The sequence below is a fragment of the Gracilimonas mengyeensis genome (assembly GCF_900182705.1).
GTDB lineage: Bacteria > Bacteroidota > Rhodothermia > Balneolales > Balneolaceae > Gracilimonas > Gracilimonas mengyeensis.
This window is the reverse complement of the sequence record NZ_FXTP01000004.1, coordinates 230,685-288,355: the sequence shown is the minus strand read 5'-3', so window position 1 is coordinate 288,355 and position 57,671 is coordinate 230,685. Positions and strand designations below refer to the sequence as shown.

48 protein-coding genes, 1 tRNA gene and 1 other RNA gene (2 of these 50 cut by a window edge) are annotated in these 57,671 nt (G+C 44.6%); 19 read left to right on the top strand and 31 right to left on the bottom strand.

Annotated features, from left to right (window positions below):
• On the top strand, positions 1 to 357 hold the final stretch of the coding sequence (gene pflA / locus FN815_RS06540) for a pyruvate formate-lyase-activating protein (RefSeq protein ID WP_142453820.1). The gene continues 378 nt to the left of window position 1, outside the view; the window shows 357 of its 735 coding nt (coding positions 379-735); its start codon lies off the left edge, out of view; its stop codon occupies positions 355 to 357.
• Positions 358 to 852: 495 nt separating this feature from the next.
• Here the strand turns inward: pflA and ssrA are convergent.
• Positions 853 to 1,221: a transfer-messenger RNA gene (gene ssrA / locus FN815_RS06535) on the bottom strand.
• 160 nt (positions 1,222 to 1,381) lie between these two features.
• Positions 1,382 to 1,858, bottom strand: coding sequence for a hypothetical protein (locus FN815_RS06530; RefSeq protein ID WP_142453819.1), 477 nt, complete (start codon positions 1,856 to 1,858; stop codon positions 1,382 to 1,384).
• Between the two features lie 157 nt (positions 1,859 to 2,015).
• Here FN815_RS06530 and FN815_RS06525 point away from each other — a divergent pair, with 157 nt between their 5' ends.
• Complete coding sequence (locus tag FN815_RS06525) at positions 2,016 to 3,686, top strand: amidase (protein WP_142453818.1); 1,671 nt, start codon at positions 2,016 to 2,018, stop codon at positions 3,684 to 3,686.
• A 548-nt stretch (positions 3,687 to 4,234) separates the two neighbouring features.
• Complete coding sequence (locus tag FN815_RS06520) at positions 4,235 to 4,921, top strand: 2'-5' RNA ligase family protein (RefSeq protein ID WP_142453817.1); 687 nt, start codon at positions 4,235 to 4,237, stop codon at positions 4,919 to 4,921.
• Between the two features lie 454 nt (positions 4,922 to 5,375).
• Here FN815_RS06520 and FN815_RS06515 read toward each other — a convergent pair whose 3' ends face one another.
• Both FN815_RS06515 and FN815_RS06510 read right to left on the bottom strand, forming a co-directional pair.
• Positions 5,376 to 6,476 (bottom strand): Gfo/Idh/MocA family protein, encoded by a 1,101-nt coding sequence (locus FN815_RS06515; protein ID WP_142453816.1) that lies wholly within the window; start codon positions 6,474 to 6,476, stop codon positions 5,376 to 5,378.
• A gap of 146 nt (positions 6,477 to 6,622) precedes the next feature.
• A complete protein-coding gene (locus FN815_RS06510; RefSeq protein ID WP_142453815.1) occupies positions 6,623 to 7,033 on the bottom strand; it encodes a fasciclin domain-containing protein in 411 nt (136 codons plus the stop codon).
• Between the two features lie 245 nt (positions 7,034 to 7,278).
• On the opposite strand from FN815_RS06510, the gene FN815_RS06505 reads away from it, so the two are divergent.
• Positions 7,279 to 7,725 (top strand): GyrI-like domain-containing protein, encoded by a 447-nt coding sequence (locus tag FN815_RS06505; RefSeq protein ID WP_142453814.1) that lies wholly within the window; start codon positions 7,279 to 7,281, stop codon positions 7,723 to 7,725.
• 10 nt (positions 7,726 to 7,735) lie between these two features.
• Here the strand turns inward: FN815_RS06505 and FN815_RS06500 are convergent, their stop codons facing one another.
• From FN815_RS06500 to gatB, 7 genes are all read right to left on the bottom strand, one after another.
• Positions 7,736 to 8,800 carry an acyl-CoA reductase gene (locus FN815_RS06500; RefSeq protein WP_142453813.1) on the bottom strand — a complete coding sequence of 355 codons (1,065 nt, stop codon included), beginning with the start codon at positions 8,798 to 8,800 and terminating at the stop codon, positions 7,736 to 7,738.
• Between the two features lie 352 nt (positions 8,801 to 9,152).
• Positions 9,153 to 10,151 carry a LuxE/PaaK family acyltransferase gene (locus tag FN815_RS06495; RefSeq protein ID WP_142453812.1) on the bottom strand — a complete coding sequence of 333 codons (999 nt, stop codon included), beginning with the start codon at positions 10,149 to 10,151 and terminating at the stop codon, positions 9,153 to 9,155.
• 3 nt (positions 10,152 to 10,154) lie between these two features.
• Positions 10,155 to 10,952 (bottom strand): NHL repeat-containing protein, encoded by a 798-nt coding sequence (locus FN815_RS06490; protein ID WP_185957197.1) that lies wholly within the window; start codon positions 10,950 to 10,952, stop codon positions 10,155 to 10,157.
• A 225-nt stretch (positions 10,953 to 11,177) separates the two neighbouring features.
• Entirely contained in the window at positions 11,178 to 12,455 is a 1,278-nt protein-coding gene (gene purD, locus FN815_RS06485) for a phosphoribosylamine--glycine ligase (RefSeq protein WP_142453810.1), read from the bottom strand.
• A 3-nt stretch (positions 12,456 to 12,458) separates the two neighbouring features.
• Positions 12,459 to 13,226: a triose-phosphate isomerase gene (gene tpiA / locus FN815_RS06480; RefSeq protein WP_142453809.1), complete on the bottom strand. Its 768-nt coding sequence runs from the start codon at positions 13,224 to 13,226 to the stop codon at positions 12,459 to 12,461.
• A gap of 12 nt (positions 13,227 to 13,238) precedes the next feature.
• Positions 13,239 to 14,615, bottom strand: a complete 1,377-nt coding sequence (locus tag FN815_RS06475; protein ID WP_185957196.1) for a TlpA family protein disulfide reductase — start codon at positions 14,613 to 14,615, stop codon at positions 13,239 to 13,241.
• A 13-nt stretch (positions 14,616 to 14,628) separates the two neighbouring features.
• Positions 14,629 to 16,080: an Asp-tRNA(Asn)/Glu-tRNA(Gln) amidotransferase subunit GatB gene (gene gatB / locus FN815_RS06470; protein ID WP_185957195.1), complete on the bottom strand. Its 1,452-nt coding sequence runs from the start codon at positions 16,078 to 16,080 to the stop codon at positions 14,629 to 14,631.
• 391 nt (positions 16,081 to 16,471) lie between these two features.
• On the opposite strand from gatB, the gene FN815_RS06465 reads away from it, so the two are divergent.
• The 6 genes from FN815_RS06465 to FN815_RS06440 all read left to right on the top strand — a co-directional run bounded on the left by FN815_RS06465 (position 16,472) and on the right by FN815_RS06440 (position 25,037).
• Positions 16,472 to 18,469, top strand: a complete 1,998-nt coding sequence (locus tag FN815_RS06465) for a T9SS type A sorting domain-containing protein (protein ID WP_142453807.1) — start codon at positions 16,472 to 16,474, stop codon at positions 18,467 to 18,469.
• 167 nt (positions 18,470 to 18,636) lie between these two features.
• On the top strand, positions 18,637 to 19,896 hold the full coding sequence (locus FN815_RS06460; RefSeq protein WP_185957194.1) for a T9SS type A sorting domain-containing protein: 1,260 nt from the start codon (positions 18,637 to 18,639) through the stop codon (positions 19,894 to 19,896).
• Positions 19,893 to 22,139, top strand: coding sequence for a T9SS type A sorting domain-containing protein (locus tag FN815_RS06455; RefSeq protein ID WP_142453805.1), 2,247 nt, complete (start codon positions 19,893 to 19,895; stop codon positions 22,137 to 22,139). Before FN815_RS06460 ends, FN815_RS06455 begins: the two co-directional genes overlap by 4 nt.
• Positions 22,136 to 23,539: a T9SS type A sorting domain-containing protein gene (locus tag FN815_RS06450; RefSeq protein WP_142453804.1), complete on the top strand. Its 1,404-nt coding sequence runs from the start codon at positions 22,136 to 22,138 to the stop codon at positions 23,537 to 23,539. The genes FN815_RS06455 and FN815_RS06450 overlap by 4 nt, the downstream gene beginning before the upstream one ends.
• A gap of 225 nt (positions 23,540 to 23,764) precedes the next feature.
• On the top strand, positions 23,765 to 24,571 hold the full coding sequence (locus FN815_RS06445; protein ID WP_142453803.1) for a dienelactone hydrolase family protein: 807 nt from the start codon (positions 23,765 to 23,767) through the stop codon (positions 24,569 to 24,571).
• A gap of 382 nt (positions 24,572 to 24,953) precedes the next feature.
• Positions 24,954 to 25,037, top strand: a tRNA-Leu gene (locus FN815_RS06440).
• Positions 25,038 to 25,223: 186 nt separating this feature from the next.
• On the opposite strand, the gene FN815_RS06435 is transcribed toward FN815_RS06440, so the two are convergent.
• From FN815_RS06435 to FN815_RS06405, 8 genes are all read right to left on the bottom strand, one after another.
• Positions 25,224 to 25,583: a hypothetical protein gene (locus tag FN815_RS06435; RefSeq protein ID WP_142453802.1), complete on the bottom strand. Its 360-nt coding sequence runs from the start codon at positions 25,581 to 25,583 to the stop codon at positions 25,224 to 25,226.
• A 184-nt stretch (positions 25,584 to 25,767) separates the two neighbouring features.
• Positions 25,768 to 27,402 (bottom strand): DUF7133 domain-containing protein, encoded by a 1,635-nt coding sequence (locus tag FN815_RS06430; protein ID WP_142453801.1) that lies wholly within the window; start codon positions 27,400 to 27,402, stop codon positions 25,768 to 25,770.
• A gap of 396 nt (positions 27,403 to 27,798) precedes the next feature.
• A complete protein-coding gene (locus FN815_RS18865) occupies positions 27,799 to 28,161 on the bottom strand; it encodes a hypothetical protein (protein WP_185957193.1) in 363 nt (120 codons plus the stop codon).
• Between the two features lie 83 nt (positions 28,162 to 28,244).
• Positions 28,245 to 28,829, bottom strand: coding sequence for a hypothetical protein (locus FN815_RS06425; RefSeq protein ID WP_142453800.1), 585 nt, complete (start codon positions 28,827 to 28,829; stop codon positions 28,245 to 28,247).
• 143 nt (positions 28,830 to 28,972) lie between these two features.
• Positions 28,973 to 29,548: a YdeI/OmpD-associated family protein gene (locus tag FN815_RS06420; protein ID WP_142453799.1), complete on the bottom strand. Its 576-nt coding sequence runs from the start codon at positions 29,546 to 29,548 to the stop codon at positions 28,973 to 28,975.
• Between the two features lie 140 nt (positions 29,549 to 29,688).
• Entirely contained in the window at positions 29,689 to 29,976 is a 288-nt protein-coding gene (locus FN815_RS06415) for a DUF5808 domain-containing protein (RefSeq protein WP_142453798.1), read from the bottom strand.
• A gap of 178 nt (positions 29,977 to 30,154) precedes the next feature.
• Positions 30,155 to 30,904, bottom strand: a complete 750-nt coding sequence (locus FN815_RS06410; protein ID WP_142453797.1) for a hypothetical protein — start codon at positions 30,902 to 30,904, stop codon at positions 30,155 to 30,157.
• 190 nt (positions 30,905 to 31,094) lie between these two features.
• Complete coding sequence (locus FN815_RS06405) at positions 31,095 to 32,909, bottom strand: sensor histidine kinase (protein WP_142453796.1); 1,815 nt, start codon at positions 32,907 to 32,909, stop codon at positions 31,095 to 31,097.
• A 327-nt stretch (positions 32,910 to 33,236) separates the two neighbouring features.
• Here FN815_RS06405 and FN815_RS06400 point away from each other — a divergent pair, with 327 nt between their 5' ends.
• Complete coding sequence (locus tag FN815_RS06400) at positions 33,237 to 36,998, top strand: hydantoinase B/oxoprolinase family protein (RefSeq protein WP_142453795.1); 3,762 nt, start codon at positions 33,237 to 33,239, stop codon at positions 36,996 to 36,998.
• Positions 36,999 to 37,610: 612 nt separating this feature from the next.
• Here the strand turns inward: FN815_RS06400 and FN815_RS06395 are convergent.
• Positions 37,611 to 38,843: an Nramp family divalent metal transporter gene (locus FN815_RS06395; RefSeq protein ID WP_142453794.1), complete on the bottom strand. Its 1,233-nt coding sequence runs from the start codon at positions 38,841 to 38,843 to the stop codon at positions 37,611 to 37,613.
• Between the two features lie 222 nt (positions 38,844 to 39,065).
• Between FN815_RS06395 and FN815_RS06390 the strand changes: the two genes are divergently transcribed.
• The 7 genes from FN815_RS06390 to FN815_RS06360 all read left to right on the top strand — a co-directional run bounded on the left by FN815_RS06390 (position 39,066) and on the right by FN815_RS06360 (position 42,270).
• Positions 39,066 to 39,482, top strand: a complete 417-nt coding sequence (locus FN815_RS06390; protein ID WP_142453793.1) for a DUF1801 domain-containing protein — start codon at positions 39,066 to 39,068, stop codon at positions 39,480 to 39,482.
• 9 nt (positions 39,483 to 39,491) lie between these two features.
• Positions 39,492 to 39,686, top strand: coding sequence for a YwbE family protein (locus tag FN815_RS06385; RefSeq protein WP_142453792.1), 195 nt, complete (start codon positions 39,492 to 39,494; stop codon positions 39,684 to 39,686).
• Between the two features lie 5 nt (positions 39,687 to 39,691).
• Positions 39,692 to 40,645: an alpha/beta hydrolase gene (locus FN815_RS06380; RefSeq protein WP_142453791.1), complete on the top strand. Its 954-nt coding sequence runs from the start codon at positions 39,692 to 39,694 to the stop codon at positions 40,643 to 40,645.
• 115 nt (positions 40,646 to 40,760) lie between these two features.
• Positions 40,761 to 41,030 (top strand): hypothetical protein, encoded by a 270-nt coding sequence (locus tag FN815_RS06375; RefSeq protein WP_185957192.1) that lies wholly within the window; start codon positions 40,761 to 40,763, stop codon positions 41,028 to 41,030.
• Positions 41,031 to 41,034: 4 nt separating this feature from the next.
• On the top strand, positions 41,035 to 41,364 hold the full coding sequence (gene trxA / locus FN815_RS06370) for a thioredoxin (RefSeq protein ID WP_142453790.1): 330 nt from the start codon (positions 41,035 to 41,037) through the stop codon (positions 41,362 to 41,364).
• On the top strand, positions 41,361 to 41,810 hold the full coding sequence (locus tag FN815_RS06365) for an OsmC family protein (RefSeq protein WP_142453789.1): 450 nt from the start codon (positions 41,361 to 41,363) through the stop codon (positions 41,808 to 41,810). Before trxA ends, FN815_RS06365 begins: the two co-directional genes overlap by 4 nt.
• A 73-nt stretch (positions 41,811 to 41,883) precedes the next feature.
• On the top strand, positions 41,884 to 42,270 hold the full coding sequence (locus FN815_RS06360; RefSeq protein WP_142453788.1) for a DUF302 domain-containing protein: 387 nt from the start codon (positions 41,884 to 41,886) through the stop codon (positions 42,268 to 42,270).
• A 435-nt stretch (positions 42,271 to 42,705) separates the two neighbouring features.
• Here the strand turns inward: FN815_RS06360 and FN815_RS06355 are convergent, their stop codons facing one another.
• The 11 genes from FN815_RS06355 to FN815_RS06305 all read right to left on the bottom strand — a co-directional run bounded on the left by FN815_RS06355 (position 42,706) and on the right by FN815_RS06305 (position 56,747).
• Positions 42,706 to 43,119 (bottom strand): hypothetical protein, encoded by a 414-nt coding sequence (locus tag FN815_RS06355; RefSeq protein ID WP_142453787.1) that lies wholly within the window; start codon positions 43,117 to 43,119, stop codon positions 42,706 to 42,708.
• Between the two features lie 4 nt (positions 43,120 to 43,123).
• Complete coding sequence (locus tag FN815_RS06350) at positions 43,124 to 43,561, bottom strand: hypothetical protein (protein ID WP_142453786.1); 438 nt, start codon at positions 43,559 to 43,561, stop codon at positions 43,124 to 43,126.
• A 45-nt stretch (positions 43,562 to 43,606) separates the two neighbouring features.
• The gene (locus FN815_RS06345; protein WP_142453785.1) at positions 43,607 to 44,842 is read right to left on the bottom strand and encodes a hypothetical protein; all 1,236 of its coding nucleotides are present in this window, start codon (positions 44,840 to 44,842) and stop codon (positions 43,607 to 43,609) included.
• A gap of 185 nt (positions 44,843 to 45,027) precedes the next feature.
• On the bottom strand, positions 45,028 to 45,723 hold the full coding sequence (ric, locus tag FN815_RS06340; protein WP_142453784.1) for an iron-sulfur cluster repair di-iron protein: 696 nt from the start codon (positions 45,721 to 45,723) through the stop codon (positions 45,028 to 45,030).
• Positions 45,724 to 45,796: 73 nt separating this feature from the next.
• Positions 45,797 to 46,249: an RrF2 family transcriptional regulator gene (locus tag FN815_RS06335; protein ID WP_142453783.1), complete on the bottom strand. Its 453-nt coding sequence runs from the start codon at positions 46,247 to 46,249 to the stop codon at positions 45,797 to 45,799.
• 776 nt (positions 46,250 to 47,025) lie between these two features.
• Positions 47,026 to 48,951: an ATP-dependent zinc metalloprotease FtsH gene (ftsH, locus tag FN815_RS06330; RefSeq protein ID WP_221930260.1), complete on the bottom strand. Its 1,926-nt coding sequence runs from the start codon at positions 48,949 to 48,951 to the stop codon at positions 47,026 to 47,028.
• A gap of 158 nt (positions 48,952 to 49,109) precedes the next feature.
• Positions 49,110 to 51,869, bottom strand: coding sequence for a phosphoenolpyruvate carboxylase (locus FN815_RS06325; protein WP_142453782.1), 2,760 nt, complete (start codon positions 51,867 to 51,869; stop codon positions 49,110 to 49,112).
• Between the two features lie 216 nt (positions 51,870 to 52,085).
• Positions 52,086 to 53,435: a phosphoglucosamine mutase gene (gene glmM / locus FN815_RS06320; RefSeq protein ID WP_142453781.1), complete on the bottom strand. Its 1,350-nt coding sequence runs from the start codon at positions 53,433 to 53,435 to the stop codon at positions 52,086 to 52,088.
• A gap of 4 nt (positions 53,436 to 53,439) precedes the next feature.
• A complete protein-coding gene (locus FN815_RS06315; protein WP_142453780.1) occupies positions 53,440 to 55,449 on the bottom strand; it encodes an SGNH/GDSL hydrolase family protein in 2,010 nt (669 codons plus the stop codon).
• 2 nt (positions 55,450 to 55,451) lie between these two features.
• On the bottom strand, positions 55,452 to 55,997 hold the full coding sequence (locus tag FN815_RS06310; protein WP_142453779.1) for a cob(I)yrinic acid a,c-diamide adenosyltransferase: 546 nt from the start codon (positions 55,995 to 55,997) through the stop codon (positions 55,452 to 55,454).
• 141 nt (positions 55,998 to 56,138) lie between these two features.
• Entirely contained in the window at positions 56,139 to 56,747 is a 609-nt protein-coding gene (locus FN815_RS06305) for an IMPACT family protein (protein WP_142453778.1), read from the bottom strand.
• 388 nt (positions 56,748 to 57,135) lie between these two features.
• Between FN815_RS06305 and FN815_RS06300 the strand changes: the two genes are divergently transcribed.
• Positions 57,136 to 57,671, top strand: the 5' portion of a protein-coding gene (locus FN815_RS06300; protein ID WP_142453777.1) for a heme exporter protein CcmB. The gene runs 130 nt beyond the window's last position; 536 of the gene's 666 nt are visible here — the first part of the coding sequence; its start codon is at positions 57,136 to 57,138; the stop codon falls past the right edge of the window.

Genomic DNA, 57,671 nt, shown 5'->3' with positions numbered 1-57,671 from the left:
CTGCTCGACATCAAGCACTTCGAGCCTGAAGGCTATAAACGGGTTACCGGCGTAGATTTACAACCTACCCTCGACTTTGCCGAGCGCCTGGCTTTTATGAACAGACCGGTTTGGCTGCGTTTTGTACTGGTGCCTGGCTATACCGATCACATGGATGCCATCCGAAAAATGGCGGGCTATCTCTACAAACTTGGTAATGTTGAACGAGTTGAAGTCCTGCCCTTCCATAAAATGGGTGAGTACAAATGGGAAGCCCTCGACATGAATTACGAACTGTTCGATATCGAAGAACCCACTACCGACTTGATCACCGAAACCAAAGCCCAGTTTGAGAAAGAAGGCTTGGTGGTTTATTAGGATTCTTGGTTAGGGATGTTTTGACGGATTTGTCAGTCTGAGTTTTGGCTGTTTTTAAGAGATAAGGAATTGGAAGATAAGTATTGATAGATAATGGATTACTAACCACCGTTTTCTTTTTATAGTAGAGGAATAATTAAGCTGAATTAACCATCCCAATCCCGGTTTAACTCCTGCATTTTGAACCATGATTTATAGGATTTCTAAGATGTACAGGATTTAAAAAAATCGCGGTAATCTCATTAATCCGGTGTAATCATGGTTCTCTCCTTTGGATTGTTTTCTCTGCAAAGAAGAACTTATAACCTGTTCATTATTTTTCTGAATTCATTCAAGAATTTCTGGAAGGTGGACCTTCGCAACGAGATGTGTTATGATGGCAATCAGGTATAAGGCCAAATGGGTCACCGTATAGGTCACCAGAACCTTCAAAATCACCCCTAAAACAAAAAGCCAAAGCGCTTTAAAGGCACTTTGGCTTAGTTTGAATATGAATTGTGGAGGTGCGGGGAGTCGAACCCCGGTCCGGGAAGGTAGACCTGTTAGCATCTACATGTGTAGGTACTGATTGGAATTTCGCCTAAAGCCGAGCCCAGTACCTAAGCGACTTCAGACTATTCTGTTAAAGTTTTACGTAAACGCGACAGAAAGCACGCTTACGCTATCCTGTCTTGTATGACGTCCAGGCTGGCAATGACAGGCACTTAACCAGCGGGACGGCTTAGTCAGTTTATGCTGCTAAGCGGTAAGAGTAATTATTGTCAATTACTTTTGATCCATAATGGATGTTATTACGAGATCCATTGGACAATCTCGACACGCAACCAACGGTAATACTCAACCCGTCGAATCCAGAACACCCCCAGAATTTCAAAGAACACTTTAAGATAAGGAGAATTTCAGCCAATATTAACTACGGCTTGTACTCCTTTGTTCCGTACAAAACAATTATTATAACGAGATCATTTGGGTCTTATTATTCTAACGAAAGAAAATAGCGCCCAAATTATCACTTATTTCTATTTCACTTATCCTTAATAAATTTTTCAATAATTACTAACTGTTTATCGCTTTCAAATTCATCGAAATTACAGCAGTACTCACTTTCCGTTAATTCCGCTCTAAGAGTGAGGGAATTTTTAGTATAGCCAATAATTTTAAAATGCCTGTCGGGAAGTTTCAGACTTGGATGGGATTTTAAAATTAGTTCTTCATTACTCAATTCCCACCAGCCACTTTCATAATTTCTGTAATACGTTCCACTCTCTCCTACATTCATTATAATGCTGGTATTCAGCCAATCTGAAATTTCATCACCATCCAAGCCATTTATGGTAATCTGTTCAGATCGCCAGCTGCCTATAATATTTTCATCTTCAACAATTAGTTCGTCATTTTGCATGCAGCCGGTACAAAACAAAAGCACTGTGGTGAGTATAAAAGAAGTAAATTTCATTTTTTCGCCCCATTTAAGATTTTTTATCTGAAAATTTCTCTTCACTTTAATGGTCTTAATTTGAGAATTATTATTTATAAATGCTAAAAACTACGTTCAGGCACATTCCTTTGGCACGGATTTTCTCCCTTATTCTGTTAATTAATGATCCAACAGACTATTTTATAAGCGCTACCATAAAAATTTCTACAGAAGGACATCAATGAAAAAAACATCTACTTTCTTTCTCTTCATGGGAGGAATTGGTCTCGGCTTTCTCCTCGCTTTCACTATGATTACAAATAAAGACGCCCCTATCACCTCGTCGATGATTGAAGATGCCGCATCGGTCATCGGGCTGGAATTCACCCAGACCGAGCGTGATACCATGATTGAAAGCCTCACCGATACCCGGGATGATTTACAGGCTATCCGGGAATTTAATCTCAACAACTCCATCCCTCCCGCCCTTAATTTCAATCCAATTCCCGCCGGTAAACAATTTGATTTTCAGCAACGCAGCCAGGTTTGGGATTTACCACAAAATGTAACTCTGCCTGAAAATAAAAACGATCTGGCTTTTTATACCATCGGGGAATTATCATACCTAATTAAAGAAGGAAAAATCAGTTCTGTTGAACTCACGGAGTTTTTTCTGGACCGGATTGAACAATATGACGAGCAGCTGGAAGCCATCATCACCGTAACGCGAGAGCGCGCTATGGAACGCGCCCAGCAGATGGATGCGGAACTGGAACAGGGCATCTATCGCGGACCGCTACACGGTATCCCCTACGGCGCTAAAGACTTGCTGGCCGTTGAAGGCTATAAAACCACATGGGGAGCCGCTCCCTATAAAGATCAGGAAATTGATGAAACCGCTACGGTGATTCGTAAACTGGATGAAGCCGGTGCCGTCCTAATTGCTAAAACCACGCTGGGTGCTTTGGCATACGGCGATATTTGGTTCGGAGGGCGTACTAATAATCCTTGGGATTTAGAGCAAGGATCCAGTGGTTCTTCGGCGGGATCTGCGGCAGGCACGGCAGCTGGGGTTTTCCCCTTTGCCATCGGTACGGAAACATTGGGCTCCATCGTTTCGCCATCTACCCGAAATGGCACTACGGGACTTCGTCCTACATACGGACGGGTTAGCCGCACCGGAGCTATGGCACTCAGCTGGACCATGGATAAAATCGGTCCAATCACACGCAGCGTAGAAGATGCCGCCCTCGTATTTAATGCTATCTATGGCTCCGACGGTATCGACCAAACCATTGTGGACCTTCCTTTCAACTATAATGCTAATTTGGACATCACCCAACTGAAAATCGGCTATCTGAAATCAGCTTTTGAGCAGGATTACTGGAATAAGCAACGCGACAGCCTGGTGCTGGAAACCATGCGGGATTTGGGCGTGGAGCTCATTCCCGTAGAACTTCCGGATTTTGACGCCGGCCCCCTGCGCTTGATTTTGACCGCGGAGGGTGCTGCCGCTTTTGATCAACTCACACTGACTAATCAGGACGACAGCATGCAGTGGCAGGAGCCAAATGCGTGGCCCAATACCTTTCGGGCAGCACATTTCATCCCGGCTACAGAATATATCAACGCCAACCGTGCCCGCTATCAGCTCATCCAGCAAATGGATTCGGTGATGCAGCAAGTGGATGTATACCTCTCACCCGCTTTTGGCGGAGGCAATTTGTTGATCACCAATTTAACGGGGCATCCTAGTGTAGTGCTACCGAACGGCTTTACGGATGAAGGCCGTCCAACCAGTATCACTTTTGTAGGCGATTTGTTTGACGAAGCCACCGTACTTTCTGTTGCCAAGGCGTATCAGGATACTACGGGGCATCACCTTAAGCACCCGCCTCTGTTTGTGGAATGAGGTGGTTTGCTGATATGGTGATATAGTGATTTAGTGGTGGGGACCATTCAATCACCTGTTGCCGAATGGCAATGTTCGTCTGAAGGGCGGCTAAGATTGTTCTACAAAGCCTCTTTCATCCTGAACTAAGCCTTTCTAAACGAAGTGCAGAAAGCGCAGTGAAGGATCTGCAGAATACAGCCTGAGTATTTTTTTTTGAGAAACATTTGGCCTGGTGATAGCATTGGGACACTGGCACTATCAAACCCACCCCTCCCCGAATTATTCGGGGCCGTCCAAGCGGGGAAGCTCTTTGGATAGATTAGTATTGAAAACCAAAAGATATAACCAGTGACCATAGAAGTGAGTCGGAGGTTTGGCTATAGCTCGTAATCAACTTTTTGAATTAGGTTCTTGGCTTAAACGTCAGGTATTTAAAGTTCTTAATGAGTGTGATTTTTTACATTAATATGCAGATATGCAAATAATCAACTTCTACCATTTGGCTCTGATGGGTTATCAGGCGATCAAATTATCACGAAACTCAAAAATAATTTTTAAAACTACGCATGGATTTAGAGACACAGTACCAGCGTCTGTGGGATGATTCAATTCCACAAATACAAACCGGAAATATCAAAACCGATCCTTATATAGATGCCACAGACGACACCCGTTTTGGCATCACTCTGTTGGCCCGTCCTTCGCGGGAAGTGGCAAATAAAATTCAAGAGTTTCAGACGGAGCTTAGAAAACATGCCCCGCATCAATATTATTACCCTGCTTCTGATCTGCATCTTACCATCCTGTCTTTGGTTTCCTGCCAGCCGGGTTTTAAACTTAATGGAAATGAAGCCACAGCATACATCAACCTGGTGCATGAAGTCCTAAGGCAAACCCCGCCCTTTGAAATTAAATTTGAGGGAATCACAGCCTCACCTGCGGCTGTAATGATTTGCGGCTATCCGGAGAAAGAGGCCTTAAATACTTTACGTGATCATCTTCGGGGAGCCTTCAAACAAAGTCCGGTTTACCAAACCATCGATAAGCGATACAAACTAAAAACCGCCCACTCCACCATCTTCCGGTTTAGGAAACCATTAACTGATCCTGATTCTTTTGTAGGTGTTATGGAATCCTGGAAAGACCATTCTTTTGGCTCATTCGTTATTGATCAGGCAGAACTGGTCTATAATGACTGGTATCAGCGAAAAGAAAAGGTCAGAAATCTTAAAACCTTCGATCTAAAGAAGTAGCGAAGCCAGACCTTATCACTATATCACCTTTTCACCAATAGCTTCCTGAACGTTAAAAATTTGCAGCTGTTAATTTTTTCAGCGCTCCACATTCTGTGTCTCTTTGGAGAGACCGGTTTGCAAGTAGCCTCGTGCTGCTGAAAACCAGAGAGGGTAGTGCCCACCCAGTAGGCATTTCGTGTTTTAAGACGCTGTTGGAGCTCTTGGCTTCCCTCTCCCTCGCTTCATGAGCACGCTCATTCCGTATGCCCTCTCCCAAGAGGGACATTATCCTAACCGGTTTTAATTCTACTAACCCGAGATCAACAGGAAAACTGTATGCTAACTTACAATTATTTTCATGCCATAGAATGGGGTTGTTATGATTTTTACATTAAAAGATCCTTTCTAAGGCAGAATGATTAACGTTACATCAATTTCTGGAAATATTGAGGACACCATATCACCATATCATCTACAATTTAACCCAGGCTCCGTCTTTCCGGGATGATTCCATGATCGCCTCTACTATGCGGATATCCCTCAATCCCTCTTCTCCGGGCACAATGGGTTTTGTATTTTCTTTGATGGCCAAAGCATCGTTATCCATTTGCCGGGCTTGCTGGTGATTGGGATCCGGCGGTAGTTGGGTGCCATCGCTGGTTTCGCCCTGAACGCCTCTGTACGTTTGGAAAGGACGCAGGCGATACCATCCCTCCTCGGCATCCACATCCAGGTAGTTGGTGGATTTACCAAAGCTGGTCTCTCCTTTCGCCATCACTCCGTTGGCAAACTCCATCTCAAATTCAGTAAACTCATCCACCTCACTGTACATTTCTTTCCGCTCCGACCACTGTCGTCCTCGCACCCGCACCGGCTCCATGCTGGTAGCGTACCGCGCACCATTAATCGGATACACCCCCATATCATACAAGGCGCCGCCACCTAATTCGGCATCGGCCCGCCAGTTGCCTTCTCGATGAGCCCCGTTATAGCCAGCCCCTGTTTGCACGCCCGTAACCGCTCCATAGGTTTCTTCTTGTCCATACCGAATGATGGTCTGCGTATTTGGCTCGTGCTGCATGCGGTAGCCAATCGTCAGCTGCACCTTATTTTTATTAGCCGCATCTATGATTCCCTGGCACTCCTCCACTGTTTTTGCCATGGGTTTCTCGCACCATACGTGCTTGCCCGCCTCGGCTCCAACAATCGCATATTTGGCATGCAATCCGGTAGGCAGTACAATGTAAATCACGTCTATATCATCGTTATTGGCCACTTCGTGCATGGTTTCGTAATTGTAGACATTGGCATCGGGGATGTCATACTCTCGTTGCCATACGGGAATTTTAGATGGACTTCCTGTCACAATACCACGCAGTTCACAGTGCTCTGTTAGCTGCAGTCCCGGTGCCAGCTGCCCGGTAGCGTAGCTCCCCAGGCCAACCAGTGCAACCCCCAGTTTCTCTTTCTTTTTGGGGATGATGATAGAAGGAAATCCGGCAATTAAAGAACTTCCGGCTAGTAAGCTACCGGTGGCTTTTAAAAAATCTCTTCGTGAAAACTGGTTCGACATGGAAGTACCTCGATTTAAGTGAGCAACGTTTTTATACATCATCTATAAGCAATGATCCTAAAAATACATTCCATACCCATAAATAAAAAAGCCCGGTCGAGTATTCGAACCGGGCAAGTTTGCTCTCTTGTAGGTAGTAGCAGATTTTAATCGATCAATACTTCGTCAATCACATGAACCGTGCCGTTACTTGCTTTAAGATTGCCTTGAGTAACATTTACATTTTTAGCCTGTTCAATTTCGCTGGGTGGGATTTCATCATTAAACAAGTGACCTATCACCAGGTTTTGTAGCTGATCTTTATTCTTGCGTATCTCTGCAAGTTCCGCACCCATGTTCTCAAAAGCAGCATCGGTTGGTGCCAAAACGGTAAAGGGACCTTCCTTGGTAAGCAGTTCATCCATCTGTGTTTCTGCCAGCAATTCGGCAAAAATGGTATGCTGCTCGCTTGTTCTAATAACTTCTATCACGTTTTGTGCCTGCACAGCCGCCGAAGCTGAGATAATGATGCTCAGAACGGCAGTAACACCGATGGTCATGTACCTTATATTATTCATAACATTCCAGTCACTTTAAATGAGCGGCCGATACCCAATCAGCCTAATTATTGAAACTCCTTCACCCCTTGGAATACAGAATACTTGATTTTGTTCCCGCTTATGATCATTAAACTGTTCTAATTTTTTATAGGAATTAGAACTATTTCCAGAAAATTTTCAGTCTGGTTTACCTATCATTCAAATAATTTTCTTTAATTCTATATTGGTACCAGCATCAACGATAAGAAGCAGGAGATTTAGTCTTGAAGATTGTTCAAAAAGAAGCCTTTTTCGTTACCGGTATAATTGTACACGCCCAATGGGAAGAATTGTGGGAAGTGATGCCCAAAGCCTGGAATACACTATTTAAGCGCTATCCCGAAATCGAAAACAGAACTGATGACGTATTGATGGATATCAGTCTGAAAAAAGAGGATGGACTCTACACGCAGCTTATTGGTGCCCAGACCAATAAAGAAAATCAACTTCCTCCAAAAGGAATGGAAACGGTGGCCATTCCGGCAAAAACCTACATTCATTATCGTCACGAGGGCAGCCTTCAAGAAATCGCCGATTCCTTTGGTAAAATCTATAATTGGGCCAAAAAAGAAGAGGTCAAAGCCGGGGATTTTAAGCTGGATATCGGATACACGACTTCCGGCGAGGAAGAATATCATGATTTGTATGTAGAGGTTCTTAGCGGGAAGTAACGTTCTATTTCTATAGCCGTGATGAACGACTCCAAAGCTGTTCAACCACATCCACCCCATCCGGCTTCCACCAAAGCGGCGGGCGTTGGGCTAATTCCAAAGTCTCGGTTTCTAAGCCCTCAATCGCTGTATCAGTATCCATCGTATAAACCGACTGCACCAACTTTCCGAACTTCTCACGAAGCTCTTTCACTTTATCGGCATCCCCTTTTACCCAATGAACGGTGAAGTCCGTCTCCGGAAGTCCCTCCGATTTCTGAATCAGAAAATGTTCCATCCACAATTGATCGCGTTGTATTGCTTCGTTGTAAGCGTACTGATATTTCAGCTCTTCACTTGGCTGAGCATGTGGCGGGTTTCTCTTCCAGAAATTCTGCATGGCTGAGGCCAAGGAATCTCTCACCTCTTCCAAATCAAAAGGTGCCACCACTATCGCTACCGAGCGGCATCCCTGTCCGCCATACCGGAGCATGGCTTCAGCCAGTTGATTGCTTGTTTGAGCCGACCATTCTTTCAGATAAGCCATAGAAAACTTAGCCGTACGTATGATGTATTCAGCATCAGTCCTGGCGGCATTCAACCGTCTGATTACCTCCTTCACTTCCGGAACCGAAGACGAAGATCCGGCAAAAACTACTGCACCCGCCTCCAGGTTTTCAAAATCTTCCAAATTAGTAGAAAACTGAATTTGCTGATCCAATCCTGCTTTTTCCACCTCATCCAAAAAGGATGCCAGCAAATATGGATCTTTGCGGGAAAGTTTGCCATAATAATCGGCCCCGGAAAGTATCCCCCCAACTACCGTTTGAAAGCCAACCAGGGGCAAATTACCCGCATGCAGGCAAAGTACTCTTCGGGCTTTAGCATTTTGTTTCTCGTTTAGACCTGCACGTTTCGCCCATTCCTCTATTTCTCCTGCTTCTATATTTTCCTTAAGTACGGCAACTTGATGGTCTACATCTTCCCGACTGAAAAGTCCCTGCTGTATTGTCTTTTCCACCGCTTCTTTTTTTCCGGGGTGATCGGGATGAAGCCAGGCCGTTGCGGCTTTTTTTATGTTAGTTAAAGTATTCAATTAAAATGGGTTCCTGATTAGAGCTAAAGAAAGTAACTAAGTTAAGGCTTGTTGGGCTTAATCACACTCCGAGACATCCCCCTGCAAATGAACAAGTTCATTTCCGGTCCCTCTTCAAAGAGGGATTAATCTTTAGGTAATTCAGAAATGAATTTTAGTATCTGAAATTGATAGTAACACAAATAGATTTTATGAAAATTTTCCCTTGGAAGGGAGACCGCTTAAAAGCCCTCGCTTTCAAGCAGAGGGATGTACGATGGTGAGTTCAAAATCAACAACCACCCCACACATTATCGTGATTTCGTGGATAACCCACATCAATGCGATCAGAAATCCTAAAAATCTGTAATCCTCAATCACTATCGATCAAAAAATTACACCCACGCAGGTTTTGGGGATTCCAGCGTCCCAATACCTGAAAAGAACCATCTTCCCGCTGCACGCCCTTATCCCCCGTGAGAATGAAGGCACAGGAGTACAAGTTGGCCAGGTCCATTAAGCCGATGAGCCCCTCCTCTCCTGCCGGTAAGATTTCCATAGGATTTTGGGAATTACGGATGCTCACCTTCATCCAGGGCACGGTATTAAACCAGAGGCTGCCTTGGGCATAGGCCTGACTCAACAGCTCACACATTCCATATTCTGAATGAATTTGTGATTCCGGCAATCCAAAACCTTCGGCTAATTGATGATGAAGCTCTTCTTTGGTCATCTCCCGGCGATGCGTTTTCATCCCTCCTGTTTCCAGTATCACTGAATCCTTTGGCAACTGCACCGGCTTCAATTCCAGCATATCCATTAATCCAAAAGCTGCACCAAATAGCATCAGCTTCTTTCCTGATTTTTCAACTTTCTGTATTGCCTTTTCATCCAAAGGCTGATCCAGCTCCAGAAACCGGCTCATTCCTGAAGCTTCCCGTTCAATCAACAGGTTCAGCATGTGAATAAGCGAAGAATGAGGATTGTCACTATAACCGGGGGTGTAGGCCCAGATCACGTATTCATCCAACTCATAGAAATGCTGCATTCCTTTTAGGATAGATCCCTGATAGATTTCAGGCTTAGGCAGATAATGGCGACTTCTTTCCATGCCTGAAGTTCCGCTGCTTTGGAAAAATTTTGAATTCTGAATTTTGAATTCTGAGTTTTCAGGTATTGATAGTGCTTCGGTTTCTTTGAAGGCTTCGATGGGCAGTAGGGGAATTTCTTCTATCCCGGATACTTCTCCAATTTCCAAAGCTTTGCAGAAGCGGTGATATACCGGGTTATTTTCTTGTTGGAAATGGAATACCTTCAGAGCCTTTTTTTCAAACGGGATGGAGGGATCAAATATGACTTCGGAGGAAATCATGGCTTAGTTGAGACCCATTTTATACAGAGCAGTTGAGGTAAGGATGTAGGCTGTATTATCTGTGACATGCAAAGCCACAGGCTGGATAATCTCGCTGTAAGAAATACTTTTCGGCGTTTCTCTATGTTTCTGAATGGTCAATGTGGTAGTACCAGCGAGCCATAAGTTTGAGTCTGCTACATAAAAAGCACCAATCTCATCTGCATTATAAAAACTCCGGTACGAACCATTGGTCTCCAGTTCATGGATAAGTCCTGCAGACTGGTCCAAAACATACATGCGACTTTCACTCAGCTTGATATCATCCACCGACTTCACTTCGGCAGGTAAGCGAAAGGCATCCAGCGGACTGAAATCCAGATCAAACCGGATAATCTCTGAAATACCTTTATCATAAAACAAAACTTCGCCGACTTTATTAACAGCCAGTTGACTAGGCTCATAACGCTGACGGCTTCCCAACAGGCGATTACCGCCTGAGATGCTACTGAGATACTGCCCGCGCCGGTCAAACACCTGTACACGGCGGTTATTGAAATCAGAAACGTAGATTTTGAGTCCGTTGGTAGCATCTACATCTATCGGCCGGCTAAATTCGTAGTCGCCGGATCCACGGCCGCCAATGGTATCTACTAATTTTCCATTGTGATCCAGTTTTAGTAAGCGATGTCGCCCCTGTTCTACCACATAGATAGCATTGGAGGTAACATAGAGCGAAGTGGCCCGATTAAGGCCAGAATGGATTTGTTGGAGAGCTTGAGATTGAGCTGCAAAAGGAAAACAGAATAAAAATGTAAGCAAGGCTAATAAACCTATACCACATCTCACCCTCCCCTCCCCGAATAACTCGGGGCCTCCCAGGGAGGGGAAAGTGAATATCGAATATTGAACATTGAATATTGAACATTGAAGGGGTGCATTTACTAACTCCAGCAAATTCCGTTCGATATTCGATATTCTGCACTCGCTATTCAATATTCACGGGTTCATTCTGTGTTCAATGTTCGATATTCAATGTTGAATGTTCTAATGTCTAAGCCCTTTAGCACCAATGTCACGGCGGAAATAGGCTTCGTCGAATCCAACTTTTTCAACTTCAGCGTAGGTTTTATCAATGGCCGACTGTAAGTCCGAGCCAGAGCCTACGATGTTGAGTACGCGTCCGCCGTTGGTGAGGATTTTGCCCTCCACTTCCCTCGTTCCGGCATGGAATACGATAGCATCTTCCACCTGATCCAAACCAGTTATTTCCTTGCCCTTTTCGTAAGCCTCGGGATATCCGCCGGAAGCAAGTACTACACAGCAGCGTACTTCATCATCAAACTGAATATCGGTTTCGCCAAGTTTACCTTGCGTACAAGCCAGGATAATTTCCAGCACATCGGATTGCATCCGCGGCAGAATCACCTGGCATTCAGGATCACCAAAACGGCAGTTGTATTCCACCACTTTAGGCCCTTCGGCCGTGATCATCAACCCGCAATACAAAATGCCGGCATAGGGATTGTCTTCAGACTTCATCCCGTCAATGGTGGGAGCAATGATTTCATCCTCCACCCTTTTCAGAATCTCATCGGTAACCACGGGAGCGGGCGAATAAGCGCCCATTCCGCCGGTATTCAAACCGGTATCACCTTCGCCAATGCGTTTGTGATCCTGCGCATTGCCAATCACTTTCCATGACTCCCCATCGGAGATAGCAAATACAGAAGCTTCTTCCCCAACCATGAATTCTTCCACCACCAGTTTGCTGGCGGCTTCTTTCAGGGAGTCGCTGGTCTTGAGCTCTTTGAGCACTTCCATAGCCTCGGCTTCACTTTCGGGGATGAATACGCCCTTGCCACCAGCCAATCCGTCGGCTTTTAGCACTACCGGGTATTTGCCTTCTTCTTTGATGTACTCGGCAGCATCATCAAAATTTTCCTGGTCAAATACTTCATAAGCAGCGGTAGGAATGCTGTGCCGCTTCATGAATTCCTTGGCAAATTCCTTACTGCCTTCCAGCATGGCTGCTTGCAGCTTGGGGCCAAATACGGGATGGTCTTTAGCTTCCAGGAAATTGGCGATACCATCTACCAATGGCTGCTCGGGACCGACCACCGTCAGGTCAATTTCATTTTTTTGGATGAAATTCCAAACAGCTTCAAAATCAGAAGCGGAAAGATTAACATTCTGGCCCGTTTCTGCTGTTCCCGGGTTCCCGGGGGCGATGAACAGTGTACCCAGCAACGGAGATTTTGCAATACTCCGTGCCAGGGCGTGTTCGCGTCCCCCGCTTCCCAGTAATAATACATTGTATTTCATAGCTCAGGAGAGATCTTCAGCAATAGTGATGATTTCGGAAAAGCTTCCGGCATCCAGGCTGGCTCCGCCAATCAATCCGCCATCCACATCAGGCTGACTAAGCAGCTCTTCAGCATTCGCCGGCTTCATGCTGCCACCGTAAAGGATATTGATACCATCAGCAACATCCTGGCTGTACAGTTCGGCCAATACGTCGCGAATGTGCTTGTGCATTTCCTGCGCCTGCTCCGGGCTTGCCGTTTCGCCGGTACCAATGGCCCAGATGGGTTCGTAAGCGATAACCACATCCATGGCATCATCTTCAGAAAGACCGAAAAGTGCCGCTTTCACCTGGTTTTTAACCAGATCAAAGTGTTCATCTTTTTTACGCTGAGCAAGACTCTCTCCCACACAAACAACGGGAGCCAACTTATGCTCAATGGCTTTTTTAACACGCTTGTTAACCGTTTCATCGGTTTCTCCAAAATACTGACGGCGCTCGGAGTGACCAATGATTACATAATTACATCCACTTTCAACCAGCATACTTCCGCTGATTTCTCCGGTAAACGCACCGTTTTCTTCGAAGTGAAGGTTTTGTCCACCCACTTGAATATCGGTATCGTGCAAAATCTCAGAAGCCATGCCAATAGACACGAAAGGCGGGCAAACCAGCACATCCACATTTTCGTCTACTTCGGCTTTTTGCTCTTTAAGGCCTTGCAGCAGTTCAGCGGCATCATATGGTCCGCCATTCATTTTCCAGTTACCGGCTATTAGAAATCTACGCATGATTGAGTGAGTTTAGCTTGGTGATTTATTGTTTCTGAAAGCTTTGTTAATGCCCTGAATTACATCTTCAAATTCCCGTCCTTCGTACTTGCGAATCAATACGCCATTCTCATCGATCAACAGACGGGTGGGCACTTGTACAACGTTGAATTTCTTAATGATATCCTGTACATCAAAAGACCCCAGTTTTGCAACGGGCCACAGTTTGGAGCGTTCTTCAAAAAAAGCGTTTACGGTAATTTCACTTTGATCAAGGGGAATAGTGAGAATCTTCAGCCCGTAATTGCGATAAATTTCATGAAGGATGACGGTACGATCAAAATCATTCTGATACATGGTACTTGCCAGCGGAGAAATCTCCAGGATATACACATCCCCCTCCAGCTTTTCGTTGTTTACGGTATCGCCTTCCATTGTCACAAAAGAAAACTCCGGAGCTTGTACGCCGGGAGCCAGGTAATTCAGGTCATACCGAATCCGGCGGGCCCACTCTTTTGAGCGCTGATTATCGGCATACTCCTCTTCATAGTTTTCGAGTAAATTCCTGGCTTCCTTAACCCGAGAGCTATCAAAGTAAAACTGGATTTTTTGCCGGAATATAATCTCTTTGGCCTCCTCATCATCCACAATTGAACTCAGGGAATCCATATAAGCTGAGGCAGCATCAAAACCCTGGTTTCTGGCGATATAGGGTTTGGCTAAATCCAGTGCAACCTGTGACATATATTTGTCCGGCAGTACCTGATCTATACGGCGAAGCATTTCTTCCTGGTTCCAGGAGTTAAGCAACCGGGCAGACTGCTCTGCAGCCAGTACAGCGGCTAATGAGTTTTGGTTTTTCTCATATACTTCCCAGTATAAATCGGACCATTTCTGAATCTCTTCCACCATCTGGGTATCCGTGAGAGCTCCGCTTTGGGCAAAAGCCCGGATACGGTTAAAGCCCTGATCCACTTTCGTAAAAGTGTGCATGGCATCATGTTCACGGGATTCAAGCTTTACCGTCTGTTGTACACCGGGCAACTCTGCCTGAACTGTAAGTGTATCATCTTCTGCCAGTATTACGCCCAATTCCCCAATCGTATTATTATTTCTGCTGACAGACATCAGGTAATATTTTTTTTCGGGGAAGGTGACCGTAGCTGCAAAACGGCCGGCTTTATTAGTCACTTCATGAAACAACGTATCCAAACCTGTGCCGGAAGTATCTTCGGGGTTAACAATGGTAACATATATGCCTTCATAATTACCGCTGTCATCCAGCGAATCCGCTACGGTTATAGTTCCCTGTACCAGGGTTTTCTTGGGAGTATTTGTTTCTCCCGAGCAGGCCAACATCCCTGCACTTACGGTCAGAATTGCTAAAAATTGAAATAAGCGTGTCTTCATATAAATGAGACGATCAGTCATTTAGTTTTTCGGAAATCAGCTTATTTACCAGTTTGGGATTGGCTTTACCCTTGGTGGCTTTCATGGCTTGTCCCACAAAAAAGCCCATAAGCTGTTTTTTGCCGTCCTTGTAACGGGCAACCTCGTCCGGATGTTCTTCAATAATTTTGTCTACAACCGGCTCCAGTGAGCTGGAATCAGAAACCTGAATCAAGTTCATCTCTTTGGCCAGATCAGCGGGTTCTTTTTCGGGTTCATCCAGCAGTGCGTTAAAGATTTGCTGCATGGCTGAAGAGTTGATCTTGTCATCCTCTTTCAGCTTAACCAAAGCAGACACTTTTTCTGCTGTAACCGGAAACTGACGGATGTCGATACTTTTCTCATTCAGCACGCGCAACACTTCACTGAGTACAATATTTGAGGCTGCTTTGGGATTGCCCAAGTGATCGGCTACTTCCTCAAAATAATCAGCCAGGTAGCGGCTGTCAGTGATGGTAACCGCATCGTCTTCGCTCATACCGAAATCTTCGATGAAACGCTTGCGACGCACATCAGCCAGCTCTGGCAATTCTTTGCGGATTTCACTCAGCATCTCATCGGTCACGATGATAGGCGGTAAGTCCGGTTCGGGGAAATAGCGGTAATCATGCGCTTCCTCTTTGGAACGCATAGGGCGTGTTTGCTCCTTGGCCGTATCCCACAAGCGGGTTTGCTGTACCACTTCGCCGCCGCCTTCAATCAGCTCAATCTGGCGGTAAATTTCATAATGGATGGCCCGCTCCACATTGCGGAACGAGTTCATGTTTTTCAGTTCGGTACGGGTGCCGAATTTTTCCCGTCCACGCGGACGTACCGATACGTTGGCATCACAGCGTAAACTACCCTCCTCCATGTTGCCATCGCAAATCTCCAGGTACTGCACAATCTGTTTGATTTTGGAGAGATACGCGTAGGCCTCTTGCGGCGTGCGTAGATCCGGCTCCGACACAATCTCAATCAGCGGAGTTCCGGCACGGTTCAGATCCACCAGCGTGTTGTAGGGATCCTGATCGTGAATAGACTTCCCGGCATCTTCCTCCATATGAATCCGCGTAAGGCCGATGCGTTTGTCGTATTCCTCCAGCTCGATATCCACAAAACCATCATAACAGATAGGCGTGTCATACTGGGAAATTTGGTAGCCCTTGGGAAGATCGGGATAGAAATAATTTTTACGGGCAAAAATGGACTTCTCGGCTACGCTACAGTTGGTAGCCAGTCCCATTTTGATGATGTATCGAACCAAATTCTCGTTCACCACCGGCAAAGTTCCGGGATGTCCAAGGCAGAGGGGCGTCACTTGTGTATTTGGGCTGCCGCCGTATTGAATGGTTACCGGGGCAAAAGCCTTACTTTGGGTTAACAGCTGGGCGTGAACTTCAAGGCCGATCACCGCCTCGTACTTCTCGTGATCAATTGTGCTCATTAAGCTAAATTTCTGTCTGTTTTGCTGAAAGACTGGAAGATATTAAAGTTGCCGGACAGTTTGGAATGTTATTTCGGGTGTTTCAGTGTTAAGGTGCGATGGTGTTATAGTGTTTCAGTGTTTCAGTGTTTCAGTGTTAGAGTGTTAGGATGTTAGGGTGCTTTGTGCTTTGTGCTTTGTGCTTTGTGCTTTGTGCTTTGTGCAAGATTGTTGATTCTAATTTTATAAGCCAACGATGAGTTTCCCCGCTTGGGCGGGGATTAAGGGGTGGGTAAATGGTGCCAAGGGCAGGTTTCTTATAGCTAACACCGAAACACCATCACACCGCAACACTTTCCTATGCATAATTCCTTTGTTTCTATTACATTAGGGAAAGTCAAGGAGGTCAAAGATGAAAAGATCACTACTAATTTTAATGTTTTTCGGAATTGCGGGGCTATCGGGTGCCATGGGGCAGACGCTGGATAAGTCTTGGCACTTCTCCAATTTTTTTGCGGCGAATGACACGACTGGCCAAACTCATCTCTTTTACGAGCTGGTTGAAAAAAGAAAATATATATGTTCGGATCTATGGGGCAGCAGGGTCTATAACACCTCGTACGGCAATATTCGCCATATGAATCCTGCAAGAGGTACAGATTCTACATTTATGAACGCAGGTGGAATTGGAGGAATTGGATGCGACAGCTTTGATGGTTGGATTAACATAGCCGATTTTCATCCTTTTGATAACAACTTTGAAAATTTCATATTTGTAGGTAGCTTCGGCGATGGTTTTGAACCTTATGCCTATTCGCAAATTGGCACTCAACAGTACTACCTAGCTCCTCTGTTTGATTATTTTGGCCGGGTTGAAGCAAATCCATATTTGGGAAAATTCTTCTTCCTTCCCAAAGACAACCACACTGTGCAAGTTCCCATAACTACTAATAGCGACAGTATAGAGTACATTAGAAATTATTGGCATGAAATTGCTGATGAAGAAGCTGCTTCAGATTCTATCCTGAATATTCTTGATTTCAAGCTCCTGAGCCTTTCCACCTTCAACGATAGCCTGGCCTTTATTCATCAACAAAACTCGTTGATACGGTCAGAAGATTTAGGTACATCCGGGGATACCTTGTCGATTCAAATTTCTTCCGATTCTCAATTTCTTTTTGATTCAGATTCTCTCCATATCTACACTACCAGCAATACCGGAAATCTTTTGGTCTCAAATAATTATGGCAAGCAGGGAAGTTGGATGGAGTTCCCATTGCAAGGTAATCCGCTGACACTTCAAGTTGATCCCCAAAAAGCAGGCCATTTGTATGTAGCGGATTCAACAGCCATTTACGAGTCTACTGATTTCGGGCAAAGCTTTCAAAAGGTGTATTCAGCCGATCACTTCATTGTTGATTTCTATCACAAGCCGGCTTCAGATATCTACTATGTATTGCAGAAAGAGCAAATTATTGAGGTCAGTACTGATTCTGTTTCCATCCTAAAATCGGTACCCGATATTTCCGGTTTTGAAATGAATATCGAAAAATTTCCCTACCGGGATGGAAATGAGTTCGTTTTTACAGTTATGCAAAAAGATCCAGAAGATGACAGTGAGTATTACGATGTGCTTACCCTTGAAGAATTTAAGACCACCACTACCAGAGAAGAAAACGGGAATGAATCTGTCATCCATTTCAATGATGAATCTGACTACCCATTATTTAAAGAATTAAGGCTAGATTCACTCTCCAACCTTATAGCCACAGATTGGGTCCGTGACAGCATTTGGACCTTAATGGACCAGAACAAACCCCGCTTTAAAACATGGCAGCCCATACCTGAAAAGGATTCCATTATTGTTAAGGCTTTATTCGGTGATAATGTTACCACTCGGATAAATGGGAATACTTTTGATCAGGGAATAAGTCTGGTTTTTTATTCTGAGCAAGTGAGAGAGACGGGAACATTTTTTAATGATGCGATCGCATCTGCGCAGTGGTCACCTAAAGTTGGTTTTACCTACTTTAGGTTCGGTGTACATGGCTTAATTTATTATTTGAAAGGAGCCAAAATAGATGGCATTACCTATGGGAATATGACGGTTGTATCCAACGAACCGGAACCTTCCAACATCCCCAGTCAAATCACTTTAGGGCAAAACTACCCCAACCCTTTCAACCCTTCTACAGTGATCAGTTATCAGTTAGACAGTAATCAGTTGGTTCGCTTGGAGGTCTTTGACGTGACGGGCCGTAAAGTCGCTACCCTGGTGGATGGACAACGGCTGTCGGCCGGGAGTCACCGGGCTAGCTTTGATGCTTCGGGGCTTTCTTCCGGGGTGTATTTTTACCGGCTGGAGACGGGCGGGCAAACCTTAACCCGAAAAATGCTTTTAGTGAAATGAAGAAACTGGGTTTGATAACATGCTTTGTCTGTGTCTCCCTTTCATCTTTGGGACAAGACAACATAACCGAGGGTTACTTTCATGAACTCCAGGGCATGGAGGATTCTGCTGGGGTTACGCATTTATTCTATCGGATGTTCACTTCAAAACGCACTAATTGCTCTGATATGGATGGTTATACGTCGACTATTGATATTGAACGCAATCATATTCATCACTTTAATACTTCCACCTTAGAAGATTCTGTCGAATTCAGGGCCTACAATAAAATATCACCAGCTTGCTTTCAGGAATGGCATGACACAGAACGATTCATCTTTACAGACAACCATCCGGACTCCACCTTTGCCGTTAAATCTATCGTCGGCGGCCTGTACGGCTCACTTTCATTTTCAATTAATGATGAGCAAAATTTCGATATAAATCTTGGCAATCCATTGGGAATCAGTTTCGATAAAGAACGTAATGATTTAATTATTACGACCCCTTTTGATTATATCGTCATTAAGGCAAAAACAGATGAAGACCTTCATTTAAGAAGCTCATTCCGATATGACCGGAAAGAATCTACATGGCAAAACTATCATGATTTTTTTGATTTACACGATTCCCTGTTTGTCAATTTTTCTGTCACGGGAGTAAATCCCTATAAAGCGGGTCACTACGTAGGGATCAATGATTCCAATTTCGTGCTCTCTACCGATTATGGAAAGTCCATAGAAGTACTATCGAATCATACTATTGAAGAATGGGAGCTTTATAATATCAGATTCGGAAACACCTATTTTGATGCAGATTCCAGCAGTTTCTACATAACAATTAATAGTAATATTTATCTACTTAGAAAAGAGTCAGATGCATGGAGTGTAAAAGAACTTTCTAAAGGATATAGCTCTTTTGAGTTTGCTCCGAATAAGCAAAAATCGGGAGCTTTTTTCTTTTCTCATGATGATAGTCTTTTGTATTCGGATGATTTTGGAAACTCGACTTCCTTCATTGATACGTTTTCACACCAAATCACCGGCCTCTACAAAAAACCGGGTTCGGATATTCTCTATGTCCTCACCAGAGAAGAACTACTGGAGGTAAACGTAGAAACCAAAGCCACCACTTCCCTCAAACAGATACCTGTGAGCCGTGAACGGTTACCTGATGTACCAACTCAAATCACTTTAGAACAAAACTACCCCAACCCTTTCAACCCCACTACAGTGATCAGTTACCAGTTAACAGGGAACAGTTTGGTGCATCTGGAGGTGTTTGACGTGACAGGTCGTAAAGTGGCTACTTTGGTGGATGGGCAGCGGCAGACCGCTGGAAATCAGCAGGTTACTTTTGACGCTTCGGGGCTTTCCTCCGGGGTGTACTTTTACCGGCTGGAGACGGGCGGAAAAACATTAACCCGTAAAATGCTGTTGGTGAAATGAAGCGAATTCTATTCATATTATTCCTGATATCCTTTGGTTTTACAACTCAGGCTCAACAGAGAATACACCCAAATTTACCCTCAGACTTTATCCGAGATGTTCATTTTATAAACGAGAGTGAAATCATTTTCATAAATGAGGGTGGCACCATTTATAAAACGTATGATGGTGGGGATACATGGAAATTGAAAGAGGACTTTCTCTATCCTCTTGATAAAATGCATTTTTTGAATGAAGAAGTAGGCTTCGTTAAACCAACCCGTGCTGCAGAGATTCTATATACTACAGATGGTGGCGAATCTTGGGAAAGTCATCCTCTCTCAATCTACTTTAGAAATAATCTTCTACCAATCACTAAATCAAAAATTCTAAAAAGTGATTATAATGGACTCATTGAACTGAATAACTCTTTCTACAATGTTTGGGAAGTAGTATATGAGCCACCATTTTTTATAGATTCCAGTTTTCATTTAGAGCCAAAACAATACTATGGCAACTTGCAACAGTTCGAAAAAGCTGGTTCGAATCGTATTTTAGCTTTATATCCACTTCAAAATGCTTTTGAGTATGGAATTTTGTCTCCAGACTCTCTTAACCTTATAATTGAAACCGATCATAAAGGAACTACCTGGGATACACTTTTTATAGGATTCGATGAATTCTTGATGGGAATTCAATTCCAGGACAGTGTTAGTGGCTGGGCTTATTCTAATCACTCTATATATAAAACTATTGACGGAGGGCTCAGCTGGTCTTCACGCTTTAATAGCCCAAACGCTGGGATACTTTCTTTATCTGTCCCAGATTCGAATACTGTATTTGGCCTCTTTTGGGACCAGCAACAATATCTGCAAAAAACATTTGATTCAGGAGACAATTGGGAAACTTCTCCCCTCCCCTCTAATACCTATTCAAATGGTAATTACGCCGTTAATTTTTTCAATGATAGTACCGGCATTCTTTTTGGGGATCACTTCTACAAAACTAACAATTCGGGCATTAGTTGGGAATCAATGGCAAGTGAAAGAACTGAAAACATATATTCACTTGATTTCTGGAGTCCATTAGAAGGATTAGCGATAACGGGCAATGGTTTTTTCAAGACTGAAACCGGTGGTAAAAGCTGGAAATTCCTTTTCAAACCTGAAGAATTAGTATCAAACAGGCCAGGGAATGCTGTTATGCTCAACAAAGATGAGGGCTGGATTGCTTCCAGATACCAGATTTTTCATACAACTACAGGAGTTGAAAATTTCGAAGTACATGATATCACTTCTGATGATGAAATATACAGTGGCATAGCCTTTCACAATAATATTGGATTATTACACTCAGTAGCTGAAAGGCTTAAGCCAGATGAGAATACTTTTGACTTTCATCATCATTATCTGACAACGGATGGAGGAACAACTTGGCAAGAGATTTCCATAGAGGACTCAACCAATAGCCTCGTCAGTTTTGAAGAGGTTAAGATTACAGGCCCTAACCATTTCTGGGGTATGAACAGGGATGGTTTATGGCTCTCAACTGATTCTGCAAAAACATGGAATATTGTATTCGATGAAAATGGATTTGAGTACACTCAATGTTTCGATTTTCTAAACTCTGAAATTGGAGTAGCTGCAACAAACAGAGCTGTTTTCTTTACAAAAGATGGCGGAGAAAGCTGGATCGAAATGCCACGCTCTTCTCGTCCTGTTGACTGTAAATTATTTGATAAAAATGGATTCCATCGATACCGATATTTTGAAGTGAATGAAGATTCCAAATATTTACGAATGACCTTTTATGAAGATGGATATGTAGACATTATGAGATTCAGAAGTACAGGAACTAATATGCCCTTTCGAGTTATGGCAAAGCATCAGGTTGGAAGACAACCATATTTATGGGCTGCTGGCGATGGGTTCACGATAGTTTATGATACTCCTGTATTAACGATCACAAGTAACGAACCCGAACTTTCCAACATCCCCAACCAAATCACTTTAGAGCAAAACTACCCAAATCCATTTAATCCGACGACAGTGATCAGTTACCAGTTAACAGGGAACAGTTTGGTGCATCTGGAGGTGTTTGACGTGACAGGTCGTAAAGTGGCTACTTTGGTGGATGGGCAGCGGCAGACCGCTGGAAATCAGCAGGTTACTTTTGATGCTTCGGGGCTTTCCTCCGGGATGTATTTTTACCGGCTGGAGACGGGCGGAAAAACATTAACCCGTAAAATGTTATTGGTAAAATGAAGAAACTATTTTTGATAGCGTCACTATTTGTTCTTTCACTTCCCTCCTTTGGACAGGATAATGTGACGGAAGCTTATTTTCATGAATTAAAGGGAATGGAAGATTCGGCTGGTGTGACGCATTTGTTTTACCGGCAATTTGTGAGAAGCTACTTCCAGTGTTCCGAAGGAAACGGTGGACATAAAGTTGAAAACAGAAGCAATGATATCCATCACTTCAATGTTCAGGCACAATCTGACAAAATGAAATTCAGGGATGGCTTTGCGGAATGGTGCCTTGATGGATACTACTACGATTCTCAAGGAATCCACGTTTATGAATTCTATGATAATGATCCGGAAAAATGGATAGCTATTGGCACTTATGAATATTCCTTTGCCATCAATGACTACCAGGAAAATGCTTTGAACATTGAGACTCCAATTTTAATTAAACAAAAATCAAAGAATGTATTTGATTATAGTCAACCTAACGACTTTTATTTATCACCAAACGGTGACTCTCTATATGTAGAAGTTGGAAGAACTGTACCCTTTACGGGTAGAAGCAATCAATGGCCTGATTTTGAGGATTACGATGACTTTGTAGCCTATGCCGATTCGCTCTCTTTTTCTAAAAAAATTATCGGTATTCATCCCTTTATCGATTCCCTCTATTTTGCCACTAATTCCAGTGGTCAGTTATTCCGAAGCGAGCATTATACCGGCAATTTTGAGCTGGCCGATACCAATTGGTATTTCAATAATCTCACTTTCGCTGATGATACCTCGCATATTTATTCGTTCCGAAAAGCAGGCATTATCCGTTCTTCTAAATTAGGCGAACCGGGAAGCTGGCAATTCAGATCTATTAATTTCACTACCGATGCTTCCAGGCATTATACCATAGACCGTGCTAGTGCCAATCGGATTTTCGTTTCCGACTCCACCACTATTCTTCACTCCACAGATTATGGCGACAATTTTTCTCCACTGACTACAATAGATCACCAAATCACCGGCCTCTATAAAAAACCTGATTCTGATCTACTCTATGTATTAACAAGAGAAGAACTTCTGGAGGTAAACGTAGAGACCAAAGCCACCACTTCCCTCAAGCAAATACCTGTGAGCCGCGAACGGTTACCAGAAGTACCTACCCAAGTTGAGCTCAAACAGAACTATCCCAATCCATTTAATCCAACTACTGTTATTGCTTATATGACCCAAAACAATGGACATGTACAATTGTCAGTATATGACCAGCTTGGCAGAAAAGTTCAAACACTGGTTGATGAATTTCAGGAGGCAGGGATATATGCGGTAACTTTTGATGCCAAAAGTCTTGCCAGCGGCATTTATTACTACCGTCTGGAAGCGGATGGTAAAATTGCTTCCAAAAAAATGACCCTCATCAAATGAACCCGGACTAAAATTGATTATACTGTTGGGCAGGCATTGATAAAGCAACAAGATGTCATCGGTTTTTTTGATGCACCGGTATGTATTTTTAATGGATCGAAACCGGTCAACAAACGTTAAATCGGAAAATGCTGTTGTTTAAAATGATTTTAACACAACACACCGTAGGGGCAATTCATGAATTGCCCCTACGGTGTGAAAATCCCTCAACCTACAATTATTCCTATGAAGAATTCCCTACTGATATTCCTGCTATTTCTTTTCCCGGTTTCCCTTTTTGCCCAAGATTATGCCATGGAGCAACTCGAAAATTCTCCACGTCATCACGAATGGGTTACCATTGAATCTAATGACCGTACTTTGCATAATTTTGTGGTGTATCCCGAAACATCAGAAAAGGCACCGGTGGTTATTGTAATCCATGAAAACCGCGGACTCAATATCTGGGCCCGCAGTTTTGCCGACCAACTTGCAGCTAAAGGCTACATTGCCGTGGCACCGGATTTGATTTCCAATACGGTGGACGGTATTGAAAAAACCAGTGATTTTGAAACCTCCGATGCAGCGCGTCAGGCCATCTACAGCCTGCAGCCCGATCACGTAACTACCGATCTACAGAATGTACTCGCTTACGCCCAAACCATTGAGGCAGGTGACGGCACCATCGCCGTGGCCGGATTCTGCTGGGGCGGCTCCCAAAGCTTCCGTTTTGCCACTAATGCCGGTGATGCCATCGATGCAACTTTTGTGTTCTATGGTACCGGTCCGGATAGCGCCGAAGCCTACGCCAGTATTGAAGTACCGGTGTACGGTTTCTACGGTGGCAACGATGAGCGCGTCAACTCCACCATCCCCGACTCGGATGCGGCCATGGAGGAATACGGCAAGACCTATAAATACGAAATTTACGAAGGCGCCGGCCATGCTTACATGCGCAGTGGCGATGATCCCGAAAAACCAGCCGACGATCCCAATGTACAAGCCCGCAATGCTTCCTGGGAACGACTCGTAAACCTGCTGGAAGCCCTGTAATCTCTACGAGTCATCCCTGCGCAAGCTGGGATATAAATGTACCTTTTATTAAGATACCAAGAAGAACTCCATTGCTTCATTCATAAGATCTTTAACTGCATCGATATTCCCATGCAATCATATTGATTCTGTTCAAGATGAAAAGGGGCATGGGTTACTAAAAAAGGCGCCTTTGGCGCCTTAGATCTTACCCCTTTCCCAAAGTCATCCTGACGAAGAAATGAAGTCCCATTAGGGACGGAATAAATGAGGAAGGATCTTTGGTATCTTGGGAAAAATTATTTTTGCAGTTTAGAGATTTGAAGTCAACTGAAAAAATCTGCTTTTCATGATGATTTAATTCCTAAAAGATTGTACCTTTGTTGCCCTTCTGAAACAAGAAGCCCAAGTGGCGGAATTGGTAGACGCGTGCGCTTCAGGTGCGTATGCCTTTACGGGCGTGGGAGTTCGAGTCTCCCCTTGGGCACTAAAGCCTTGTAAGTGTTAAGCTTGCAAGGCTTTTTTTATTCGTAAAAACTGCTATAACATTTTTGGCACTTACAGCTTACAAACTTGCACATATCGCGTTTAGCCTCACTACCGCAAGTTCAGTAGCCGGCGAAGAATCTTTAAAATAAATTCAGGAATTTGTTAGATGATATGATGTCTGGAGTTATTCAATCCAAAGCCATTTTATTTTGGGTGGTTCTGTTTCGTTTTTAAAGGCCACCCGTATTAATATATCATCGATAGTCGCGGAATAGGAAGCAGAAAATACAAGTAAAGGATCAGGCTCTTTATTGAGACTCCCCAGAAACCGCAAAGATTGAAACTCTCCCAATTGAGGGGCAATTTCTTTATGTGCTTTCAGAAAGTTCTCTTTCGATATTTTCGCTCTCAGTTCTTCTGTAATGATTTCCGTGTACGCTTCATACTCCCCCTTCTCATGCGCTTGTAGTGCTGTTCTCAGAACAGGTTCCAATACTGAAAGTGCTTCCCCGGGAGTTGGTCCAAATGATCCAAAATAATCCATCGTCATAATTTTAATTAAGTATTCGTATTGACTTGCAGCCTACGGAAACGAGCCCCAAAAAGATATTTAGAGTAACTTAGATCACCTGACCACTAAGTCATTAGAAATGGGATACTCATAAGCTAATTAATCGCATTTGATCAAAGTTTCTATTTTGGGATACCTAAGCATAGATACACTACATCTACTTCATCAAAGTCAGAACCTTGCTTTCGGTATAATCCCCTGCTTTTAATCGGTATAAGTAAATTCCACTTGAAAGCTTGGATGCATTGAAATCTACCTGGTATTGACCGGCAGACTGATAACTGTCCACCAATGTCGCTACTTTACGGCCCAGTGCATCAAACACTTCGAGCGTCACAGTCTCGGATTTCTGGAGTGAGTACTCAATGGTCGTAACCGGATTAAAAGGATTGGGGTAATTCTGCTTCAGGGCGGTTGCTAACGGCAGCTCCGAAACGCCCTCATCCAAAATTGAGGTTCCCTGGCCCTGGTATTCCACTTTAAGAATGAGGTGATTGATCCAGTCACTGCTGAGGTAGAGACTCCCCTCGCTATCGGTAGTAAGGCCAACAGGCTTGCCCCAGATGTTGCCTTGATCGGGCGGATTTGGCCAGAAGCCCGTCATAAAATCACCGACCGAGGCATTGGAGCCATCCTCATCTACAAACAAAGCTACCACCTTATGTCCCGGATCGGGACCTCTGAATCCAGAACGGTAAGCTACAAAAGCAGCCTTGTGGTAATCCGTGGGAAAATCACCATCAGGATAAAAGTGGATATCCATGGGCGAAGAGTGTGCATCAACCAGCGCGGCCGGACGCTTCATGGTTTGTACCAGCAAGCTATCCTCCCGCGTGATGGGCGGCACCCGCCAGTGTCCGCGAAAATCAAAATCAATATACACCTGAAAGCCGAATGCCAGCGGCCATCCGTAAAAGCCGCCATCCCGGACGATATCAATCCATTCGGGAGGCATTGTATTGTCGACTTCGGTGTGTCCATTGTTCGTAGCCCATAAGTCACCGGATGTTGGATGGATATCAAGGCCGATGGCATTGCGCAAGCCAGTGGCAAATATTCTGCGCTCCGTACCGTCGGCGCTGAATTCCAGCACGGTTGCCCGTTCGGGATCCTCTTCACGGCACACATCACAGGAGGATCCCACAGACAGGTAAAAACGTTCCTTCTGCTCATCAACAACAATGGTACGCGTAATATGCGGACTACTGGCCGTGGGAATATTATCGGCAAAAACTTCCCTGCTTTCATAAACCAGGTCACCATCCTGATCCTGGAATTTGACGATTTGATGGGTATCCGCCACATACATTTCCCCTTTGTAGAAGGTCAGGCTGTTCGCCCACCTGAGTCCATCCGCAGCAACAATCACCGTATCGGCAACTCCGTCATTGTTACGGTCTGGCAGGGCAAGAATCTCACTGGAAGAGTTGCCCTCGGGTTGGAATTCAGAGGAACCATTGGCCTTCATATTGGCCACGTGCAACACGCCTTCCTCGGTAAAGGCCATCAGGCGCGGCCCTCTGAGCCCATCCACCGCAAAAACTTTCACCGTAAATCCTGAAGGCAGATTCAGGCTAAGATCCTCCGGCACCATGCCCTGGAACTTTTCGGGTATTTCCAGATCAACCGGTTCCAGGTTCAGGTCCACTTTCGGCGTCATCTGTATAATTCCGGGTGGATAGGAATCATCTTGGGCAAACAGCGATGCCGGGCTGACCAGTATCGTAGTAGCTGTGATTAGCAAGAGAGAAAAATAGAACCAAGACGTAGAAAAATTACATAGTCGTTTCATGGACAAAGCTTCAAAGGTTAAATAAATAAGGGGATAGAAAAAATATGAGGGCTCACCGCTTCATTTGCAGTAGCTCCAATCGTAGTAAGTACCAGTCCCGATCCCGCATATAACAGACTTGGGGAACAGGAGTAAATAACGGCTAAAAAATTAAACTAACCAACTTTGGAAACCAGCAGTAACCCTCTTCCTGGTTGTTACACTGTATTATGTGGTTATTATTCCAAGAGTTGCTTTTTTGTATTGAGCCTCAAAACAGACATTGTAAAACTAAAGCTTCCTCCATTTTCCACAGGTAATAAATCACTGTCTGTTAATCTTACATAAGGATTAATGGAGAATTTAAACCGATGTGTCCCAATTCCCATATTCGGGACTAATCTTAATGATGAATTTTTAAAATCTGTATAAAGCAGAAGGTCTAATCCTGCGGTGAATATTGTGAAGCCAAAATAACCCCCCAATTTTTGGTCCAACTATAAAATTATTTGGGGAAATCTTTAATTCATTAATAAAGTGATAATTCAGATTTGCATAGCCAGGTTCCGAGTACAGTGACTTTGAAATGCCAAATTCCAGAAAATGATTTACTCTATCTAAACTATCTGATGTATTTAACAGATATCCTCCAACAAGTGATAAAGATGATACTCTGTAGGTTTCTCTATCAGGAACTACACTTGAATAAGCTTCTTGTGCAAATACAGAAGAATAAGAGAGAAGAAAAAAACAAACTATACAACAGACTTTTAATTTCATGAACATAACCACATACCGATGCAGTATCTAAACGGCTTGGGAATTATGATTTCTTTGAAGTAGCAAAATAAAATTCTCTGTTTTTAATACTGATACTCAGTAAAGTCCTGATTTGATATATTATCTAAATCATTTACCGCGAGTAATTTTTGCACATCATATACGGCTCCGAATGTAGCATTTTCACTAACTGTAATTACGATCTCCATATTATTTGGCAGGTCCTTATTGCTCAACGCAATTTCTAAATCTTCCGGGTATAGAAGGTTGCCATCAAAAAGAAGTTTATTCGTATCAAGGATATCAATATGGATTACCTGCTCATCGTAATTGCTAAACTCTTCAGTAGAAAACCCCTTAGCATACATACGTTTGACTCCTCTTTTATAAAGAAGTTCCTGAGTATGCATGATGGTGCCAATGGGAACATTCTCATCAAAAATAATCCGCGCTCTCGTATCCTCAGAAACAGTCACATTTTGAATATGACTATACAGGCTGGATTCACTGATTTTATTTCCATTGAAAAGAATTTGATCATCAGAAGAAATCCGAATGTCTACCATCTCATCAATTTCCTTTTCCTGGTACTTGTCCGGACTCTGCTGGGTTTCCTTAGCACAGGATGATATTGCAAGTGCCACTATAAGTATGAGACTGGGTTTCATTATTGAAGGTTTTTTGGGATGCATAACGCACGTGAAAATTATGATTTTGATAGAAATAGCGAAATTGATGTTTTATAAACAAGCTTCCATTCTGTCTGTTCCGATATGCTTTTTAAGACACTTTGCTACACCGAATTTGCTATTTAAGAAGGCTTTTCACCCCGGGCCAGCATATCCATGAATTTGGCAAACCGCCTCTGTCTGGTTTCGGGCTTCTTCGCAGAGGTCAGTCCATAGGCGATTTGATAGCGGCTCGATTTGTTGAGCGTTTCGAAGAACTGTTTTGCCTTCGGCTTGCTATGGAGCGCTGACAGGAAATCTGCCGGCACCTTTAGTTCGCTTGCCGTATAGGCCTTCTCCCATCGCCCATCTGATTTGGCCGCACGCACCTGCTCAAGTCCGGATTCCATCATCCGGCCTTCCTTTATTAATTGCTCGGCATGTTCTCTGTTTTTCTTTGACCATTTGCTTCGGGCTGTCCTTGGAGTGATCCGTTGGAGGTAAGCCTGGTCATCCAACGACTTTTTAATACCGTCGATCCAGCCCCAGCACAGAACCTCTATCACTACATCGTTCCAGGTTACGCTCGGAATCTCGGTCTTCTTCTTGAATATTTTCACCCACAATTCACTTTCGGTGGCGTGATTTTGTTTGAGCCACTCACCGAGGTCTTCCGGCGATGCAAAGGGCAATATTTTTGTTGGATCGGGTTCAGGCATTAACGTAGAATTTTTTTGGCGTATTGGGCACGTGAATTATGATGCTGTTGAAATAGCGAAATTAATTCTTACCAAGCAAGTTCCCATCGAACCCTGTCCGCATCCCTCTACTATAACACTTGCTATAACGTCATCATCATCTACAGTTCAAGTACCATTATTGCAACGGTACCAGACAAGAGTAAAATTAAGGCAGCGACAGATATGGGATTCGCAAAGTTAATCGTAAACCCTCCTCCCGTTTGTTTTGGCACGAATATCCTGTTGTCATCTGAATTGAAATAAAACAGGTGCCCATGAAAATGTTCCGTTTGTGTAATGGTTTGTTGTCCCCGGTTTTCTTTATGCCATTTTTGGGATGCCATTGAACCATAGAGCATAAAACCAACTACAATTGCCAGAATCCCAACGATTATAAATAGAGTCATAATGAAACGGGTGCATTAGCATTTAGATAGTTGCACTGCCGGTCTTGTGTCAAAGAGGATCACCGGGCCGACCGCGCCATTAGAAAGTTATAAAGGCAGAATACCGACCAGATTATATGAGAACATAAAACCTGCTCTGTAGAAACTATGTCCTTGACATTTTGTCTTTTTAAATTTGTTATGTATTTCTATTGTTCAACCAACTATTAGGAATGTCCATTACTTCCACATAGTCAGATAAATTTGGAATATGTAAGTAATAAGGCTTGTTATCATTTTTGGGACCATTTGGCCAAGATAAGCGTATCTCCTTTTGCCATTTAAATGAGCACTTTTCTTTGATAAACTTATATTCAGTTAAATCTACTATTGAAAGATCAATAGGCATGTCAACATATTCAACCCAATCAAATACTGCTGCACCACCAAGTAATCTTTGGCCATGATAATCTGCAAACTGAATTGCTCTAATAAAAAAAGCTATATCATTTATTTTTATCACTGCATCATAGCCTTCTTTCTCTTGCCATTTTTTACATAATTGCTCATTTACAACACTAGACATGCAGTAGATAAAACGGTTTTTCCTTTGCACAGTAAACTTCACAGTCGTATCATACCCACCTTTCAAATCAGCCATTCCTAAAGATCTTAGGTTGTTAACAACTAGCTTATTTTTTGAATCACTCGGATCATCGACGAAAACTGGAATACCTGCTATTTCTAGCTCAAATGGATCGCCAACGCCTCCAGTATTCTCTTGGCTTGAAAATGAGAAAAGGCTGTCAATCTTGATTGTTTCTTCTTCCATCCAGTAGTATATGTCTTCTTTGTGTAAAAACTTGTAGGCTGAAATCTTGATTGGAACTGAAGTATCTAACTTTTTCTTCGCTGTTGGCCCTAAGCTAAAACCTTCAAGTAGATGCATTTTTAACCTTTTTTTGATGCATAACAAATTATCATTTAAAAAATATCGCTAAGAGGCTCTGATATTTTCCCTTTTTATACCCCATAAAAATAAATCATTCCCCTTAAAAATCCACTCTAAACTCATAAAACCCTGACATTAAGAGCCATTTTTTTTGACCAATGACCAATTCAAAATCAACAATCAGCCCCTAGCCAATATTCGAATGCGCCCCTTTCTGTTTCACCCTGAAGCTGAATTTAAAATTAAACCCATTTTCCGCATTGATAGTGTAATCAGCCTCTAACTGGCCCAGCAGCGTTTTTATTAAAGTGACTCCCAGCGTATTGCTGCTGTCGAACACCTTGTTTTTGAAGCCTTTTCCGTTGTCTTCATACACCGCCTGAATTTCATCGTCCTCTTCATATAAGCCAATAAAAATCCGGCCGTCTTCCATTCCCTCAAAAGCATGCTTGAAAGAATTAGTAATCAACTCGTTGATCAACAGTCCCAGTGGAATGGCCTGATTAATGTTTAAATTATTTGTGCTGAATTCATACTCAATATTCACCTCTTTACCCCTTTCCTCAAACATATTCCGGATGCGATTGATGAGACGAACGGCATATTCTTCAAAAGTAATTTCCGTGAAACTCTCCGTATTATAAAGCAGTTCGTGCACGCCCGAAATGGAGTAAATCCGGTTTTGGGTTTCATTCAGGATTTGAATCAATTCCTGCTCTTTCAAGCCATCTTTCTGCAACTCAATTAGCCCGATGATAATGGCCAGGTTATTTTTCACACGATGATGGATCTCCGAAAGCAGCACCTCTTTCTCTTTCACCGATTCTTCCAGGCGATTTTTGTATTCCACCTCTTTGGTGATGTCTTCCAAAATAGCCAGCATCAACCGATCATTGCCCGATTCGCCTACAATATGCCCCACATTGAGCCTGAACATGGCCGTGGTGCCATCCTTACGCTTTCGTTCTATTTCCTTATTCTTGAGCGGTTGTCCCATTACGGCCTTGCCTTTAAGATGCTCAAAGTTATCCCGGTATTTATCAGACACATGCGGCATAAACTTGCCCATCACTTCCTCCCGTTTCCAGCCCAACATTTCTTCGGCGGCCTTATTCCAAAAATCCCTGACTATGCCATTGGTATCAATCGTATAAATGGCCATGGGAGACGACTCAATCAACGCCCTAATTTTCCGGTTGGCGCTGCGGGTTGATTTCTGGGCCGAATAGGCTGTCACCATAAAAAAGAAAAGAACCGAAACCAGCAGACTAAACAACAGGCCCAGGGCAGGATTCAGGTACAAACTTGGATTCACGTTCTCTTCCACAAATACCTGGTTAGGACTAAGCCTGAACATCCAGTTTCCGCTGTGCAGCCTGTCACTCTTTAGCTTCACGGCTATACTAAACTCCGGATAACCGGACACCCGCTCTGAGCTTCCATATTCATAAAAAACCATACCATTTTCATCCCTCAGCACAACATTATATTGATCCATCCCTTGCATAATGGCATCAAACTGAGAGCTAAAATCCATTCCGGCCGTAATGGTTCCATGAAAGTGATCATCAAAATAGAGGGGCTCATCCACCAGAAATGCATAATTTCCCTGAACCAGCTCCAGCCAATGGGTAAAATTTGTTATCGAATCCCGTTTGGCTCTAAGCCAGTCTGATCGCCGGTAATCCAAGGTGGAAATATCCAGCCCAATAGCACTCTCATTGCCCTTTATGGGTTCTACACGCCGGATAACCATGCTGCTGTCAATCCATTCAATAAACTTAAAAGCTGAGTTCTGATTAATGATGAGCTGGGCGTCATAATCCCAATAGTCGAAATATCCCCCGTTGGTTTCCTCAATACGGCTTTTCAGGTTACGCAGGCTGTTTACACTTTCGAGGGTTCGTTTCTGGAACTGCTGTACTACCAGTTGTCCGGTTTCATTAATTTTTGAAGTCTGTGCCTGGCGAGATTCCTTTTGATTTTGTAACCAAAGAATCATCACACTACAACTAAGAACTAACCCCAACAGAAGTGAAGTTACCAGTCTGTATTTTTCAATAAATTGAAGCAACTATAATCTCCGTAAATGAACTTTTCCGTCTGCTTATAACGCGTGATATCTGTTCGGATACGTCCGTTACAAACCACCAACATCTTAAAACCTCAACTGTATCATCTATTTTTGGTCGAAAGACGATAATACTTTAACCAAAAATTATATAAGTGGAAAGAAAATCCTTAGCGGGTTTTATCCATTTCGTGTATTTCTGCCGATCTTTATTACCTTTGTGCTTTCACCCTACCGAATATTATAACTTACAGCTACATGTGGCATATTTATGTTGATACCGGCGGCACCTTTACTGATTGTCTGGGGATTGATCCCAAGGGAAACTGGCATCGTACCAAAGTACTGAGCAACAGCACTTTAAGAGGCTACATCACTGAAAAAACCGCGTCGGACCGATACAAAATCAGCCAGGACTGGAAAGCACCATCGGGATTTATTGACGATTTACAGCTACACCTGCTCGGGACTTCTCAACGTTATACGGTCTCAGATTTTGATGCCGAGAGCTCTTCCTGCTCTTTTGATGAGCCACTGCCCGAAGATCTCGACCTCCCGGCTGCCTTTGAAATTTCCTTTGAAGAGGAACCGCCCATTTTAGCCAGCCGCCTGATTACCCAAACGCCTCCAAAGGATCCCTTGCCCCCCATCAACCTGCGGTTGGGAACCACACGAGGCACCAATGCCCTGCTTGAACATAAGGGAGCCCCGGTAGTTCTTTTTACGACTGAAGGATTTAAAGATTTGCCTGTGATTGGTAACCAACAACGCCCTGATCTTTTTAGTCTACAGATTGAAAAACCGATACCGATTTATCAGGAAATCATTGAAGTGAATGAACGACTGGATGCCAATGGAGAGGTCCTTCGTTCACCTGATATGGAACAGCTCCGGGAACAGTTGGCCCAGGTTCAGAAAGAAGACCAGCTATCGGCAGCCGTCTGCCTGATGCACAGTTACAAGAATGATACCCATGAACAGCAAATTGTTTCTTTTTTAGAGGATGAAGGTATTGGTTACGTCTCGGTTTCATCCCAATTAAGTCCTTTCATCAAAATACTGCCACGGCTGCAAACTACCCTGGTGAATGCGTACCTGTCGCCGGTCTTAAGGGATTACTTGTCTTCGGTTCGGGATTCTATCCAAGAGGGCTCACTACACGTGATGACCAGCGCCGGGGGACTGGTGACTTCCGATAACTTCAATCCCAAAGACAGCTTGTTGAGTGGTCCGGCCGGAGGCGTGGTGGGGGCAGCCGCTATCGGGAAAGCTTCCGGCTTCAGCCAGGTTATCTCTTTTGATATGGGAGGCACCAGCAGTGATGTATCCCGCTATGACGGCAACTATGATTACGTTTTTGAACACAAAGTGGGCGAAACTACACTTTCCGCCCCTGCCCTTTCGGTTGAAACCGTGGCTTCGGGCGGCGGCTCTGTCTGTTGGTTTGATGGGAAAACCTTGAAAGTAGGCCCGGAAAGTGGCGGGGCTTCTCCCGGTCCGGCCTGCTATGGCGCCGGCGGACCTCTTACCGTCACCGATGTGAATTTGCTACTGGGACGCCTGACACCCGATAACTTTGGGATACCGCTGGACAAAAAAGCAGCCGAAAAGAAATTCCAGGAAATTCAGAAAGAGGTGGAAGCCGCAGGCCTGGCCTCCGGGGAAAAGGAGCTTTTGGAAGGCTTTATCAACATCGCCAATGAACGGATGGCCGGGGCTATTCGGAAGATTTCACAACAAAAAGGCTACGATTGCACCGAATACGCTTTGGTGGCATTTGGCGGTGCGGGCGGACAACATGCCTGCGCCATCGCCCGGGAACTGGGCATGAAGCACATTCTGCTGCCTGCAGATGCCGGAATCCTCAGTGCCTATGGTATGGGACAAGCTTCTATTGAGCAATTTGCCGAACAACAATTTTTAGATCCGCTTTCCCAGGTTCAAGCCAACATAGAAGAAACAATTGAGCAACTTGCACAAGAAGCTATGAACAACCTGGAAGAACAAAACACAGGCTCGCTGGAAAAAACTATCAGCCGCCGTCTGGTTTTCATGCGCTTACAGGGACAAGAATCAACCCTCGAAATTGAATACGACACTCCCGACCGCTTATTCGATCAATTTAAGAAAGCATACAAAGAACGATACGGACACTGGATTGAAGGCCGTGAGGTGGAAGTGGAGTCTGTACGTGTGGTTGCTTCCACCCTGCCTCCCGAACAGGAAGAAAACGAAGTCTCTTCCCAATCCTCATCTCCCGAAACAAATAAAACAACCCGTGTACTTTTTAATAATCAATGGAAAGAAACACCGGTGTTTTCCCGCGATGACCTGCAACCCGGCCATCAAATACATGGCCCGGCACTCATTCCCGATCGCTTTGGAACCGTGGTGCTGGAACCGCATTGGGAAGCGAAGGTAGAGAGCAATGGTACTTTGAAATTGTCCTACACGGGCAAAAGCAATACCTCTACCCGATTCAGCAATGAGGCCGTGGCTCTGGAGTTATTCACCCAGCGTTTTACTTCCATCGCGGAGGAAATGGGCGAAATGCTGCGGCGAACGGCTTTATCTGTAAACGTGAAAGAACGCCTCGATTTCTCTTGCGCCCTACTCAACAGCAGCGGCGATTTGATGGTGAATGCCCCACATATCCCCGTTCATTTGGGTGCTTTGGGATTATGCGTGAAGGAAGTCATGAAGAAGTTTGAGCAATTGGAGGATGGCGATGTAATCGTGACCAACCATCCGGCTTACGGGGGCTCACATTTACCGGATGTCACGGTCATCACCCCTATTTTTGTGGATGATGAATTGCTGGGTTTTGCCGCCAGCCGTGCCCATCATGCTGAAATTGGGGGTACGCGCCCGGGATCCATGCCGCCTTTTGCCACCAGCCTGGCTGAAGAAGGCGTGGTGATTCCTCCCATGTATTTAGTCAAAAAGGGAGAACATCGATGGAAAGCCATTCGTGAGCATCTTACCCAAGCACAATATCCAACACGCAGCATTGATGAAAACATGGCCGACCTGCAAGCCGCCGTTGCCGCTAACCAGCGCGGACGAGAGGCATTGGTGCAGCTTGCCCAAAAGCATGGTACCCAAAGGCTCCGACATTTCATGGATGGAATCCTGGATTATGCCTCAGAGCAAATGCGAACCATGTTGCGTGAGATGGATGATCAAAGCTTGTCTGCAACGGAAACTCTGGATGACGGAACAGAAATTCATGTTTCAATAACCATTGAGGATGAGCAAGCCATGATTGATTTCGAAGGCACTTCTCCTGTTCATCCCGGAAATATGAATTGTACCCCAGCCATCGTAAACAGCGTAGTGATGTATGTTTTACGCCTGCTTTTGGATCAGCCTCTGCCATTGAATGAGGGACTGCTGGGGCCGGTGACCATAAAGCTTCCAAAGTGTTTCTTAAATCCCGATTTCCCCGAAGATCCTGCAGAATGTCCGGCGGTGGTGGGTGGTAATATAGAAACCAGTCAGCGCCTCACCGATACACTACTCAAGCCTTTTGAGGTGATGGCCTGCAGCCAGGGCACCATGAATAACGTGTTGTTCGGGAATGATGATTTTGGTTATTACGAAACCATTGGCGGCGGCACCGGGGCCGGCCCTGATTTTGACGGTGCCGATGCCGTACATCATCACATGACCAATACCGCCGCTACCGATCCAGAGATCCTGGAACATCGTTACCCGGTACGTTTGGATCGATATGCCGTAAGAGAAAATTCCGGTGGTAAAGGAAGCCATAGCGGCGGAAACGGACTCATTCGTGAGTTGACCTTTATGAAGCCAGTAAGCCTTTCCGTACTCACTCAGCATCGTAAAAATGCTCCTTATGCCTTGCAGGGCGGCAAAGATGGTGAAAAGGGAAAACAGTGGATTATTCGGGAAAATGGAGAAAAGGAAGAGATGGAATCTGTTGATGGAGCTGAATTGGAGGCTGGAGAAAAGTTCATCCTGCATACGCCCGGCGGTGGTGGGTTTGGGGCTTTTTAGTTTATAGTTCTGAGGGCTGAGTTTTGAGTGCTTTGTAGATGTAATGATTCTCTCCTACTCCCTCGCTCCAATCGCTCTGCGTTGGAGCGGAAAGGTGTGGGTCAACATAGTAGATCGATTAGTATAAGGCAAGGTGCAACCTTGCGGAGCTTTTATTTTTGAGGTACAACCTCAAAATATCTCTGTATAGGTCGGGCAGATTTGCCCGACCATTTTGTGATTAATTGTTCGTTATGACTTTTTGGACGTTCTGTACTGAGAGATAGTACCACCAGATGTCCGATAGATCGATGGACCGAAATGCGATGAACGATCTTGTGGGTGGATTATATCTGACGCTGTCTGCTACTCATTTCAATTAACATGCCAAATACCTGTGTCCCTCATGGAGGGACAGCAAAATCAGTTTACTGATTTTGCAGGGAGGGCAGTCACAGATGCACAACCAAAAATCTGTTCCTCATACATTCTATTCTTAAAATCTTATCGAATGGCTCCAGCCAAGGCAAGGTACAACCTTGCCATACTTTTACTTTTGAGGTACAACCTCAAAAGATCTTAGGTACTATAATCTTCCATCTTTTAATTTTTCAATCTTCCTTCTCTTTCCCATCACATAAACCCAAATACCGAATTCAGGCTTCGGAAACCGATCAGCAGCGCTACCAAAATAACGATCACCCCAAAAATATTGTGCCGTAGTGAGTTACGGCTGGGCCCCAGTAACAAGGGTTCATTCATGATGTAAAGCAAAAATATGGCGATTACGGGTAGGGTAATGCCGTTGGCCACTTGAGCAAACTCAATCAGACGAACGGGATCAATACTAAAGGCAGAAAAGAGTACGCCTACCACTAAGACGGCCATCCAAACCAGGCGAAAACGGATATCAGACAAACGTGCATTCCAGCCCAAAATACCGCTGGTGGCGTAGGCCGCAGCGAGTGGTGCCGTTATCGCAGAGGTAATACCAGCTGCAAACAGACCGATACCCATATAATCTTTGGCCCAGCTACCCAACAGTGGTTCCAGTTGAGCGGCCATATCGGCGGCACTGCTGACTTCCGAACCATCCGTAGCCGCTGCCGCACTGGTTATCACAATACACATCGAAATGATCCCTCCCAGGATAATACCCACTGCATTTTCGATTCGCATATCGCTTAGCTGGGAAACTCGTTCATACTTCTCCTGAACGGTTGAGGCATGCAGAAACAAGTTGTAGGGTACCACCGTAGTTCCCACCAAAGCAATTACGGTTAACAATTCATCGGCAGAAGCAGAAGGCAGGAAAAGTCCTTTGGCAATAGACGGCAGATCCGGCATAATGACCACGGCTGTGGTAACAAAGACGATACTCATCAATCCGACCAAGGCCGTCATCACTTGTACAATTCGTTTAAAGCTCCCGGAGAATAACAGCCAGAATGCAATCCCTCCAATCACAAATGAAAGTGGGTAAAACTGGACCCCATTTATTGAAACATCCAGAGAAAGGAAAAAAGCATCAAGTCCTAAAACAGCACCAGAGATATTCCCTCCCTCATAGGCAATATTTCCAATGAGAATGGCACTTAGAACCAACAGTATCCCAATACCCCTTACTAACGGATGTGAAAGCTGGCTGTAAATGGCTTCTCCAAGTCCCTTGCGGGTTACAATGCCGAGGCGGCCGGTCATTTCCTGTAGAACAAGAGTAGCAATAATGGAGAACAGCAGGGCCCAAAGAAGCGAATAGCCCGATCGTACACCGGCAAGCGTACAAACAGTAACGGTACCCGGACCAATGAAAGCAGCAGCAACCAAGGTGCTGGGTCCAAAGTATTTTCGAAAAGGATTTGTCATGGCAGGGTATATAGTATCATAAGGACAGAATCCCAAATGAGAAATGACTTATAATAGCAATACTTAAGCTTTTAACAGGTTTTAAGAGGTATTTATTATAACATCAAACAGTTTAGCATTGTCGTAATTTCAACCACTCCTGTCATTTTCGATTTAAAAACTCTTTTGTTACAATGTTCATATTCTGCTACTTGCGGATTTTGGATTTAAAACTTTTGACCTATGGCTACTTTAAAAACGCAACCTACAGACCAACTTGTGGAAGATTATCTCGGCTCCATTAAAGATGAGCTGCGGGCTAAAGACTGCCGATCCATCCATCAAATAATGCAGGAAGTTTCCGGAGCCCCAGGTACGATGTGGGGTGCCAACATCGTCGGTTATGGCAGTTATCACTACAAATATGAAAGTGGGCGCGAAGGAGATTGGATGCTGGTGGGTTTCAGCAACCGAAAACGGTATATTAGCCTGTACATCATGTCTGGTTTTGATGCATTTGACAGCCTGCTGGGGCAACTCGGAAAACATAAAACGGGGAAATCCTGCCTGTATATCAACAAGCTTAAAGACATTGAAGAATCTGTTCTTCGCGAGATGATTGCCTCATCCATTGAAAAGATCAAACAACGATACAAATAAATTTACTCCATGAAAGACGGCCAAAAACGCAGCGAGCTCTCTCCCGGTATGGACGTGGGCATTGTGCTAAAAAAAGACCAACGCTCAGGAAATATCACCTACGGTACCATTCAGGATATTTTAACCAACAGTGCTACCCATCCCCATGGCATTAAAGTACGCCTGCGCAGCGGCGATATCGGAAGAGTGAAAGAGATTAAGTAAGCAGTATGGTTTCAGATAATTTTACAGAACAAACCCTGGAAATGGGTGAGGATTATGAAGGACGCGTGATTGCTACTCTTGTACGATCTGATAAGAATGTGCCCGACAGGCCATCTATCCTCTATCTTCACGGTTTTAACGATTATTTTTTTCATGAACATGTAGCGGAAGCTTTTCATGAACAGGGGTATAATTTCTATGCTCTTGACCTGCGAAAATATGGCCGCTCCCTGCTTGCCCATCAGCATCCCAATTATTGCCGGTCTATCACCGAGTATTTTGAAGAAATTGACCGCTCCATTGAGATCATTCGCTCCGAGACAGATACGGATGAGAAGTTGCTTATCCTTGGGCATTCTACCGGAGGCCTGATTGCCAGTGTATACCAGAATACCGGAGAGTACCGTGACCAAGTGGATGGACTGATATTGAACTCGCCTTTCCTGGAGTTTAACATCACCCCGTGGCAAAGATGGCTGTTACTGCCCATGGCCGGCGTCATCTCCTTTTTTGCCCCTTATGCCGCCCGCAGAAAGCCGTTGTCACACGTGTACGGGGCCAGTGTTTCCAATCAAAAAAAAGGCGAATGGCATTTTAATACCGAATGGAAACCACTCAATGGCTTTCCAGCCTACCTCCAATGGATCTACGCGGTGAACCGGGCTCAAAAGAAACTTCATCTCGCCTCCGATATTTCAGTGCCCGTCCTCATTTTGCATTCCGATGCTTCCAGCCGCCCCAAAAGATGGAACAACATTGTGCTCAAAACAGATATGGTCCTGAATGTAGAGCATATGAAAAAATTCGGGCGCAAGCTGGGATCTGATGTCAGCTTTGCTGAAATCCCACGGGCCATTCATGACGTATTCCTCTCCAAGCCTGAGGTTCGTCAAACTGCTTTTCGAAAAATGTTTTCCTGGCTTTCTCAAAAGATAGAAATCCATAGCAGCGTGTCTTAATAAGCGCTTCATTTCCGGGCTATACCTTTAACACTACCTCATGAGGCTCTGTGATAAATGTCACTGAGTTTAGTGCTGGGAATACCTAACATAGGACTCACATTAAAAGAGACCTATGAAAGCTGTAGCAACACGTATAAAAAACCGACTGTTTACCAACTGGCATACCATGCGCTGGGTTGCCCTAGCAATAAGTGTATTTTTTGCCGCAATGGGGGTACTCTATCAAGATGTACTGACCGGTTTTTTTAGCGCCTTTTTTCTGTTTCAGGCCTTAACGAACACCGGTTGTATGGTGTCACAAAGTTGCGGCGTACCGGCTTCGAGAAAAACACAGGAGTCGACGCACAGCGAGGTAGAATTTTCAGAAATAAAAGAATCATAAACCGATGGAAAACACACAGACTAAAAGCAAAAGCTTTACGGAGTTAATTAACAGCGACACCCCGGTACTGGTAGACTTCTACGCCGACTGGTGCGCTCCCTGCCGTATGATGGCCCCTATTCTGCAAGAACTAAAAAGCCAGATGGGCGATGATCTAACCATCATCAAAATTGACACCGAAAAGAATCCCGATGTAGCCATTCGCTACCAAGTACGGGGTATTCCGAATCTCATTCTTTTCAAAGACGGGCAAGTACTATGGCAACAAGCCGGTGTTATACAAATGCCTAAATTACAGCAAATCATTCAAGAGAAACTGGAGCAGGCCCAATGAGCGACCAAGAACACAACTACCAGGTTGATTTAGACTGGACCAGAGGCCGCAAAGGCACACTCAGTTCCGATAAACTGGAAACTGAAATTGAAGTAGCTACCCCACCGGAATTTCCCGGCGGAGTTGAAGGCATTTGGAGTCCGGAGCATTTGTTTGTGGCTTCTGTGAGCAGCTGCTTTATGACCACCTTCACTGCCATAGCCGAATATTCTAAACTGAAGTTCGAGAACCTGAGCGTGAAAGCAATCGGAACCATGGCAAAAGTTGACGGTAAGTTTGCAATGACCGAAATAGTACTCAAGCCAACTTTGATTATTCAGGATGAAAAATATGTTGATAAAGCACACCGAATCATGGAAAAGGCCGAATCGGCTTGCCTGATCAGTCGCTCGGTAAAAACCACTATTTCATTGGATGGAAAGGTGGTAGTTGGAGCCATGAACTGATTGCCGTTTGCAATTGTTTTTTTAACTATCTCAGTCATCACAACCAATAATTCGAATTTAAATATTACATACCATGTCTTATCATTTTAGTAAGAAACTTAACATTGGATTTGATGAAGCCATTGAAAAAACCACCGCTGCTCTCAAGGAAGAGGGCTTTGGAGTGCTCACAGAAATCGATATCAAAAGTACTCTGAAAAAGAAACTGGATGTAGATTTCCGGAACTACCAGATTCTTGGTGCTTGCAATCCCCCAAACGCTTACAAAGCGCTGCAAGCAGAGGGACATATTGGCCTGATGCTGCCCTGCAATGTTATTGTACAGGAACACGAAGACGGCAAGGTAGAAGTATCAGCGGTAGACCCTGTGGCTTCTATGCAGGCTATTGAAAACGAGGAATTAGGCGAAGTTGCCAATGAAGTGCAGTCTATGCTCAAGAAAGTAATTGAGAATCTTTAGGGGAGTACATTTGCGCAAAAGCCTTACGAATTCATTTTCGTGAGGCTTTTTTTTTGACCTCAACTATAAGAGGATTTTTTCGAGACGTATAAAAACTCTCAGACTTATTTACGATTTGGTTGCTTTTCAAGCGTCCTCCTCCTTGATTAAGGAAGAGACAGAGGAGGTCGAAATGGTGGAGCCAAGAGTCAAAATTTAATACGACATCAGGCGTAGTCACCGCTAACCTGAAAGTCTTTTTGCTGCTTCCCCACACGCCAAGCCTTGAACTTCGACCTCACCTAAATCCTCTCCTTCAAAAGGAGAGGACTTTTCCGAGACATGTAAAAGCATCTCAGCTCTATTCCTGATTCAGTTGCTTTTCTAGCGTCCTCCTCCTTACTGAAGGAGGAGACAGAGGAGGTCGAAATGGTGGAGCCAGAAAGCTATGATTATTTAATGCTCGTGATCCCCGTAGGTTACAATTCGCTTCCAGTGCAGCAGGGCAAATAGAACCACGCCCAGTGTTTCCAACACTCTGCCTGACAGACCAGCATAAGGTATCAAGCTAAAACCGTCAGCAATGATAAACCAGATGCCCAGGTTCAGGGAGAGTAGCATCGTCCAGGCCATCGGCTCGTTTCCACGGCTTTTTGAATCCAGAAACCGGGGCAATATCCAATAGGCTGTTCCAAGGGTGAACTGTATGATCCAGCCAAAGATCATCCATTCAATATGTGCAGGTAGTGCGGCCCAAAGCAATGGATGTACCATCCATGCCTTATTGATGAGCATCAAACTGCCGGCCGTAAGCCCAAGCAGTAGGTAAACCAGTGAAAGACGAATCATCCAGCGGGAGATCAGAGGCATGGCACTATTTCCGTTTTTTTCGGCGATTCAGACGTTGCTTGCGCGACATCACCCTGGGCCAGATTTCCAGTACGTAACTCCCGATGCCCACAAAATGCAGTACAGCGGATACTACCAACAGTTCACCCCAAATAGTATTTGGATACGCATAGATCAAGGGTTCACTGATTACGCGTAAAAACAGCCCGGAATTCAATCCCGCATAAGCAATCCAGCCCAACCGCTGATTTTGAAAGCTTTCCTCTTTTTTACGACCGGGAAACATCCAGAGTGAAACCCCGATGATGATTTGTGTGATCCATCCCAGCATTAACATATGCCAGAATAATGGTGTGATAGCAGGAAAGTGAAGAGAAGGTATTTGACTGCTAATTCCTATCAACAGTGAAATCACGAAATAGACTAAACCTGTTTTAATAAACAACCGAGTAATTAAAGGCATAGCTTTGATTGATTTTCAAAATTAGCTTGTCTTACAGATGTAAACCTAAGGAAACTGTTTGACATCTTTTTTAACGGTGAGATACAGTTTTAGCCAGAACAACATCACGGCTATTACCGGGAAAATGGCCGCAAGGGCAAGTACATCATAAATCCAGATGCCACTTAAAAATGCCGGCCATAAGCTGGTGAGCAACACAAGGGTTAAAATCACAAAGATGACGGACCCAAGAACCGCATAGAAGTAACCCGCACGGATATCGAGGTCTCTGTTCAGGTAAGCTACCAAACCGGTAGTGAGGGCACCTAATAAAACTACATGCAGGTACAGTATCCGGATGCCGTGGTCTGAAAGCCAGAGGTCGGCCGGCGAGACGGAAGCGACCAATTGCATAAAGGCCTTGGCCACCAGGAATATCAGGGGCCATACCCATATAGCCATCATTTTTTTTCGTGACCTAAAGGCTGAAAATGCAAATAACAAAATGCCTTCTGCAATGAGGAAGCCGCCCATTCTTGCTGCCACCGACAAGTTCAGACTCACCATCGATTCAGGAATTCCATACGGGAAAGTAAGCGGGGCTCCGATGGTGATCAGACCAACCAGCACCAGTGGTGATACCACCAGCTCTTTTTCCCCTATTTTTAAAACCTTTGCAATCAAACCTAAAAGTACCAGAATCACCCAGCCTTCCATAAAAGTGGCCAGGAAAAAATGCGTAAGAGCCTTACCAAACATAGGTCCGCCTATGCCCATCAATTCAACAAAACCAACGCCCCATGCTCCCAGAGAGCTTATAAAAAGCATAATCAGTGCACTTTCAAACCAGATATTGGGCTGGAAATCCTTTTTGAAATAGCGGGTGATGAGATAGCCAATCATGAAGCCGTACCAACCTATCATCACCATACCAGAAAGGATTGCTGACAACGGCAGGTAAGCCTCTCCCGCTGCCACCGGTTGATAGCCCCACATCAAGAAAGCCGGATAGGATAAAAGAGTAAACACCACAGAAAACCATAATGAGGCTTTCATCAGACGAGGACCAAAAGCTGCATGGTAGCCTGGAATAGAATCCAGCTTTATCAGGTACATAGGCAACAGTGCAGCCCAACCAAAGAACATTAGATGTGAATGTCCGTGCCGAATGTTTTCAAACGAAAAATCGATAGGCAGAGGAAAAACGAGACCCAACCTGTATAGGAAACCGGTTAGGCCGGCCAGCACAAAGCTGAACATAGCCCATTGCCAAATACCGGAATCTTTAGACAGTGATTTCATTTTTAGTGCATCCTCTGACATTTTTCAATACACAATAGTTTTATTTAATTAAGGTTAGATGAAGATGATTTTGTCTTAAAAATCTATAACGGCAGTGAAATAGTTACTTATTCCTCTTTTATTGGCATAAAAAAATCCGCCCGGGTTTTGATACCAGGCGGATTTATGCATGCTAAAAACCTGCCTCAGTTCAAGCGCTGTTCAAGATTCAGTGCCTTGGGAAACAGGATATTATTCTCTAAATGCACATGTTTGTGCAAGTCTTGCTGGAAGCCTTCCAGGTTTTGGAATAACACCCGGTACGATGCGCATGCGTCTTCAGGAGGAGTAAATCCTTCGGTCAGCTCTTCTATCTCAGCCATTAACTGGCCGGCCTTATCGTGCTCATCTTCCAGCGCTTCTATCAGTGCTTCCTTAACCGACCCTTTTTTGTGCTCTCTAACCAGTTCTTTAATCTGTGGAAACAGGTCCTCTTCCTCTTTTTGCAAATGACCAAGCATTTCATCACTCAGCAGACGTACTTTTTGGAGGATGTCATACAGGTTTGGATTTCTTTCGCCATGCACGCGAGCTACTTTCTCGGCATAGAAGTTAATTTCCGGTAAAGCCTTTTGTACAAAGCCGTGATGATTATTCACGATGTAATCCACCAGGAAATCCAGCGACCATTCATTATAATTTTCCGTGAGGCTATCGGATGTCTGTAAACCTTCCAGCTCCGATATCACTTGTTCTAGTTCAATATTTTTGGAAGCACAGGCTTTTTCAAGCGTTCGTCCTCCCCCACAGCAAAAATCTAAGCCATGAGATCGTAATATCTGTGCAGTTCGGTAATCTTTGGCCACAATTTGGCCAACAGGTGTTTGTGAGTAATTTTGCATAACAACTATTTTAGTTTTAAGAGTATTTTATCTTATTTATATGAATTCTTTATGAATCGATGAAAAAAAATTTCTAACTCCAGGAGAAGTGGCCGTCAGCAGTAAGACGAAAATGTTTTTCTTTTCCCTCTTCCGCAATTTTAGTGAGGTTAGTGCGCTTCAGCATGTTTTCAATAGAAGCCCGGGTATCAATCCAGCTATTGTGCAAAGGACATGGTTCCTCTGATCCGCAACCAGGCAGGCCTAAAGCGCACTCAGTAAACAAGCCCGGCCCATCTATAGCAATCACTAAATCAAAAAGGGTAGATTTTTTCCCTTTTGCTGATAACCGCACTCCCCCATTCGGCCCTTTGTATGATTCCAGCAGGCTGTCTGCCGTTAACTGCTGCAGAATCTTGGTCAAAAAATGGAAGGAAATATCGAGTTCTTCACTCATTGTGCGGATAGAATAATAGCTCCCATCCCTTTTTGCCGCCAGGTAAAGCGCCGCCCGCAGCCCGTACACACATGATTTTGATAACAACATGCTTCTCTATTTGTGGAGGTTATCAGACCATGACGGTAAACCAGCAACAACTACTTACAATGCCAAAAGGAATCTTAGATTTGCCACAGCCTATTTAAGAGTTTATTGTCTTAAACTAATCATGAAATTCAATTTTTGCAATATCTCTCTAAAGAAAGCTGCCTGAGAACTACATTAATCTGTGTTCGGTCTAGGACCCGTCATTGCTGAAGATGTTAGCTAATTCTAGGACAATTTTCACGTACCCGTATGGGACGAACAACAATAGCCCGGGATAAATCCACGCAAGTGGATGCAGCCCCGGGTTGTTTATCACACAAAGAAGAACCCGAGACTTGTAGAATATTAAGATAACGTCAGTTCGAGATAAAGTCTCAACTTTCACTGTAATTGCTCCGGCCTTCAGGCCGGTGGAGAATGAAAAGAAAAATAAAGCTTTGCCCCAATGGAGCTACAAAATTATTCGTTCTTCAAAGCTTTGGCACTATGGTCTTTTACTATTTTTGCAGCAACCCTCGCCAAACGTATGGACTTTAATACCATCAAAATTCGGGTTCTTTATAAAAGGAATACGTTTTCACCGGCCTGAAGGCCGGAGCAACTTATTTCTTATCTCGAACTGACGTCAAGATAGGAATACCTGCCGAGGGTTATACAAAAAGGCATTTGGGGCTATTGTTGCTTGCCCCCATTCGGGGCCAACTTATTAAATTTTGTCGCCGAATTGGTTGACATCTACAGCGGTGACCTGCTTAATTATTAACTCATTCTCATCTCTAATCTTGCTCTTTTTCCTCTAATAAGTTGCTAACTTCCTTCCCGGGTATTTCTTCTTTTTCGAGCAGCATCTCAGCTACCTTATCCAGCACATTACGGTTGTCCTTGATAGTTGAGAGGGCACGGTCAAATGCTTCCTTAGTTATCTTTTGAACCTCTTCGTCTATTTCACGAGCTGTTGAATCGCTGTACTGTTGCTTGCGACTCATATCGCGACCAAGGAATACTTCCTCTTCATCACTCCCGAAAGAAATATGACCAAAGCGATCACTCATGCCCCACTCGGTAACCATTTTGCGTGATAACTTCGCTACTTTTTTCAGATCGTCCTGGGCACCACTGGTTGCTGTCTCAAAAATCAACTCTTCGGCTGCACGACCTCCCATCACTACAGCAAGGCGATCCAACAGGTATTCTTTGTTATAGAGGTATTTCTCTTTCTCAGGCAACTGAAGCGTTACCCCCATCGCTTTGCCACGGGGTATAATGGAAACTTTATGGATAGGATCAGAGTGTGGCAATACGGAAGCCACCAAGGCATGTCCGGCTTCGTGGTAGGCCAGCAACTTCTTCTCTTCGTCATCGATTTGCATGCCTTCACGTTCAAGTCCCATCATTACCTTGTCCCGCGCCTTGTCGATGTCATCCATGATTATTTTCTTACGCTTATTCCGCCCGGCGTATAGTGAAGCCTCATTCAAAAGGTTCTCTAAATCTGCCCCACTAAAACCAGGCGTACTCTTGGCAATAACTTCAAGTTCTACATCATCATGAAGCGGCTTATTTTTGGCATGGATCTTCAATATTTCGTGCCGTGCACTTTTAGTTGGCACATCTACAGTAATGCGCCGGTCGAATCTTCCGGGACGAAGTAACGCTTTATCTAAAATATCGGGACGATTTGTAGCACCAATCACCACCACGCTTTCCGTGGGTTCGAAGCCATCCAGCTCTGAAAGCAATTGGTTGAGTGTTTGCTCACGTTCATCGTGGCCTCCCCCCAAACCTGCACCGCGCCGGCGACCAATGGAATCCAGCTCATCAATAAAAATAATGCTGGGCGACATCTCCTTAGCTTTCTTAAACATGTTCCTTACCCTTTTGGCACCTACACCCACAAACATTTCCATAAAATCAGAACCCGTAATGGTAAAGAAAGGCACATTTGCTTCTCCCGCGGTAGCCCGGGCAAGTAAGGTTTTTCCGGTTCCGGGCGGACCTACCATCAGCAGGCCTTTAGGCAGTTTAGCCCCAATCTCTTCAAACCGCTCTGGCTCCTTCAAGAAGGCAATAATCTCTTCCAGCTCTTTCTTGGCATTATCCAGTCCAGCCACATCTTCAAAGGTCGTATCCTGTTCTTCAGGTTCCTGCAGTTTAGCTGTGCTTTTGCCAATATTGAATAGTCCTTGATTCTGCCCGCTCATGCGCTGGTAAAACATCACCCCTATATAAATGAAGAAAATAATGGGCAGGACAATCATAATGATGTACCACCAGTTAAACTGCGACTCGGGTTCGGCCGCTACGGTCACATCGTGTTCTTCGAGCAGACTGGAAAGGTTCTCATCCTCAAAATTTGGGATGTAGGTGGTGAATTGGTCGTATCGTACGGTATCGCCTTCCGCTGCTTTAAGTGTTTTGGGATTCTTAAGCTCGCCTTGCACATTTTGCCCCTCTACTTGTATCCGGGAAACATTATCCTCCCTGATTTCTTGTCGGAACTCGGTGTATTCTATGTTTGGCGTGGGTTCAAATAACCCATTCTCTGAGGTCAAAAACCAATTTAAAGCAAGAGCTATTACAAATATCCAAATTAGCAGGCTCGACCAGGATGAAAATCCGGGCTTCTTTCCGCCTCCCTTATTGCCTATACCTTTGGGAGGTACCTTTTTATTGTTATCTCTCTTCTTATCCTTGTCAGCCAAAATTCGTCTACTTTGGATGAGAAATTCTAATTAGGCACATAAATCAATTCATGCAATATCCTAACAGTTTTAAGTGGTGATATAGTTTCACTTAGGTTTAACCATTTTGATATTATAGAACTGATAACCTTGAAAGACAATATAAAGATTTACTAAGCCTATCCCGTAGTTCCAAGGCCACTGGCTATAGCATTCAATACCAGCAGCATATCGGGGAGTAATTCGGCAGCCTCTTTCTCTTTGCCATCCTCCTTCATTTTCCGCCATTTCTTCAATTGCTGAATTTGCAGATCATGCAGCGGCTCTAGGCGTTCAGAACGAAAAGCAATCATCCGGTACAAACGTGGTCGGCGAGCGGTGAGCTTGTGCCCGTATAAAACTTCCAACATCTCCCTTGTTCGGGTGAATTCTTCTTTGATTTGCTTCAAATAACTATCAGCAAGTTCTTCATCATCCACCAGCGAAGCGTATCGCTCCATAATTTCCGTATCCGTTAAAGCGATAGCGGAAGAGGCATTGGAGATGATATACCGGAACGGCATGTAATCAATCGCGTGCTTACTTAGCAACTCAAAAGCCTCTTCGTCTTCTTTCTTTAGACGTTGCAATGCGCTGCCTACGCCGTACCATCCCGTGAGGAAAAACCGGGCCTGGCTCCAGCTGAAAACCCATGGAATGGCCCTTAAATCTCCAAAAGATCGTTTACCGGTCCGACGGGCAGGACGCGAACCAATGCGGCTCGATTCGATCACATCAATGGGCGTAGCCTGTGCAAAAAAGCGTACAAAATCATCCGAATGAACCATTTTTTGATAGCTTTCCAGACTGTAATCATACACTTTGTTAATGATCGGCTCCAGCTCCTCATGTAGTTTCTTTTGAGAGGAATCATTAACCCCCAAGGTCAAGCCGGCCGTACCTGCCTGCAGCAGTTCCATGTTATACAAAGCAGTAACGGTGTTGGCATACTTCTGGGAAATCATCTCCCCTTGTTCAGTCAATCTTAAATCACCTTTAATAGTACTAGACGGTAAGCCGGCTATAAATCGGTGAGTTGGTCCTGCCCCGCGACTGATGGTGCCACCCCGGCCATGGAAAAAGCGAATCCTGATATCATGCGATTCACCAACGTCCGATAATTTCTTTTGGGCCTGGTGCAGGCTCCACAAACTGGCAAAAATTCCACCATCTTTGTTGCTGTCGCTATAGCCAACCATCACCTGCTGGCAGCGGTCAGCTCCGTCCTTCTGTTCCCGGTAACGCATGCTTCTTTGTGTAACGGGATGAGCCAGGAACCTATCCAGAATTTCAGGACCATCTTCAAGATCTTCAATGGTTTCCAGCAAAGGAACCACCGGTACGCGGCATGCCATACCTTCATCGGTCTGTTCCATCAGGCCGGCTTCTCTGCAAAGTATATACACCACCAATAAATCAGACAGGCTACGGGTCATGCTTACGATAAAGGAACCGATGCCAGCGGGCCCAAAACGTTTAATGTGTTTGTAGATCACCCGATAGCAAGCCAATACCGCGTCCGACTCATTGCTTAGTCCGTAACGATGCCGTACAAAAGGCCGAGAAGTTTTCAGCTCTTCATTCAGAAATTCCACTCTTTTCTCTTCCGGCCAGTCGGCGAAATTCTCACCATCTTCAATACCGGCTGCTTTAAGCAGTGATGCCAATGCTGCATCATGAAATTTACTGTTCTGGCGGATGTCCAAAGCGGCAAGGTGGAACCCAAAGGTTTCTGCTTTACGGGCTACCGGTTCAACATCCATTTTCACAATACGATGGGCATTGATCTCTTCCAAAGACTTGATAAAAATATCAAGGTCTGCCAGCACCTCATCTTTTGAAAGATAGTAACGTGTTTTCTCCAGGTCCTCAATGGGCTGCCCCTCTTCATCCAGTGGCAACAGCAGCTGCATGAGATTCAAATATTGGCGCCACGGTTCATCAACATTTCTTGAAATAGCTGCCTCTGCATCCTCTTCGCACCGCAGGGCCATGCCGGTAATCCTTTTTTTGAGGATTTCCGGAACATCAACTTCCAATGAAGAAATACTGATTTTCTGAGCCAGACTTGACAGGTCTTCACGTAACAATTGCAAAGCCTGGCGGCGTAATTTCAGCAAAGTATCTGAAGTCACTTGGTCAGTCACAAAGGGATGACCGTCACGATCGCCCCCAACCCAGTTACCAAAACTTATCTTGGGAAACTGCCGGTAGTCATTCAGCAGGTCAGGATTGAAACCGGCCGATTCCCAGGCATCTCTAAGCCGCTGATCAAGCATGGGCAGCACTTGTGGAAACACGTTGGTAAGATAATGCATCACATTTCGCAGCTCATCACTAATAGAAGGTTTATGCAGAAAAACCTGACCAGTATTCCAAAGCCGCTGCATCGCCGTCATAATTTCATCACGGATTTGCTGCTCTTCATTATGGGTCCACATTTGGTTCTCACGCTTTACCATCAACAAGTAAATATAACGCAGCTGGTCAATAACGGTTGAGCGTTTTGACTCAGTGGGATGAGCCGTCAGTACCGGTTCTACTCTTGTCTGCGGAAGTTTATCCAGAATATCTTCTTCCGATAATTTATGGTCACGCAGCTCTGAAAGTATTTTACCCCAAAGCCCTGAAATACGATCCAGCCCGTATTCATCCTCCAGCTTTCTTCGAAGTTGCACTGCCGCATTTTCTTCCACAATAGTTATCAGCTGAAAGTACAGAGAAAATGCCTTGCTGATTTTTTCCGAATCGCTTTTGGAATGCTTTCCATCTTCAATGGCTTCGGCAACCTGGTCTTCCCCAAGCTCCCGTAACATATCTACATAGCACCGGTGCAAAAAAGTGAGGTCGTCCTGAATTTTACCTAGTTCAATGCCGTCATCTGTTGTACTGAAATACATATTCTTTTGGTGCTTTTTATGAGCTTACGTTCTGATTTAAAACCTAAAAACCGATTATTTGATAGTGTATTCCCCGCCTATTACCGAGGTCCCGGCAGAATTAAATTGTGATAAATATACAAGTTACTGCCTCTTGATGGGCTTGCTAAAATAGATTATTACTTTGTTTTTTGCATTCTTAAGCAGGGAAACTTAACTGAACCATAATTTCCTGTATTATTTGAGTAAATCAAAGATTTTGCTGGCAAAGGCTTTCGCGGCCTCCGGTGATCTGCCCTCCGAATAAATACGGATGATAGGCTCTGTATTGGATTTTCGAAGATGAACCCATCCCTCAGCAAAATCGATTTTCACCCCATCAACCGTGTTTGGTTGCAGGCTTGAGAAATGATGTTTAACCATCTCCAACACCTCGTCGGCATCTTTGCCCAAGTCATCCAGTTGAATCTTGTTCTTGCTCATGAAATAGTCCGGCAAGCTTGCCCGGTATTCGGATGCACTCACTTTTCTTTCGGCCAGTAGCTGAAGCACTATGGCAATCCCAACCAGCGAATCGCGCCCGTAATGTAAATCAGGACAAATCACCCCTCCGTTGCCTTCCCCGCCAATTACGGCATCGTGTTCCTGCATGGCCTTCACCACATTGATTTCTCCTACCGCCGAGCGGTAACATTTCTGATCATATTCCCTTGCCACATCATCAGCCACTCGTGAAGAGGACAAATTGGTAGCACAAGCCCCGACTTTTTTTGATAATATAAAATCAAAAGCAGCGGCCTGGGTATATTCTTCTCCCCATAAATTTCCCTTCTCATCCACTAGCGCCAGGCGGTCTGCATCCGGGTCGGTTACGACGCCTAAGTCGGCATCGTTTTCTTTTACAAAAGTGCAGATCTCAGTCAGATGTTCCGGTAAAGGTTCGGGATTGTGAGGAAACAGACCATTGGGTTCACAGTTCAGCTTGTGAATTGTTTTCACTCCCAGCTTTTCAAGAAGTTGGGGTACAGATTCTGAACCAGCTCCATTTACGGCATCAACCGCTACCGAAAAGTTCTGAGCAGCAATGGTATCTGCCTCGATGTAGGGCAATTCAAGAATCTTCTGGATGTGATCGTCCAGCAGGTCTACATCTTCCCGAATCACTCCAATTTTATCGTAGGCTTGGTATTCAAATCGCTGCTTTTTCGAAAGACGGATTACTTGTTCACCTTGCTCTGCATCCAGAAACTCGCTTTTGCTATTGAGCAGCTTCAGCGCATTCCACTCAGCCGGGTTGTGGCTGGCAGAAATAATAATTCCACCCGCCGCCCTGTGTTTCAACACGCCCATTGCTACGGTTGGCGTTGGGGAAATCCCCACTTTGATCACATCACAACCCACACTGGCCAGCGTAGCAGCTACAATATCCTCACAAATTTTGCCGGTCACGCGGGAATCACGTCCTACAACCACCGTTCCGCCTTTAAGCCAGGTTCCATAAGCGGCGGTAAATTGTGTAAGGTTTTGGGGAGTTAGATCGGTGCCAAAAATGCCCCGGATACCCGAGACGGAAATCATAAGTGCCATAAAATTAATTTCTTCTTGAATTGATAATTCTTGTGAGCTGCTGTTTCCACTGCTGGATACCCGGGAAATTCGGGTTGATGGCAGATACCTCATTGGCCGCCTTCAGGGCTTTTTCAAATTCACGGTTAGTGCCGTACGCCCCGGATAAGTTATATAAAGTTTGGGGGTCCTGTGGATTCAGCCTTCGCGATTCTTCCAGCAAACGGATCGCCTCTTCAGTATTCCCTTGATTCAGATTTACCGCACCCAGCATTTTGGTGATAAAAGCATCCTGCGGATTCAATTGATACGCTTTTTCAAGCAGCGGTTCAGCACGGTCAAAATCATTTTGGTCCAGCAGCAATCGTGCGGCAAATACGTAGGGCGACTCATTCCAAGGCTGGTTTCGAATCAACCCATAATATTCCGCTAAAGCCCGTTCTGTCTGGTTTTGGGTGATGTGATAGCGCGCTACTTCTACCTTCGCCTCATCCCAGCGTTTGTCCATGTGTACCATTGCAAATGCCAGGCTGTCTATCACACCGGTGGGATTGTAGTCCACCTGATAGGGCTCTGCGCTTCCATCTGTCACGAAAGGGAAGCCCTGCTTCAGTGTTTTTACCTGATGATACACCACGCGTTCGTCAAACTCGGTGATATGCATTTCTTCGAAATAAGTGTTTAGATCCAGCTTAACAGGATCTGTGGTTCCACTTGCAGCTAGGTCTTGCAGGATCGCTTCTGCGAAAGTCCTTCCCATTAGAAAATAGCCTTTCTGGTTGGGGTGGAGATGCTCCAGCATCAACCCGTTGCCAATAATCCCATTTTCTGATTCCTGTTCAAACACCTGCTGAACCGGTACCAGTTTTGTGTTCTGTAAGCTCTGTGCCAGCGAATCAATCAGATGATTTACCTGTGAAGGCGCCCGAAATTTAAGCCCGTCCAAATCTTTGGCATAGGTAAACTCGGTTTTAGCTCCCACAATATCTCCCTGATTGTAACTCGTCAGTGCCTCTTGATACACTTCTTCTGCAGGTGGAAGATTATTATCATCCAAACTCACAAAAGGTGGCTGATCTTTCTCATTACTTCCAATTGTGCTCAAGTACACCGGAATGCCTTCGGCCTCAAACCGGCTGATGAGAGCCGACATATTACTTTGAAACTGATTCATAGCCATCTGATGCGTAGTTCCATTCAGCGGAATGGCCTGGTCTTTGATGATACGCTCCATCAGGGTGCCACCGGTGCGTTTGGCTTCGGTATTTTCCGGCCCACCTGCCAGCCATTGACCGGTACTTACTATCATTTCCCTCAATAGCAGGAACGTCTTGTATTGTTGCAGTTCCAAATAAAAGCGGACAAAGCCGGGAAAACCGCCCAGGGTTTCATTGGAGCCTACGCCTAGTGCTCCATAAAACTCGTTATGCCCGGCATAAATCATAATGGCATCCGGGTTTTGGGCTATGATTTCATCAACCTGGTCATAGAGCGTATACGTGCTAATGGCAGAAGTCGCCACATTAACGACTTCCACTTCACGATCGGGCATGGCATCGGTCAGGATGTCGTCTACTACCCGGGAAAACGACCCGTTAAAACCATAGGGATATCCTGCCGCACTGGAGCCGCCCATTGCAAACACCCGGTATCCATTTTCCGGTTTTTCCTGCAAAAACACGTCTATAGAGGGACTGGGCAATGTTTTGGTATAGAAAAAGTAGCGGGCGGTGAAGTTTGGGTTGGGAATATAATATTGGTCGGATGGGATTTCCGGATCAATAAATAAATCGGTGTTGCCCATATAGTCCATGCTGCGCAGAATGCCCTCCACGGCTACAAAAAACAGCACGGGGATGGAAAGCGTGATCACATAAAACAGGATCTTCTTTTTAAGCGGCAACGGCTCTTTAATCTCGTCAATAAATACCTGTACCTCAGCCTCCTCAACATTCAAATCCCCAGCCATTTCAGCGGCGCTTTTTTTGGGGTGATGCTTTCGAATGTAATTTTTGGCTTTATTGCTGAGGCCCATAATTATTTAGATGGCATCCAGGTTTGTTCCTCTGTTCCCGCCTTCAGGTTTTCGTAGCGAGCCAGCACGAACAGAAAATCCGAAAGTCGGTTCAGATAGCGAATGGCTTCCTCTGAAATTTCTTCCTCATGACGGGTTTGAACCGTGGTTCGTTCAGCGCGCCGGCATACCGTTCGTGCAAAATGCAGGGTAGCTCCCGCCTGTGCCCCACCGGGCAGAATGAAATTCTTGAGTTGCTCCAGCGATTCATCCATTTCGTCAATCGCTTCTTCGAGGTAACTGACCTCCTCTTCGCTAATTCGGTCAATGCGCACTTTTCTGGAAGCCGGCGTCGCCAAATCAGCACCCAGTACAAATAACTGCTGTTGTACCGTTTTTAGCCACTCAGCTCCTTCCTTTGTAACGCCAAAGGATATTACCATCCCCAGAATAGAATTCAACTCGTCTACCGTCCCATAGGCATCAATGCGTTTGGAGCTTTTTGAAACCCTTTGCCCTCCAAATAATGAGGTTTCACCGGTATCGCCTTTCTTGGTATATATTTTCATAAAATTTTTAGCTTTTTTTCGAAAATAGGGGTTTGAGCACTAAGGTGCATTTATTGGATGAACCTTTTAAAACTGATGGAGCAGATTAATACTTTGTAGCTTTAAAATCTTTAGCTACCCTTATCGTCTCTTTGAGAAGAGTTAAACAAAATGCTCTTCCTTTTTATCAAATCGAATATTTAAGTGTACCAACCGCTTTAATGCATTTTCGAAAGCCTCGGCATCCTCTTTTGGACAAGCAATTTTGAGGGTCACATCCTCCATGTATTCCGATTCCTCCACCTTCAACTCAAAGTCATTTTTTAGCTTGTTGATAGTGTTTTCTTCGGGATAGGGATACTTGACTTCAAAAAACTGTACCGGACGGATCGTCACCAGTTTTGCCACATCCAAGCACAACTCGGCCGAGCGTCCATAGGCTTCAATAAGTCCGGCTTTGCCCAATTTGGTCCCACCGTAGTAGCGCACCACCACGATGCCTGCATTTACCACTTCGTAGGATTTCATCTGATTCAGGATTGGTAGTCCGGCTGTACCCGAAGGTTCGCCATCATCGGAGCTGAATTCACGAATCCGAGCAGGGTTGATCCGCCAGCCGTAACAATGGTGGGTGGCGTCAGGATATTGGGATTTGATTTGATCCAGTTCGTCGGCAAAATCCTCCTCCGTTTCGGCCGGAAACAGATAGCCCATAAACTTGGAGCCGCGTTCTCTGAAACTGGATTCGTAACTTTGGGTAATGGTTTTCAAAAGTAGATCGATATTTTTTGCCAATATAACCAATTTGTAATACTACTTGGCTTTCAAAACTGGATGAATCCCTTAGTGGTTTATTAAATTCATGAATGTATCGCTCTTCCCTATTTTAATTCACTAAGAGGGTCCCTGATCTATTCGCTGAGTTTCACTGATAGGGTTTCTGGCTTAATTAAATGTTTCATTGCCTACTAACGCCCCGAATCATGTGTCCCTTCGGAGGGACCGGATTTTGAGCAGCTTCACGCTGCGAAAAATTCAGGGAGGGCAGTCTACCAAAGACAAAATCCTAAATTTAGATATATTCTGAAGCTTCCTCTGCCATATTATTTCACCATCAATAAAAACTGCATTCCCTTTGCAAAATCCTTAAACTTGGCGCATGCAATGGATCCGAAGCACTCTTACCATCCTTAAAAAAGACCTGCAGATTGAGCTGCGCACGCGCTTTGCCTTTAACATGGTACTTGCCTTTGTAGCCGCCGCCATGTTGCTGGTATTGTTTACCCTTCGCGCCGATCAGCTGGAACCGGGACCTAAATCCGGCTTGGTCTGGATTATCATTTTATTTGCAGCCTTATCAGCCCTAAGCCGCAGTTTTATTGCCGAAACCGACAAACGTACCTTTGACCTGCTTCGCATCTATGCCGAGGGCACGGTGGTTTATACCGGGAAACTACTTTATAACTTCTTGTTCACCCTGCTGATCAACGTGGCCACTTTTGCCGGTTATATTTTTATGATGGGGCTGAGCATTCAGTCCTGGCCGGCTTTTTTAGTGATGCTGATTGTAGGCACTGCCGGGCTCTCAGGCGTGGCTACGATGACGGCCGCCGTTGTTTCCCAAGCCGACCGCAAAGGAGCCATCTTCTCAGTATTAAGCATTCCGCTTTTTATGCCGCTGGTGCTGCTGCTGGC

What these genes read in the sequence shown, in the direction of transcription:
- FN815_RS06525 (WP_142453818.1), top strand. Translation starts at nt 2,016, where the DNA reads ATGAAAAAAACATCTACTTTCTTTCTCTTCATGGGAGGAATTGGTCTC.
- FN815_RS06520 (WP_142453817.1), top strand. Translation starts at nt 4,235, where the DNA reads ATGGATTTAGAGACACAGTACCAGCGTCTGTGGGATGATTCAATTCCA.
- FN815_RS06515 (WP_142453816.1), bottom strand. Translation starts at nt 6,476, where the DNA reads ATGTCGAACCAGTTTTCACGAAGAGATTTTTTAAAAGCCACCGGTAGC.
- FN815_RS06510 (WP_142453815.1), bottom strand. Translation starts at nt 7,033, where the DNA reads ATGAATAATATAAGGTACATGACCATCGGTGTTACTGCCGTTCTGAGC.
- FN815_RS06495 (WP_142453812.1), bottom strand. Translation starts at nt 10,151, where the DNA reads ATGATTTCCTCCGAAGTCATATTTGATCCCTCCATCCCGTTTGAAAAA.
- purD (WP_142453810.1), bottom strand. Translation starts at nt 12,455, where the DNA reads ATGAAATACAATGTATTATTACTGGGAAGCGGGGGACGCGAACACGCC.
- tpiA (WP_142453809.1), bottom strand. Translation starts at nt 13,226, where the DNA reads ATGCGTAGATTTCTAATAGCCGGTAACTGGAAAATGAATGGCGGACCA.
- FN815_RS06475 (WP_185957196.1), bottom strand. Translation starts at nt 14,615, where the DNA reads ATGAAGACACGCTTATTTCAATTTTTAGCAATTCTGACCGTAAGTGCA.
- gatB (WP_185957195.1), bottom strand. Translation starts at nt 16,080, where the DNA reads ATGAGCACAATTGATCACGAGAAGTACGAGGCGGTGATCGGCCTTGAA.
- FN815_RS06465 (WP_142453807.1), top strand. Translation starts at nt 16,472, where the DNA reads ATGAAAAGATCACTACTAATTTTAATGTTTTTCGGAATTGCGGGGCTA.
- FN815_RS06460 (WP_185957194.1), top strand. Translation starts at nt 18,637, where the DNA reads ATGGATGGTTATACGTCGACTATTGATATTGAACGCAATCATATTCAT.
- FN815_RS06455 (WP_142453805.1), top strand. Translation starts at nt 19,893, where the DNA reads ATGAAGCGAATTCTATTCATATTATTCCTGATATCCTTTGGTTTTACA.
- FN815_RS06450 (WP_142453804.1), top strand. Translation starts at nt 22,136, where the DNA reads ATGAAGAAACTATTTTTGATAGCGTCACTATTTGTTCTTTCACTTCCC.
- FN815_RS06445 (WP_142453803.1), top strand. Translation starts at nt 23,765, where the DNA reads ATGAAGAATTCCCTACTGATATTCCTGCTATTTCTTTTCCCGGTTTCC.
- FN815_RS06435 (WP_142453802.1), bottom strand. Translation starts at nt 25,583, where the DNA reads ATGGATTATTTTGGATCATTTGGACCAACTCCCGGGGAAGCACTTTCA.
- FN815_RS06430 (WP_142453801.1), bottom strand. Translation starts at nt 27,402, where the DNA reads ATGAAACGACTATGTAATTTTTCTACGTCTTGGTTCTATTTTTCTCTC.
- FN815_RS18865 (WP_185957193.1), bottom strand. Translation starts at nt 28,161, where the DNA reads ATGAAATTAAAAGTCTGTTGTATAGTTTGTTTTTTTCTTCTCTCTTAT.
- FN815_RS06425 (WP_142453800.1), bottom strand. Translation starts at nt 28,829, where the DNA reads ATGAAACCCAGTCTCATACTTATAGTGGCACTTGCAATATCATCCTGT.
- FN815_RS06420 (WP_142453799.1), bottom strand. Translation starts at nt 29,548, where the DNA reads ATGCCTGAACCCGATCCAACAAAAATATTGCCCTTTGCATCGCCGGAA.
- FN815_RS06415 (WP_142453798.1), bottom strand. Translation starts at nt 29,976, where the DNA reads ATGACTCTATTTATAATCGTTGGGATTCTGGCAATTGTAGTTGGTTTT.
- FN815_RS06410 (WP_142453797.1), bottom strand. Translation starts at nt 30,904, where the DNA reads ATGCATCTACTTGAAGGTTTTAGCTTAGGGCCAACAGCGAAGAAAAAG.
- FN815_RS06405 (WP_142453796.1), bottom strand. Translation starts at nt 32,909, where the DNA reads ATGATTCTTTGGTTACAAAATCAAAAGGAATCTCGCCAGGCACAGACT.
- FN815_RS06400 (WP_142453795.1), top strand. Translation starts at nt 33,237, where the DNA reads ATGTGGCATATTTATGTTGATACCGGCGGCACCTTTACTGATTGTCTG.
- FN815_RS06395 (WP_142453794.1), bottom strand. Translation starts at nt 38,843, where the DNA reads ATGACAAATCCTTTTCGAAAATACTTTGGACCCAGCACCTTGGTTGCT.
- FN815_RS06390 (WP_142453793.1), top strand. Translation starts at nt 39,066, where the DNA reads ATGGCTACTTTAAAAACGCAACCTACAGACCAACTTGTGGAAGATTAT.
- FN815_RS06385 (WP_142453792.1), top strand. Translation starts at nt 39,492, where the DNA reads ATGAAAGACGGCCAAAAACGCAGCGAGCTCTCTCCCGGTATGGACGTG.
- FN815_RS06380 (WP_142453791.1), top strand. Translation starts at nt 39,692, where the DNA reads ATGGTTTCAGATAATTTTACAGAACAAACCCTGGAAATGGGTGAGGAT.
- FN815_RS06375 (WP_185957192.1), top strand. Translation starts at nt 40,761, where the DNA reads ATGAAAGCTGTAGCAACACGTATAAAAAACCGACTGTTTACCAACTGG.
- trxA (WP_142453790.1), top strand. Translation starts at nt 41,035, where the DNA reads ATGGAAAACACACAGACTAAAAGCAAAAGCTTTACGGAGTTAATTAAC.
- FN815_RS06365 (WP_142453789.1), top strand. Translation starts at nt 41,361, where the DNA reads ATGAGCGACCAAGAACACAACTACCAGGTTGATTTAGACTGGACCAGA.
- FN815_RS06360 (WP_142453788.1), top strand. Translation starts at nt 41,884, where the DNA reads ATGTCTTATCATTTTAGTAAGAAACTTAACATTGGATTTGATGAAGCC.
- FN815_RS06355 (WP_142453787.1), bottom strand. Translation starts at nt 43,119, where the DNA reads ATGCCTCTGATCTCCCGCTGGATGATTCGTCTTTCACTGGTTTACCTA.
- FN815_RS06350 (WP_142453786.1), bottom strand. Translation starts at nt 43,561, where the DNA reads ATGCCTTTAATTACTCGGTTGTTTATTAAAACAGGTTTAGTCTATTTC.
- FN815_RS06345 (WP_142453785.1), bottom strand. Translation starts at nt 44,842, where the DNA reads ATGAAATCACTGTCTAAAGATTCCGGTATTTGGCAATGGGCTATGTTC.
- ric (WP_142453784.1), bottom strand. Translation starts at nt 45,723, where the DNA reads ATGCAAAATTACTCACAAACACCTGTTGGCCAAATTGTGGCCAAAGAT.
- FN815_RS06335 (WP_142453783.1), bottom strand. Translation starts at nt 46,249, where the DNA reads ATGTTGTTATCAAAATCATGTGTGTACGGGCTGCGGGCGGCGCTTTAC.
- FN815_RS06325 (WP_142453782.1), bottom strand. Translation starts at nt 51,869, where the DNA reads ATGTATTTCAGTACAACAGATGACGGCATTGAACTAGGTAAAATTCAG.
- glmM (WP_142453781.1), bottom strand. Translation starts at nt 53,435, where the DNA reads ATGGCACTTATGATTTCCGTCTCGGGTATCCGGGGCATTTTTGGCACC.
- FN815_RS06315 (WP_142453780.1), bottom strand. Translation starts at nt 55,449, where the DNA reads ATGGGCCTCAGCAATAAAGCCAAAAATTACATTCGAAAGCATCACCCC.
- FN815_RS06310 (WP_142453779.1), bottom strand. Translation starts at nt 55,997, where the DNA reads ATGAAAATATATACCAAGAAAGGCGATACCGGTGAAACCTCATTATTT.